The sequence below is a fragment of the Spirillospora sp. CA-108201 genome (assembly GCF_050936235.1).
Classification (GTDB): domain Bacteria; phylum Actinomycetota; class Actinomycetes; order Streptosporangiales; family Streptosporangiaceae; genus Spirillospora.
The window spans coordinates 4,768,699-4,826,215 of record NZ_JBNJNE010000001.1; the positions used below are offsets into that span (position 1 = coordinate 4,768,699).

The 57,517-nt window shown below is 72.4% G+C and carries 46 protein-coding genes, 3 rRNA genes and 1 riboswitch (2 of these 50 running past the window's edge); of the genes, 18 read left to right on the forward strand and 31 right to left on the reverse strand.

Features of this window, described 5'->3' with window-relative positions; translation table 11 throughout:
• Positions 1–2,764: the 5' portion of a hypothetical protein gene (locus tag ACQEU6_RS22975; protein ID WP_499334826.1), read on the reverse strand. Its footprint begins 125 nt before the window's first position; the window shows 2,764 of its 2,889 coding nt (coding positions 1–2,764); the start codon lies at positions 2,762–2,764; its stop codon lies beyond the left edge, outside the window.
• Between the two features lie 170 nt (positions 2,765–2,934).
• On the opposite strand from ACQEU6_RS22975, the gene ACQEU6_RS22980 reads away from it, so the two are divergent.
• Both ACQEU6_RS22980 and serC read left to right on the forward strand, forming a co-directional pair.
• Positions 2,935–3,342: a hypothetical protein gene (locus ACQEU6_RS22980; RefSeq protein WP_499334827.1), complete on the forward strand. Its 408-nt coding sequence runs from the start codon at positions 2,935–2,937 to the stop codon at positions 3,340–3,342.
• 44 nt (positions 3,343–3,386) lie between these two features.
• Positions 3,387–4,523, forward strand: a complete 1,137-nt coding sequence (gene serC / locus ACQEU6_RS22985) for a phosphoserine transaminase (RefSeq protein WP_499334828.1) — start codon at positions 3,387–3,389, stop codon at positions 4,521–4,523.
• A gap of 48 nt (positions 4,524–4,571) precedes the next feature.
• Here serC and ACQEU6_RS22990 read toward each other — a convergent pair whose 3' ends face one another.
• Entirely contained in the window at positions 4,572–5,489 is a 918-nt protein-coding gene (locus ACQEU6_RS22990; protein WP_499334829.1) for a class II glutamine amidotransferase domain-containing protein, read from the reverse strand.
• A gap of 116 nt (positions 5,490–5,605) precedes the next feature.
• Between ACQEU6_RS22990 and ACQEU6_RS22995 the strand changes: the two genes are divergently transcribed.
• The 3 genes from ACQEU6_RS22995 to ACQEU6_RS23005 all read left to right on the forward strand — a co-directional run bounded on the left by ACQEU6_RS22995 (position 5,606) and on the right by ACQEU6_RS23005 (position 9,066).
• The gene (locus tag ACQEU6_RS22995) at positions 5,606–5,737 is read left to right on the forward strand and encodes a hypothetical protein (RefSeq protein WP_499334831.1); all 132 of its coding nucleotides are present in this window, start codon (positions 5,606–5,608) and stop codon (positions 5,735–5,737) included.
• A gap of 49 nt (positions 5,738–5,786) precedes the next feature.
• On the forward strand, positions 5,787–6,800 hold the full coding sequence (locus ACQEU6_RS23000) for a hypothetical protein (RefSeq protein WP_499334833.1): 1,014 nt from the start codon (positions 5,787–5,789) through the stop codon (positions 6,798–6,800).
• Between the two features lie 139 nt (positions 6,801–6,939).
• Positions 6,940–9,066: a hypothetical protein gene (locus ACQEU6_RS23005; protein ID WP_499334834.1), complete on the forward strand. Its 2,127-nt coding sequence runs from the start codon at positions 6,940–6,942 to the stop codon at positions 9,064–9,066.
• Here the strand turns inward: ACQEU6_RS23005 and thpR are convergent.
• From thpR to ACQEU6_RS23020, 3 genes are all read right to left on the reverse strand, one after another.
• Complete coding sequence (thpR, locus tag ACQEU6_RS23010) at positions 9,003–9,626, reverse strand: RNA 2',3'-cyclic phosphodiesterase (RefSeq protein WP_499334836.1); 624 nt, start codon at positions 9,624–9,626, stop codon at positions 9,003–9,005. The genes ACQEU6_RS23005 and thpR overlap by 64 nt on opposite strands.
• A 116-nt stretch (positions 9,627–9,742) precedes the next feature.
• Complete coding sequence (locus tag ACQEU6_RS23015) at positions 9,743–11,020, reverse strand: MFS transporter (RefSeq protein WP_499340320.1); 1,278 nt, start codon at positions 11,018–11,020, stop codon at positions 9,743–9,745.
• Positions 11,021–11,468: 448 nt separating this feature from the next.
• Positions 11,469–11,933 (reverse strand): MarR family transcriptional regulator, encoded by a 465-nt coding sequence (locus tag ACQEU6_RS23020; protein ID WP_499334837.1) that lies wholly within the window; start codon positions 11,931–11,933, stop codon positions 11,469–11,471.
• Between the two features lie 101 nt (positions 11,934–12,034).
• Between ACQEU6_RS23020 and ACQEU6_RS23025 the strand changes: the two genes are divergently transcribed.
• A complete protein-coding gene (locus ACQEU6_RS23025; protein ID WP_499334839.1) occupies positions 12,035–12,607 on the forward strand; it encodes a TetR-like C-terminal domain-containing protein in 573 nt (190 codons plus the stop codon).
• Between the two features lie 4 nt (positions 12,608–12,611).
• Entirely contained in the window at positions 12,612–12,881 is a 270-nt protein-coding gene (locus ACQEU6_RS23030; RefSeq protein WP_499334840.1) for a DUF2530 domain-containing protein, read from the forward strand.
• Here ACQEU6_RS23030 and ACQEU6_RS23035 read toward each other — a convergent pair.
• Together ACQEU6_RS23035 and ACQEU6_RS23040 are read right to left on the reverse strand one after the other, a co-directional pair.
• Positions 12,878–15,865: a sacsin N-terminal ATP-binding-like domain-containing protein gene (locus ACQEU6_RS23035; protein ID WP_499334842.1), complete on the reverse strand. Its 2,988-nt coding sequence runs from the start codon at positions 15,863–15,865 to the stop codon at positions 12,878–12,880. The genes ACQEU6_RS23030 and ACQEU6_RS23035 overlap by 4 nt on opposite strands.
• A 4-nt stretch (positions 15,866–15,869) precedes the next feature.
• Complete coding sequence (locus ACQEU6_RS23040; RefSeq protein WP_499334843.1) at positions 15,870–16,727, reverse strand: DUF3027 domain-containing protein; 858 nt, start codon at positions 16,725–16,727, stop codon at positions 15,870–15,872.
• A 157-nt stretch (positions 16,728–16,884) separates the two neighbouring features.
• Here ACQEU6_RS23040 and ACQEU6_RS23045 point away from each other — a divergent pair, with 157 nt between their 5' ends.
• Positions 16,885–18,279, forward strand: a complete 1,395-nt coding sequence (locus ACQEU6_RS23045; RefSeq protein ID WP_499334844.1) for an MFS transporter — start codon at positions 16,885–16,887, stop codon at positions 18,277–18,279.
• A 25-nt stretch (positions 18,280–18,304) separates the two neighbouring features.
• Here ACQEU6_RS23045 and ACQEU6_RS23050 read toward each other — a convergent pair whose 3' ends face one another.
• Complete coding sequence (locus tag ACQEU6_RS23050) at positions 18,305–18,700, reverse strand: cold-shock protein (RefSeq protein ID WP_499334846.1); 396 nt, start codon at positions 18,698–18,700, stop codon at positions 18,305–18,307.
• A gap of 157 nt (positions 18,701–18,857) precedes the next feature.
• Positions 18,858–19,517: an HAD family hydrolase gene (locus ACQEU6_RS23055; protein ID WP_499334848.1), complete on the reverse strand. Its 660-nt coding sequence runs from the start codon at positions 19,515–19,517 to the stop codon at positions 18,858–18,860.
• Between the two features lie 213 nt (positions 19,518–19,730).
• Here ACQEU6_RS23055 and ACQEU6_RS23060 point away from each other — a divergent pair, with 213 nt between their 5' ends.
• Positions 19,731–20,090, forward strand: a complete 360-nt coding sequence (locus tag ACQEU6_RS23060) for a hypothetical protein (protein ID WP_499334850.1) — start codon at positions 19,731–19,733, stop codon at positions 20,088–20,090.
• Positions 20,091–20,129: 39 nt separating this feature from the next.
• On the opposite strand, the gene ACQEU6_RS23065 is transcribed toward ACQEU6_RS23060, so the two are convergent.
• Positions 20,130–20,612 carry a GNAT family N-acetyltransferase gene (locus tag ACQEU6_RS23065; protein ID WP_499334851.1) on the reverse strand — a complete coding sequence of 161 codons (483 nt, stop codon included), beginning with the start codon at positions 20,610–20,612 and terminating at the stop codon, positions 20,130–20,132.
• A 168-nt stretch (positions 20,613–20,780) separates the two neighbouring features.
• Between ACQEU6_RS23065 and ACQEU6_RS23070 the strand changes: the two genes are divergently transcribed.
• The 4 genes from ACQEU6_RS23070 (at position 20,781) to ACQEU6_RS23085 (ending at position 26,322) form a co-directional block, all read left to right on the forward strand.
• Positions 20,781–21,398 carry a TetR/AcrR family transcriptional regulator gene (locus ACQEU6_RS23070; RefSeq protein WP_499334853.1) on the forward strand — a complete coding sequence of 206 codons (618 nt, stop codon included), beginning with the start codon at positions 20,781–20,783 and terminating at the stop codon, positions 21,396–21,398.
• A gap of 94 nt (positions 21,399–21,492) precedes the next feature.
• Entirely contained in the window at positions 21,493–23,853 is a 2,361-nt protein-coding gene (locus tag ACQEU6_RS23075) for a helicase-associated domain-containing protein (RefSeq protein WP_499334855.1), read from the forward strand.
• A 151-nt stretch (positions 23,854–24,004) separates the two neighbouring features.
• Positions 24,005–24,478 carry a hypothetical protein gene (locus tag ACQEU6_RS23080; RefSeq protein ID WP_499334857.1) on the forward strand — a complete coding sequence of 158 codons (474 nt, stop codon included), beginning with the start codon at positions 24,005–24,007 and terminating at the stop codon, positions 24,476–24,478.
• A gap of 191 nt (positions 24,479–24,669) precedes the next feature.
• A complete protein-coding gene (locus ACQEU6_RS23085; protein WP_499334859.1) occupies positions 24,670–26,322 on the forward strand; it encodes a DNA repair helicase XPB in 1,653 nt (550 codons plus the stop codon).
• A 95-nt stretch (positions 26,323–26,417) separates the two neighbouring features.
• Here the strand turns inward: ACQEU6_RS23085 and rrf are convergent.
• The 10 genes from rrf to ACQEU6_RS23135 form a co-directional block, all read right to left on the reverse strand.
• Positions 26,418–26,534: ribosomal RNA gene (rrf, locus tag ACQEU6_RS23090) — 5S ribosomal RNA — on the reverse strand.
• Positions 26,535–26,685: 151 nt separating this feature from the next.
• Positions 26,686–29,797 (reverse strand): 23S ribosomal RNA (locus ACQEU6_RS23095).
• A 427-nt stretch (positions 29,798–30,224) separates the two neighbouring features.
• Positions 30,225–31,740, reverse strand: a 16S ribosomal RNA gene (locus ACQEU6_RS23100).
• The 16S, 23S and 5S rRNA genes sit together here, the layout of an rRNA operon.
• A gap of 704 nt (positions 31,741–32,444) precedes the next feature.
• Entirely contained in the window at positions 32,445–32,801 is a 357-nt protein-coding gene (locus tag ACQEU6_RS23105; protein WP_499334861.1) for a hypothetical protein, read from the reverse strand.
• Between the two features lie 63 nt (positions 32,802–32,864).
• A complete protein-coding gene (locus ACQEU6_RS23110) occupies positions 32,865–33,455 on the reverse strand; it encodes a phospholipid scramblase-related protein (RefSeq protein WP_499334862.1) in 591 nt (196 codons plus the stop codon).
• Positions 33,456–33,796: 341 nt separating this feature from the next.
• Positions 33,797–35,425, reverse strand: a complete 1,629-nt coding sequence (gene groL, locus ACQEU6_RS23115; protein WP_173397473.1) for a chaperonin GroEL — start codon at positions 35,423–35,425, stop codon at positions 33,797–33,799.
• A gap of 1,068 nt (positions 35,426–36,493) precedes the next feature.
• Positions 36,494–37,531, reverse strand: coding sequence for a hypothetical protein (locus ACQEU6_RS23120; protein WP_499334864.1), 1,038 nt, complete (start codon positions 37,529–37,531; stop codon positions 36,494–36,496).
• Positions 37,532–37,830: 299 nt separating this feature from the next.
• Positions 37,831–38,109, reverse strand: a complete 279-nt coding sequence (locus ACQEU6_RS23125) for a MoaD/ThiS family protein (RefSeq protein ID WP_149262935.1) — start codon at positions 38,107–38,109, stop codon at positions 37,831–37,833.
• Positions 38,110–38,124: 15 nt separating this feature from the next.
• Positions 38,125–39,369 carry a threonine synthase gene (thrC, locus tag ACQEU6_RS23130; protein WP_499334868.1) on the reverse strand — a complete coding sequence of 415 codons (1,245 nt, stop codon included), beginning with the start codon at positions 39,367–39,369 and terminating at the stop codon, positions 38,125–38,127.
• 16 nt (positions 39,370–39,385) lie between these two features.
• Positions 39,386–39,526, reverse strand: a riboswitch (SAM riboswitch).
• Positions 39,527–39,699: 173 nt separating this feature from the next.
• On the reverse strand, positions 39,700–40,635 hold the full coding sequence (locus ACQEU6_RS23135; protein ID WP_499334870.1) for a cation diffusion facilitator family transporter: 936 nt from the start codon (positions 40,633–40,635) through the stop codon (positions 39,700–39,702).
• A gap of 132 nt (positions 40,636–40,767) precedes the next feature.
• Here ACQEU6_RS23135 and ACQEU6_RS23140 point away from each other — a divergent pair, with 132 nt between their 5' ends.
• On the forward strand, positions 40,768–42,261 hold the full coding sequence (locus tag ACQEU6_RS23140; protein ID WP_499334873.1) for an alpha,alpha-trehalose-phosphate synthase (UDP-forming): 1,494 nt from the start codon (positions 40,768–40,770) through the stop codon (positions 42,259–42,261).
• A gap of 210 nt (positions 42,262–42,471) precedes the next feature.
• Here ACQEU6_RS23140 and ACQEU6_RS23145 read toward each other — a convergent pair whose 3' ends face one another.
• Positions 42,472–43,497 carry a sulfotransferase family protein gene (locus ACQEU6_RS23145; RefSeq protein ID WP_499334875.1) on the reverse strand — a complete coding sequence of 342 codons (1,026 nt, stop codon included), beginning with the start codon at positions 43,495–43,497 and terminating at the stop codon, positions 42,472–42,474.
• An 86-nt stretch (positions 43,498–43,583) separates the two neighbouring features.
• A complete protein-coding gene (locus ACQEU6_RS23150; RefSeq protein WP_089313869.1) occupies positions 43,584–44,135 on the reverse strand; it encodes an RNA polymerase sigma factor in 552 nt (183 codons plus the stop codon).
• Between ACQEU6_RS23150 and ACQEU6_RS23155 the strand changes: the two genes are divergently transcribed.
• Positions 44,134–46,293: a serine/threonine-protein kinase gene (locus ACQEU6_RS23155; protein ID WP_499334877.1), complete on the forward strand. Its 2,160-nt coding sequence runs from the start codon at positions 44,134–44,136 to the stop codon at positions 46,291–46,293. The two genes, ACQEU6_RS23150 and ACQEU6_RS23155, sit on opposite strands and share 2 nt — an antisense overlap.
• 184 nt (positions 46,294–46,477) lie before the next feature.
• Positions 46,478–47,086: a PadR family transcriptional regulator gene (locus ACQEU6_RS23160; protein WP_499334878.1), complete on the forward strand. Its 609-nt coding sequence runs from the start codon at positions 46,478–46,480 to the stop codon at positions 47,084–47,086.
• Positions 47,087–47,138: 52 nt separating this feature from the next.
• On the opposite strand, the gene ACQEU6_RS23165 is transcribed toward ACQEU6_RS23160, so the two are convergent.
• From ACQEU6_RS23165 to ACQEU6_RS23175, 3 genes are all read right to left on the reverse strand, one after another.
• On the reverse strand, positions 47,139–48,269 hold the full coding sequence (locus ACQEU6_RS23165; protein ID WP_499334879.1) for a hypothetical protein: 1,131 nt from the start codon (positions 48,267–48,269) through the stop codon (positions 47,139–47,141).
• Between the two features lie 211 nt (positions 48,270–48,480).
• The gene (otsB, locus tag ACQEU6_RS23170) at positions 48,481–49,302 is read right to left on the reverse strand and encodes a trehalose-phosphatase (protein WP_499334881.1); all 822 of its coding nucleotides are present in this window, start codon (positions 49,300–49,302) and stop codon (positions 48,481–48,483) included.
• 19 nt (positions 49,303–49,321) lie between these two features.
• Entirely contained in the window at positions 49,322–49,720 is a 399-nt protein-coding gene (locus ACQEU6_RS23175; RefSeq protein ID WP_499334883.1) for a DUF3263 domain-containing protein, read from the reverse strand.
• Between the two features lie 259 nt (positions 49,721–49,979).
• Between ACQEU6_RS23175 and ACQEU6_RS23180 the strand changes: the two genes are divergently transcribed.
• Positions 49,980–50,594, forward strand: coding sequence for a MarR family winged helix-turn-helix transcriptional regulator (locus tag ACQEU6_RS23180; RefSeq protein ID WP_499334885.1), 615 nt, complete (start codon positions 49,980–49,982; stop codon positions 50,592–50,594).
• A 5-nt stretch (positions 50,595–50,599) separates the two neighbouring features.
• Here the strand turns inward: ACQEU6_RS23180 and ACQEU6_RS23185 are convergent, their stop codons facing one another.
• From ACQEU6_RS23185 to ACQEU6_RS23210, 6 genes are all read right to left on the reverse strand, one after another.
• Positions 50,600–50,896, reverse strand: coding sequence for an SHOCT domain-containing protein (locus ACQEU6_RS23185; RefSeq protein ID WP_499334886.1), 297 nt, complete (start codon positions 50,894–50,896; stop codon positions 50,600–50,602).
• 107 nt (positions 50,897–51,003) lie between these two features.
• A complete protein-coding gene (locus ACQEU6_RS23190) occupies positions 51,004–53,247 on the reverse strand; it encodes a S8 family peptidase (RefSeq protein WP_499334888.1) in 2,244 nt (747 codons plus the stop codon).
• A 190-nt stretch (positions 53,248–53,437) separates the two neighbouring features.
• On the reverse strand, positions 53,438–55,102 hold the full coding sequence (locus ACQEU6_RS23195) for a monocarboxylic acid transporter (RefSeq protein ID WP_499334890.1): 1,665 nt from the start codon (positions 55,100–55,102) through the stop codon (positions 53,438–53,440).
• A complete protein-coding gene (locus ACQEU6_RS23200) occupies positions 55,099–55,338 on the reverse strand; it encodes a DUF485 domain-containing protein (RefSeq protein ID WP_499334892.1) in 240 nt (79 codons plus the stop codon). Before ACQEU6_RS23200 ends, ACQEU6_RS23195 begins: the two co-directional genes overlap by 4 nt.
• A gap of 364 nt (positions 55,339–55,702) precedes the next feature.
• A complete protein-coding gene (locus tag ACQEU6_RS23205) occupies positions 55,703–55,987 on the reverse strand; it encodes a GlsB/YeaQ/YmgE family stress response membrane protein (protein WP_499334893.1) in 285 nt (94 codons plus the stop codon).
• 31 nt (positions 55,988–56,018) lie between these two features.
• A complete protein-coding gene (locus ACQEU6_RS23210) occupies positions 56,019–56,666 on the reverse strand; it encodes a TetR/AcrR family transcriptional regulator (RefSeq protein ID WP_499334895.1) in 648 nt (215 codons plus the stop codon).
• Between the two features lie 127 nt (positions 56,667–56,793).
• On the opposite strand from ACQEU6_RS23210, the gene ACQEU6_RS23215 reads away from it, so the two are divergent.
• Positions 56,794–57,517: the 5' portion of an FAD-binding oxidoreductase gene (locus ACQEU6_RS23215; protein WP_499334897.1), read on the forward strand. It continues 461 nt past the right edge of the window; only the first 724 of its 1,185 coding nucleotides appear in the window; it begins with the start codon at positions 56,794–56,796; its stop codon lies off the right edge, out of view.

Here is a 57,517-nt window from a genome sequence, read left to right on the forward strand (position 1 = left end):
GGATCACCGGCCGGTCGATCACCTGGTGGCCGGCGCCGCGCGGGCCGAACCGCAGCACGCCGCTGGCGCCGTTGCGCAGCACGTCGTGGTCGGGGTCGTTGAGCGCCGCGAACACCGAGCCCGCCGACGGCAGGGCCTTCTCCTGCCAGTACACCTTGCTCGCCACGGTCGCGACGAGGGTCGCCGCGTCGTAGCCCACGGCGGCGCGGGTGATGGACGGCCGCCGCCCCGTCGGGTCGTCCCCGTCGTCGGCCATCTCCCGGACCCCCGGGTCGTAGTCGGAGTAGAACGTCTGCGGCGCCTGGTCGCCGATCCAGCGCCACGTCCACGCCTCCCGGGCGGCCAGCGGCGTGAAGAACAGGTCGAAGGTGTTCTTGCGGCCGAGCTCCTCGGCGTTGTCGCTGACGTACTTGGCGATCTCGTCGTCGGCGAGGACGAGCGGGCGCTTGGGGCAGGAGAGCTCCAGGACGTTGACGAACGAGCGGAACTCGTCCGAGCGTCCCGCGTAGTAGAAGAGGTCGGGCTGCTTCTGGCACGCCTCCCTGATCGACTTGTTCAGCTCACCGGGATTGCGGTACGGGCGCATCAGCGCCTTCCCCCCGAACGACCGCTGGAAGTCGGTCGCGAGGTTCGCGCTGTAGAGGTCGTCGGGGTCGCCGTCGTAGATGACGACCGCGTCGTCCGCCTTCCTGCCGCCGACGTCGCCGCGCCGCGCCCAGAACGCGGCGTGCCGGGCGGTCCGCGCGTTGGGGGACGCGAGCCGGAAGTAGTAAGGCGAGTAGCCCGCGTCGCCGTCGAGCAGCGCCGTCCCGTCGTAGCTGTTGGCGGTGCCGACGAGCGGCAGCGCCGACTTGGCCAGCAGCCTGATCGCCCGCTGGGTCTGCCGGCGGCTCTGCTCGAACCCGATCACCGCGACGATCGAGCGGTCCTTCAGCGCCCGCTCGCGGATCTGCTCGGCGACGTCCTCGGCGTAGCGGAACCTGGCGCCCGCGTTGGCGACCAGCACCCGCAGCCGCAGGTCGTCGCCCTCGGCCGCGTCGTTGAACCGCTTCTGGGCGATCGCCAGCCCGATCAGCTCGCCCTGCACTCCGGCGAGCAGGTCGATCCGCTTGTTCTTGATGGACGGGTCCGCGGTCACCGGGCCGAGGTAGACCACGGTCGCGTACGGCTTGCCGGACTCCGTGACGTGGTCGTTCAGCGACTCGATCCGGTCGAGGACCTTGTTGAGCCGGTTGTCGTTGTTCTTGCCGCCGGAGTCCTCGCCGAAGCGGAACGACCCGTCGGTGATGCCGACGCACTCGCCGTTCGCCATCCGCCTGATGCCGAACGGCGAGCAGTACCGCACCACCTGCACGGAGATCACCGAGACCGACGCGGCGGCGACCGCGACCATGGCGATCCACGGCAGCGCCGGGTGGGTGAGCCGGGGCCGCCGCCGCACCGGCCGCACGGGCGGCAGGTCGCCGCCCGGGTCGCGGGTGACGTCCACGCGCAGCTCGCGGCGCGAGCCGAGGGCGCCGACGCGCCGCTGCTCGCGGGTGTAGCGGTCCCACAGGCCGCGCGCGGCGATCACGCTCTGCGGCTCGTCCGACGCCACGTCCACCCGGACGGCCCGCGCGAGCCGCTCCAGCAGCCGGGGCCCGGGCGGGCCGGCCGGGTCGGCGCTCGCGGGGGCGGTCGGGTCGACCCCGGCGGCGACCACGAGCGGGTCGAACGCGGACGGCCGGTCGCCCGCCTGGCCCTCCGCGCGGACGCGCTCGACCAGCTCCACGAACGCCACCCCCGGATGACCGGCGGACAGGTGCTCGAAGATCAGCACGGGGTAGCGGACCCGGGCCCACGCGGCCCGGCGGTAGTCGCGCCGGTAGTTGCGGCGCAGGTCCTCCAGGAACGCGCCGACGAGCAGCAGGTCGAGCTGCTCGCCGTGGTCGTCCGGCTCGACCGGCCGGGGGTCGAACACGCCGAGCGCGAAGCCGAGGAACCCGGTGGAGTCGCGGTCGACGTAGGGCTGGCGCAGGAACCACCCGTACCGCCGCACCCCGTACCAGCCGCGCGTCCGGGCGACGATCTGCACGGTCACGAACGCCAGCCCGACGACGGCCGCGAGCACGGCGGAGGCGAGGTCGAGCGCCGCCGCCGTCCCGGCGCTGATCAGCGCGACGGCGGCGATGCCGATGGGAGCGATCTGCTCCAGGAACGATAAGAAGGTGGCGCGCCGGCTCGGGACCTCCTCGAGGTCGCGCAGGACGTCCCGGCCGCGCCGCCGGATCACCCGGTTGAGCTCGCGGCGGCGCGCGTTCTCGTTGTCGCCGACCGGCGGGTGCGTCAGCCGCCGGACGAGCAGGTGGTTCTCGCGCTCGGACGAGGACGCGCCGCGCGGCGGCGGGCGGTCGCCGGCCAGCCGGATCTCCCGCAGGTCGCGCAGCCACAGCGCCATCTCCAGCAGCGGGAACCGCAGCGCCGGCTCGCCCCGGGCGCGGCTGCTCGGCTGCGACAGCTCGCGCTTGGCCTCGCGCAGCACGCCCGCGACGTCGGAGGCGGGCGTGTCGGCGGCGATGTGCGACACCGGGGCCCGCTCGTCCTCGCAGCGGGACTTGAGCATCTCGGCGGCGTGGGAGGCGGCGCGCTCCGGCCCGAGCAGCAGGAGCAGGGGCCGCAGCCGCTCCCGCCACCGCCACGGCGGCCGCTCCCGCAGCCGTTCGAACAGGTCGAGGACCCCGCGCAGCCGATCCTCGCTTAGGATCCGGTCGCCGTCGCCCGTCATGCGCCACGCCTCGCTTCCGCTCTCGCCCGCCTCTGCCCGGCCGCTCCCCCGTCTCGCGCGCCCTTCGCCCCCGCCCAAGGTTGGACGCGCCGAACGGCCGATCGGATCGAAACTTTCCGCTGATCACGCTCAAGTTCCCGAAACCCGGCCACTTTGTCATCATGGGCGGCATGAGAGAACCCCCCGCCGGAGACGAGCCGCTCGAAGGCGACATCGGCCCCGCGTCCCGCACGGCGTCACGCACGGCGTCCCGCACCGCCGCCGCGCCCTCGCGCCGGCCGGGCGCCGCCGCGCCCGTGGTCTCGGAGGCGGCGGAGGCGGCGCAGACGCTGCGCCGTTTCGACGCGGAGCGCGAGGAGCGCCGCCGCGCCACCAACGCCGTCGCGGGACGGATCGCCGTCGCGGTCGCCGCGCTGTTCCTGGCGTTCCTCACCTACGACTCCGCCACCACGGCCGTGCGCGCGCGTTCCAGGGGCGACGCCTGGATCTACCCCCCGGCCGTCGTCGGCGGCGTCTGCGCCGCCGGCCTCGTCGCCCTGCTGACCTGGGCATGGCGCCGCCGGCGTCTCGGCATGTGAGCCCGACCCACGATCTTCCCCGCAGGTCAGATAGCCTCGGCTGAGTGACCGACAGCGCGAATCCCACCATCGACATTCCCGCCGATCTCAGGCCCGCCGACGGCCGTTTCGGGTGCGGTCCCTCCAAGGTCCGTCCCGAGCAGCTCGCCGCCCTGGCCGAGTCCGGCTCGACCTACATGGGCACCTCGCACCGGCAGAAGCCGGTGAAGTCCCTCGTCGGCCGCGTCCGGGAAGGGCTGGCCGAGCTCTTCTCCCTGCCCGAGGGCTACGAGGTCCTGCTCAGCAACGGCGGCACCACGGCGTTCTGGGACACGGCCGCGTTCGGCCTCGTCCGCCAGCGGTCGCAGCACCTGACCTTCGGCGAGTTCTCCAGCAAGTTCGCCAAGGTCACCACGGGCGCGCCCTGGCTGGGCGACCCCACCGTCATCTCCAGCCCGCCCGGCACGCACCCCGAGGCGTCCGCCGAGGCGGACGTCGACGTCTACGCGCTCACCCACAACGAGACCTCGACCGGCGTCGCCATGCCGATCAGGCGTCCGGCGGGCACGACCGCGCGCGACGGCCTCGTCCTGGTGGACGCCACGTCCGGCGCGGGCGGCCTGCCCGTGGACGTGTCCGAGACCGACGTCTACTACTTCGCCCCGCAGAAGTGCTTCGCGGCGGACGGCGGCCTGTGGGTCGCGCTCGCGTCCCCGGCGGCGCTGGAGCGGATCGACGAGATCGCCATGTCCGACCGGTACGTCCCGGAGTTCTTCAACCTGAAGACGGTCGTCGACAACTCCGCCAAGGACCAGACGTACAACACCCCGGCCGTGGCCACGCTGCTGCTGCTCGCCGAGCAGATCGAGTGGATGAACGGGCAGGGCGGCCTCCGCTGGACGACGTCCCGCACGGCCGACTCGTCGCAGCGGCTCTACACGTGGGCCGAGAAGACCTCGTACACGTCGCCGTTCGTGGTCGACCCGGCGCAGCGCTCGCAGGTCGTCGGCACGATCGACTTCAGCGACGACGTGGACGCGGCGGCCGTGGCCAAGAGCCTGCGCGCCAACGGGATCGTCGACACCGAGCCGTACCGCAAGCTGGGCCGCAACCAGCTGCGCATCGGCATGTTCCCCGCGATCGACCCGGGCGACGTCGAGGCGCTGACCGCCTGCGTCGACTACGTCGTCGAGCGCCTCTGAGACGAGCCGGAGCCCTCGGGGGGCCACGCCGCTCCCCCGAGGGCCGGTTCAGGCGACGGTCAGCAGACCGTCGGCGCCGCCCGTCCGCTGCACCACGCGGTGGAGCAGGCCGGCGCGGTCGACCTCGGCGTCGGCCGGGGTGAAGCCGGTCCACACGCGCGGGTCCCTGTCGGTGTCGCGCGCCGTGGGCGCGAACGCCGCCGTCGTGAGGACCTCGGGCAGGTCGCGGCGCCCCGGGCGGCGCTCCATGCCGACCTTCAGGTAGGTGCCCTCGCGCAGCAGCACGACGGTGGCGAACCTGACCCGGGTGTGCCGCTCGGCGTCCCGGAACCAGCGCGGGTTCGACGCCCAGTAGATGTTCTGGTCGGTGTCCACGGCCACGGTCAGCGGGCTGAGCGCGCCGCGCGCCAGGTGCACCTCGGTGGGGCGGTCGCGCTCGACCCACGCCAGCGCGACCCGTCCGACCAGGGCCTGGAGGACGCCGGTGATCTCGGACGGGGACCGGCGGCCGGCCATCAGCCGAAGGACCGGCTCGCCGCAGGCGCCGGCGGCCGCGTCCCCGGCGGGCGGCGCGTACCGCCTGCGCAGGTCGGCGACGTCGATGTCGGCGTCGTTCGCGCCGACGACCGCGGCCGGCGCCCCGGGGACGATCAGGGGGCCGGCGTCGCCGGCCTCGACCGAGGCCCCCCGCGCCGCCCGGCGCGTGTGCCCGACGGCCACGGCCGCGCGGTCGAGCTCGGACAGGAACTCCGGCCGCCAGACCCCCGAGAACCGGCCGCGCCCCCGCACGACCCGGCAGCCCCCGCCGCCGGCCCCGCCGAGCCCCGGCGGGGCCCCGAGCAGCGCCAGGCCCGCCGAGTCGCTCCCCCGCTCCTCCGCGAGCGCGCCCAGCACGACGAGCACGTCCGACGCCCGACCCGGGTCGGCCGCGAACGGCGAGCGCACCACCCCGAACAATCCGCACATGCAGGATGAGATGCGGCCCGCGGCCGGACGGTTCGATCCGCCGTCCGCCGACCGCCCCACCGGGCGCCCGCTCCCGCCCGGGCGCTCTCCCCGCACGCGGGATTGAGAGGAAGATCATGGGTGGACGGTTCGAGGCGGCCGGGAGGCCGAATAAGCTCGGGGGCGTGAACCGCGCGCCCCAATGGCTGCTGCCCACCGTGCTGACCGCGCTCATCCTGGCCGTGGTCGTCGGGGCGCTGCTGGGCTGACGGCGCGGATCAGGTGATCGTCGGGGCGCGGAACGGGGATGATCGATCCATGTCAGCACGCCGGACCGCCGTGCGCGCGGGCACCGCGCTCGTCCTCGCCGGCGCCCCGGTCTGCCTCCTGCAACCCGCCGCCTCCGCCGGCTCCGCCCGCGACGACGCGGTCGCCTTCACGATCAAGGACCCGCGGATCACCGAGTCGAGCGGGCTGGCCGCCAGTTCCCTGCACCGGGGCGTCGTCTACACCCACAACGACTCCGGCGGCGTCCCGAAGGTCTACGCGCTGGGCCCGGACGGGAAGGTCGCCGCGGTGCTCACGCTCGCCGGCGCGGGGGCCCGCGACTGGGAGGCGATGGCGATCGGCAGGGACGGCCGCGGCCGTCCGGCGATCTACGTGGCGGACATCGGCGACAACCTCGGCGGCGCCTGGCCGTACGTGACCGTGTACCGGATCCCCGAGCCGACGCGCCTGGTGAGCCAGACCCTCCAGGCCACCCGGTTCCGGATCAAGTACGAGGACGGGCCGCGCAACGCCGAGACCATGATGATCAACCCGCGCACGAACCGGCTCTACATCGTCAGCAAGCTGTTCGGCGGCAAGGTCTACGAGGCGCCGGCGCGGCTGCGGACCGGCGGCTTCAACGTGCTGCGCCGGGTCGGGGACGCCCCGGCGATCGCGACCGACGGCGCGTTCGCCCCCGACGGGCGCACCTGCGTCATCCGCACCTACTTCGGCGCCCGCCTGTACTCGGTCGGCGCCGACGGCCGCCCCGGCGAGACGATCAAGTCGCTCGACCTGCCCCGTCAGGTGCAGGGCGAGTCGGTGACCTACACCCCCGACGGGCGTTCGCTGCTGGTGGGGTCCGAGGGCAGGAAGCAGCCGGTCTACCGGCTGCCGCTGCCGGAGGAGGCGCGTCCGTCCCCGGCGGCCTCCCCGGGGAGCGCGGGCGCCGGGAAGGACACCACGGGCGGCCGCCGGGACGCGACCAACACCCGGATGGCGCTGTTCCTCGCCCTCGCGATCGCGGCGGCGGTCGGCTACGGCCTGCTGCGGCGACGGCGGTGACGGGGACGGGTGCCCGGGTGACCGGTGAGACTCATGTGACGGCGGTGGAGCCCCGACCTGACCGGCGCGATGGTTGTCGGTTCCGGAGGGCGACCGGATCGTGGAAGGGGGCGACGGTCCCGCGGGGACCCGTGTGAGGATGCGGACTGTGGAGCATGAGCTGGTGGGCCTCGCGGGATCCGGCGGCCGTTGGCGCCCCGTCGCCGCGGGTCCGTTCACCGTCCTCGCGGTGGCGCTGGCGCTGCTGCCGATCCGGCCGGTGTGGCTGTGGGCCGCGCTGATCGGCGCCGTCGCCGCGTTCCCGTGGCTGCTCGGCGCGGTCCCGGAGGCGCGCCGCCGCCGCCCGCGCCCGTACTGGCGGCTGTCGGCGGACGGCCTGGAGCGCGTCGGCCCCGGCGGGCTGACGATGGTCTCCTACGAGCGCTCCCGGATCGACGGCCTGGCCGTCACCACCGGCGACGGCGTCCTGACCGTCTTCCACCGGTTCGGCCGCACCGCCGTGGGCGGGATGACGGCGATGGGCCTGGAGCCGCTCGCGGTGTTCGTGGCGGCCCGCAGGCTCGGCATCCCCATGCACGTCCTGGACGGCGAGGCCACCGACCTGCTCGACCCGGCGCTCGACGAGGCGCTGCGCGCGTCCGGGCTGGAGGACGACGTCCCCGGCGGCGGCCCCCTGCCGCGCGACCACGCGGCCGAGAAGCGCCTGCTCGACCAGGAGGCCGCCCTGCTGGCCGCGGCGCACGAGCCGCCCGTGGAGGCGCCCTCCCGCCGCTCGTCCCGCGCGGCGCCCGACGAGCAGCGGCTGGCCACGCCGGAGCCGCTTCCGAGCCGCCGCCGGATCGTGCTCCTCGGCGCGCTCACCGCGCTGCTCGGCGCCGTCATGATCGTCCGGATCGCGCTGGACGGGACGGGCGAGTTCGGCGCCCGGCTCGCCGCCGGCTGCTGGGCGCTCGCCGCGATCGGCGGCGTCCTCGCGGCGCGCCGCCGGCTGCTGCGGGCCGCGCAGGTCCGGTGGACGATCACGGCGGAGCGGCTGCTGGTGCGGGCCCGTCCCGGCCGCCGCCGCGAGACCCAGGACCTGCGCGCCGAGAACGTCGCCGCTGTCGTCGTCGGGCCCGGGCTGCGCCTGGACCCGGTGAGCGGCGAGCCGCGCCGCGCCGACCTCGCCGCGCTGGCGTTCGGGCACCGGATGGAGCTGGTCGCCCGGCTGCCCGCCCACGGCCTGGACGGCTTCCAGCTCGCGCACGCCCTCGACGACCACGGCTACCGGGTGATCACTCCCGGTGCGCGGTCGCCGCGCCGTCCCGACTACGGGCTCGAAGGGCTGCCGGAGATCTTCGCGCAGGTGCCCGGCGGGCGCCTGGTCGTGGAGGGCGACGGGCTCGGCTGGGCCGACGCCGCCGGCGACGTGGTGCTGAAGATGCCCCAGGACCGCATCGGCGGCATCGAGCTGCTGACCGTCTCCGGGCACGCCTGGGTCCGGCTGTACGACTCCGACGGCGACGAGTTCTTCTCCGCGCCGCTGTCGGCGCTGCGGATCTCCCGCACCGACCTGCGCGACTCCGCCCGCCGCGCCGGGCTCCCGGTCAACGACGCCGAGTACGACGCCTACCTGAGCGCGGCGTTCCACTCGGCCATGTCCTCGCTGTCGGCCCCCGACCCCGAGCCCGCCCCCGCGGCCCTGTCGGCGCAGGGGGGCGCGCGCGAGGGCGCGGCGCCCCAGCCGGAGCCGTCCGAGGAGCCCGGTTTCGTCTTCCCCGTCCTCACGCCCCCCAGCCCGGCGACCGCGCCGGGCACGGTCCTGGACGCGACCCGCAGGTCCCGCGTCGGCACCTACGGGGTGAGCGTCCTGCTGTGCGAGGCGGTGGCGCTGCTGGGCGCGGTGTGGCTCGGGCCCGATCTGGGCGGGTTCAACACCACGGCGATGTGGTCGATGCCGGCCGGGATCCTCGTCGGGCTGCTCGGCTACTGGCTGTACGACCGCAACCGGTCGCAGCTGCGCGTGTCGGCCGCCGGGGTCGCCGTCGTCACCCGGCGCGGCCGCGTCGAGTGGGACCTGGCCCGCGACCGCCTCGGCGGCGTCGGCATCGACGACGCGGTCGAGCGGATGCCCCGGCTGGTGGTGTGGGGGCCGTCCGGGCGGGTGCTGCGCCAGATCACGTTCCCGCCCGACCTCGCCGAGCTGCGCCGCGCCTGCGAGCGCTACGGCGTCCCCTGGGGGCCGCCGGACGCCGACCGCCCCGCCCCGCCGCCGCCGGAGCTGTGACGCAGCGGCCACGCCATCAGCGGCTCGTACTCCAGCTGGGCGTTGTCCCTGCCGGGCAGGTGGCTGCGCATCAGCTGGACCGAGTCCGCCGTCCACGGCATGCCCGCGAACGACGACAGCGCCTCGACGAGCGCCCGCACGTCCACCGGCCGCCGCGACCGCGCCAGCGTCATGTGCGGGCGGAAGCCGCGGTGCTTGTCGGGGATCGTCCCGACCCGGCGGCCCGCGGCGGTGGTGGAGGCGGCCAGCCTCGCCAGGGCGCGGCGGTCGCCGTACAGGCCCGTCCACAGGACCCGGGCGTGCGCGCCGTTGCCGGGGAACGCGCCCGCGCCCGCCAGTGACAGCGTCATCCGCTCGTGACGGCGGACGGCGCGCTCCAGCCGCGGGAGCAGCCGCTCCAGCGTGCGGTCGTCGACCTCGTCGAGGAACGTCAGCGTGACGTGCATCAGGTCGCGCCGGATCCAGCGCAGCTCGGAGACCGTGCCGAGATGGGGCCGGACGGCCTCCGCGAGCTCGTCCAGAACGTCCGGCGGCGGGACGAGCGCGACGAAAAGCCTCATGAACGCTTCCACAGGGCCACGCCGCCAGCCTTTCAGCAGGCGGCGCTCCTTGTCACGCAAATAGGGCCAACCGAATCGCCTCGGACGGCCGGTCTTATGGGGCCCCTACGCGTCCTTTACCGCGCGGCGACCCGGGCGCGGCGGAGTCTCGCCAGGGCGGGACGCACCGTCCCGCGCTCGTCCGGCGAGCCCTCCTGCTCGCCGGACCTCCACCGCAGGGCCAGGGCCCCCACGGCGAGGGCGGCGACCACGGACACCAGCCCGCCGAGGACGAGGGAGGCCCGCGCGCCGAAGTGCTCGGCCAGCCAGCCGACCGCGGGCGCGCCCAGCGGGTTCGTCCCGAGGAACACCAGCATGTAGAGCGCCATGACGCGGCCGCGCATCTCGGGCGCGACGCCGAGCTGGACGGACGCGTTCGCCGCCGTCATGATCGTCATCATCGCGATCCCGGTCGGCACCAGCAGCGCCAGGAACGACCAGTACGTCGGCATCAGGCCGGTGAGGACCTCCAGCGCCCCGAACGCCAGGCCCATCACCACCAGCAGCCGCAGGCGGGGCCGGGCGACCCTGCGGGCCGCCAGCAGGGCGCCGCCGAGCGCGCCCAGCGCCAGCATGCTCGACGCGAGGCCGAACGCGGAGGCGTCGCTGTGGAAGACCTCCTTCGCCACCAGGGCGACGGTGGTGCTGAAGTTCATGCCGAACGTCGCGAGGAAGCCGATGAGGATGAGCACGAGCATCAGGTCGCGGCGCCCGCGCACGTAGCGGAGCCCTTCGCGGAGCTGGCCCTTGGCGCGCTTGACGGGGGCGGCGTGGTGCAGCTCGTCCGTCCGCATGGCGTAGATGCCGAACAGGACGGCGCCGAACGACGCGGCGTTCACCAGGAAGACCGGTCCGGTGCCGATCAGCGCGATCAGGACCCCGGCGACGGCCGGGCCGAGCAGCCGGGCGCCGTTGAAGGTGGCGCTGTTCAGCGCGATCGCGTTCGGCAGGTCGCGCTTGCCGACCATCTCGACCACGAACGACTGGCGGGTCGGGTTGTCCACGACGGTCGCGACGCCGAGCCCGAACGCCAGCACGTACACGTGCCACACCTGCGCCGCGCCGCTGATCGCGAGCAGGCCGAGGACGAGCGCGAGCACGCCCATCGACACCTGCGTCAGCATCAGCACGCGGCGCTTGGAGTAGCGGTCGGCGATGACGCCGCCCCACAGGCCGAACAGCAGCATCGGCAGGAACTGCAGTCCGGTCGTGACGCCGAGCGCGGTGCCGCTGCCGTGGGCGAGATCGAGGACGAGCCAGTCCTGCGCGATCCGCTGCATCCACGTCCCGGTGTTGGAGACGACCTGGCCCGCGGTGTACAGGCGGAAGTTGTGGTTGCGGAGCGAGCGGAACATGCCGGCGCGGCCCTCGGGCTCCCCTGCGGGCTCGTCGGCGGCAGAGGGCTCCTCGGCGGCGGAGGGCGAGGGGGCGGGCTCGGGGACGTCCGCCACGGCCTCGTGGAGCGGTCCGGACTGGTCCGCGGCGGTCGCGGCGGGGGAGGTGGGGGAGGTGGCGGAGGTGGTGTCGGGCCGCGCGGCGGGGCGGGCGGGCGCGTGCGCGGGGGGACGCGGGGCGGGGCGGCGACGGCGGGAGCGGGCGGGGCTCGCGAGGGCGGCGGCCCGGACCGGATGTGCGGCCCGCCGCCCGCGGGCCCCGCGCGTCGCGGTCCCCTCGGGTTCGTCGGGGGTTTCGTTAGCAGAAGTCATTACCAAGGCTAACGGTAATCGCCCCGCCCGCATTCCGGCAAGCGCGGGAATCCTGATCAGGTGAACGCCGCCGCCCGCGGGCCCGGGCGGGCCGGGGTCAGGAGCGGCTGAGCTTGTCGATGACGGGGGCGGCGCGGCGGAGGATCTCCCGCTCCTCGTCGGTCAGCTCGCCGAGGCGCAGGGCGAGCCATGCCTCCTTGCGGCGGCGCTCGGCGGCGAGCAGGGCGGCGCCCTCCTCGGTGGCGTTCAGCACGACCTGGCGCCCGTCGGTCGGGTGCGGGCTGCGCGCGACGAGCCCCCGCTCCTCCAGGTGGGCGATGACCCTGGTCATCGAGGGCGGCTGCACCTTCTCGTGGTCGGCCAGCTCGCGCGGCGTCATCGACCCGTGCCGCTCGATGGCGGCGAGCGCGGCGAACTGCGTGAGCGACAGCGGGCTCGGGCCGCCCTCGCCCCCGGCGGACGGCCGCAGCGTGCGGAGCCGGCGCGACAGCCGCGCGATCGAGATGCGCAGCTCTTCGGCCAGCCCGGGCGCCGTGCGGCCCGGGATCGGTGGCAATGTCATCGTCCTCGGTCTCCTGTGCTGCCCATGCTGCCACGCCGCCACTTGACACTGTCGCTAATCTGATTAGCCTTACAGCTAAAGAGATATAGAGGAGGGTCGCGATGCCCCGTGCGGGACTGTCGCCCGACGCGGTCGTGGACGCCGCCGTCGCCGTCGTGGACGCCGGGGGCCCCGGTGCCCTCACGCTGGCGGCGGTGGCGGGAAGGGCCGGGGTCGCGACGCCCTCCCTTTACAAGCATGTCCGCAATCTCGCCGAGTTGCGACACCTGGTGACCGCGCGCGTCCTGGAGGAACTCGCCGAACGGCTCGGGGAGGCCGCGCTCGGGCGGTCCGGCGACGACGCCGTCCGGGCGCTGATGTACGCCTACCGGGCGTACGTGGTGGAGCACCCGGGCCGCTACGGCGCGATGGATCAGACCGCGGCCCCGGAGGGCGGCCCGGTGGGCGACGCCGCGGAACGGCTGCTGAACATCCTGTACGGGGCCCTGCGCGGCTACGCCCTGGAAGGGCCGGACCTCGTCCACGCGGCGCGCTGCCTGCGCTCGGCCGTCCACGGGTTCGCCGTGCTGGAGACGGCGGGCGGATTCGGACTGCCCGCGGACCTGGAGGCCGGCTACGAACTGCTCATCACGATGGTCCTCGGCGGACTGGCGGGCCGGGGCCGCGTAGCCTGAGCGCATGAGCCCTCCGCGCCGCCCGGACCCGCCGCCGATGCAGACCAACGACGTCCGCGTCGCGGCCGCCGGGGCGGCCGCCTGGGCGGTGGCGCTCGTCGTGCTGCTGATCGTCGGGCTGCCGTCGCAGGACCGCTGGTGGCTGTGGGTCTGCGGCGCCGGCGTCGGGATCGGGCTGTTCGGCATGTGGTACACCCCCAGGCTCCAGGCCGGGCGGGCCCGGCAGGAGGCCGACCGCGCCGCCAGGCGCGAGGCGCCCCGCCAGGACCGCTAGGCCTCCAGGTCGTCCTCGGCGAGCAGGACGGGCAGAGTCTCGGGAGCGCGCAGGACGGCCTCCAGCAGGAGCCGGTCGCCCCAGTGCCCGGTGGACCAGGCGAGTGCCCGCGCCAGGCCGCCGGCGCCGCTCGCGTGGACGCGGCCGTCCCTCGTCCACCACGGGACGTCCTGGCCGTCCACGACGAGGCGCTCATGGGCGAGGTAGCCGGCGGGGGCGTCGGGAAGGACCGCCCTGACGGCCTCGGGGACGGGACGCTCCTCGCCGCCGGACTCCACGAGACCTGGGATCTCCTCGCCCGCGAGGGGCAGGTCCAGGAGTTCGGCGAGGCGCGCGTCGCGGCCCTGCGCGGCGATGACGAGGGGCTGGCCTTCGAGGAGGGGCAGGACGTCGGGACCGTCCAGGACGAGGGCGTCGGCCGCGTCGACCACTTCGACGTCGCCGTCCACGACCGCCCGCACGCGGTCGGGCGGCTCGACGGCCGCGTCCGGGGCGTCGGCCAGCGCCGTCCAGAGCTCGCCCAGCCGAGCCCGTTCCACCGGCCGCCGGTCGTCGCCCAGGCGGTCGAGCAGTTCCTGCGCGCCCCCGGGCTCGTCGAGCAGTTCCACCAGTGACGTGCGGACGCCCAAGGCGAGCAGGAGGTGCTCGTCCAAACCCTGCGGCGCGACGTCGTAGAGCCCTGCCAGCGCCTCGTCGCCGCCGAGGCGGAACTCGCCCGGCCTGCGGCCGTCCAGGACCGGGCGGCGGCTCAGCCACCACGCCGTGTAGGACGGGACGACGACGCGCCGCCCGTCGTGCAGGGCGGCATGGGCCGGATCCACGATCGCGGACCGCCACGGCGGTGCGGAGAGAACCCTCAGGGCCGCCGCCCAGTCGTCGACGAGTTCGAGGTCGCGGACCGCCGTGAACTCGGGGACGAGCGGCGGCAGGTCCTGCTCGCCGATCCGGCGCAGCACGTCGTCCGCCCACAGGTCCTCGTCGTCGAGGTCGAGGCTCTCCGCCACGTCGGCCAGGCCCGCGAGGTTGACGTCCTCGGCCCTGGCCAGGGCGAACCCGTCCAGGACGCCGACGGCCGCGAGCGTCTCCTCGCCCCACCGCCCCAGGACACCGCCGTCGACGACGCCGAACGGCGCGTCGCCGGCCATGATCTCCCGCAGCGGGCTCCGCGGCAGCAGCAGCTCCCCCGCCGGGTAGAGCTCGCCGTCGTCGCCGGGCAGGGCCAGCTCGGCCAGCCACGGCTCGTCGCCGGGATCGGCGTGCGCGGCCGCGACGAGCCCCAGCACGGCCTCGGCGACCGCGTCGGGGTCGTCGGAGTCGAAGGACTCCTCGACGGCCGCCCGCACGGCGGCGTCCGCCAGCACGGCCCGCGGCCCCGCCTCGACCGCGCCGAGCCGCGCCAGGAGCGGGTGCACGGCCTCCGGATGGACGAAGCGCAGCCCCAGGGCGTCCAGGCCCGCGGGATCGACGCCGTCCGCGATCAGCAGCCCGCGCGGCCCCCGCACCACGCGCCCCGTCCCGCCCGCCAGCGGCACCGGGAGAGCCCCCAGAGCCTCCGTGGAGGCCCCGGCGAGCGCCTCGTAGGCCCGGTGCCACCATGCCGGTTCCCGGTCCACAGCGGCCAGCTCGTCGATCACGTCGGCCAGTTCCACCCGCCGCACGCCGAGCGCCGCCAGCGCCGGGCTCCGCGCGGGCCACTCCGGCGGCAGCAGGCCGCCGACGACGGCGCCGCCCCCGGTTCCGCCCTCGGCGTCCCTGGCGTGCCCGCCGCCGAGCACCTCGACGAACGCGGCGGGCGCGTCCACGGCGACCGCGTCCCGCCCGCGCGTCCGGTGGGGCAGGACGGGCGCCTCCGGGAGCCGTTCCCGGATCCCCCTGCGGATCCGCGCGTCCAGCTCTCCGGCGCCGATCGGCCCCGGCACGAGCTCCAGCACCTTCGGGGAGACGGGCAGCTCGCCCAGCAGCCGCACGTAGGCGGCGGCGGCCCGGTCGGAGAGGAAGTCGGCCAGCGCCCCGGGCGCGACGTGCCGCCGGTCGGGCGCGAGCGGGAACGACGCGATGAGCAGCGCAGGCAGGTCGAGGCGCTCGTCACCGGGCGTGGGCGCGTGCAGGACGCCGGGCGTGCCCTCGGGGAGCCCGCCCTCGGGCAGGGCCCACCTCACCTGCCAGAACGGCCGGGCCCGCTCCTCCACGGGACGGTCGTTCAGGAGCGCCGCGGGGATCTCCCCGTGCTCCTCGACCGTCCGCCACAGGCCGCCGTCGACGACCACCTCGCCCGGGGCGCGCCGCTCGGCGGTCAGCGTCCGGACGTCCCCGTCGACGTCGATCTCGACGTGTTCGAGCGCGGGCAGCGCCAGCATGAGCGCCGCCCCCACCTCCCGGAGCTGCCGCCGGACGGGCTCGACCGCCTCGTCCCGCAGCGGCAGCCGCACGACGGTGTCGTAACCCGCCGGAACCTCGGGGACGCTCTCCAGGGCGAACGGCAGACGCAGCAGCGGCACGTGCCCGCCGCGCCGCCCCAGCTCCTCCGCCAGGCCCGCGATCCCCTCGACCAGCTCACGGGCGCGCGTCGCGGACCACTCGACGCCCGCCGTCCCGGACGCGATGGCCGGGGCGCCGGACACGGCGGCGACGGCGGCGAACCCCACGCCGAAGCGGCCGGCGGCGGCGGGCTCGTCGCGCTTGGCCGAGGCGCGGAGCGTCGAGAGGGCCTCCACGCCGGCGGCGTCCAGCGGCGCCCCCGTGTTCGCCGCGACCAGCAGCGGCTCCCCGCCGGTGCGCAGCGTCAGGCCGAGGCGGCCGGGCACGCCGGCGCGCCGGGCGGCGTCGGCGGCGTTCTGCGCCAGCTCGATGACGACGCGGTCGCGGTAGCCGCCGAGGGCGTGGTCCTCCTCGGCGTTGGCGTCCTCCCGGAAGCGCGCCGGGGACTCGGCCCAGGCGCGCAGGACACGCTCGCGCAGCGCCCGCGCGCCGAACTCGTCGTCCATGGGATCAGCTGTGGCCGAGGGCCTCGTCGTCGAGGGGCGCGGTGTCCTCGTCACCGGTGGGGACGATCTCGTAGCCGAGCTCGTCGATGACCGGCGGGTTGTGCTCGGACACCGCCGGAAGGGAGACGGCCTCGGAGTGCGCGCCGCAGCCGTGGTCGGCGGACACGACGCGGCCGTCGTCGGGCGCGTACTCGTTGGCGCAGACGCCGAAGGCCTGCCGCAGCGCACCCGCCAGCACCACGTAGAAGCCGCACGTGGAGCACTGGGCGGGGGCGGACGCGGCGATCGGGGCGCGGGGCCCGGCGACGCCGTCGTACCAGCGGGCGGCGGCCTCGTCGCGGCCCTCCCGCGACAGCACCCGGACGCGGCCGAGGCCGAGCTCCCACTGGGCCTCGCGGTCGGTCGACTCGTCCACCTGCGTGAAGCCGGGCGCGAGCCGCACGTCGTCGGGCGCGGTCGGCAGCAGGTCGCCGGGGCCGAGGTCGCCGGGGCGCAGCCGCTCCAGCCACGGCACCCACGGCGGCGCGAGGAGCGCGTCGTCGCCCGGGAGCAGGACGCACTCGCTGACCGTCACGTTCCGGGCGCGGGACGCGCGGGTCACCGTCACGGCCCACCGCCAGCCCGTGTACGCGGGGTCGAGGCACACGAAGTAGTGCGTGACCACCCGGTCGCCCTCGGCGCGCAGGCCGAGGTGCTCGCCGACCTCGGCCTGGCCGGCGGTGTCCTCGGCGGCCTCGCGGGCGAGGTCGACCGCCTCGGCGCAGGCGGAGTCGACGGCGGGTGTGCGGGGCCGGCGGGCGGTCCCGGTCGTGGTGCGCGCGGCGGCGGAGCGCGCGGGGCTGGACTGGCGCTGTGGGCTCACATGTCAATTCTCGCCCATGCGGGCATGTGACCCGCACAAGGCGGGCGCCGTCCGCGAGGTGATCCGGCATTCCAGCGGGGAACGTACTCTCAGTCGAGGACTCCGATGGCCGCCCCCGGCACCGAGCCGGGTCGACCGCGAGGAGAGATCAGGGCGCATGGCAGACCGGACACGGGCGGGTCGGTCCGCGCGCGCCGCCACCGGGGGGGCGGCGCGGGCGTGCCGCGGAGCGCGCTCGGCCCTGCTCGGGACGGGGCGGCTCACCCGCCGCGTCACCCACGCGCAGGGCGCCGGCCGCAGCGGGCTCGGCAGCCTGATCGAGGCCTGCGCGTTCAACTCCGCCGGAGACGCGCTGGTCACCGTCGCGCTCGCGGGAACCCTGTTCTTCGGCCTGGACGTCAACCAGGCGCGCGGCCAGGTCGCCCTCTACCTCCTCGTCACGATGGCGCCCTTCGCGCTGGTCGCCCCGCTGATCGGCCCGGCGCTGGACCGGGCCCGCCACGTCCGCCGGTACGCGATCGCGAGCACGTTCGTGATGCGGGCGCTGCTGTGCTGGGCGCTGGCGAGCGCGCTCCCGCACGGCGACCAGGTCACCTTCCTGCCCGCCGCGTTCGGCGTGCTGGTGCTGTCCAAGGCGTTCGGGGTGCTGCGCGCCGCGGTCACCCCGCGCGTCCTGCCGGACGAGATCTCGCTGGTGACGGCGAACGCCCGCTGCTCGTTCGCCGGGCTCATCGCCGCGTCGGCCGTCGCGCCCGCCGGGGCCGGCCTCGCCGTGCTGGTCGGGCCGGGCTGGGTGCTGCGCGGCGGCACGGTCCTGTTCCTGCTGGGCGCCGTGTTCACCATGCGGCTCCCCCGGCACGTGGACGTCCCCGAGGCCGAACGGGCGGCGGACAAGCCCGCCCCGCGCCGCGCGTGGCGGGCGCTGCCGCGCGTCGGCCCGGTCGTCGCGGAGGCGATGCAGGCGAACGCGGTGCTGCGCGCGTTCTCCGGCTTCCTGATCATCTACCTGGCGTTCCTGCTGCGCCAGGAGCGCTTCGACCCGGTGTCGCACCATGTGGCCCTCGGCCTGCTGGCGGCGTGCGCGGGCGCGGGCGGGCTGATCGGCACCGCTCTCGGCGCCTGGATGAAGGCGCGGGCGCCGCGGTTCATCGTGTCGGCGACGCTGGCGTGCGTCACCGGCGTCACCGCCGCGGGCGCCGCGTTCTTCGGGCTGTGGGCGGCCCTCGCGGTGGCGACCGCCGCCGGGCTCGGGCAGGTGCTCGGCAAGCTGTCCATGGACGCGGTCGTGCAGCGCGAGATCGGCGAGGAGGTGAGCTCGTCCACGTTCGCCGTGTCGGAGACCCTGCACCAGCTCAGCTGGGTCCTCGGCGGGCTGCTCGGCCTCGGGATGTCGATCGTCGCGGACGGCCGGCTCGCGCTCGCGGTCGTCGCGGCGGCGCTGGCCCTCGCCTCCGGGCTGCTGGTGATGCGGCAGGCCGGAGGCCGGCGTCGGGCCGACCGGCCGGACCGCAGCGGGCCCCTCAAGGACGCGCACCACGAGATGCGCGCCTGACCCGCGCGGAAGGCGCGGGTCGCCGTCAGGACGCCAGGTCGTCGGCGACCGCGCGGAGCACGGTGGCGATCTTCTTGGCCTCGGCGGGGGCCGGGTGCTTGCCCCGCCGGTAGGTGTTGGAGATCCCGTCCAGCAGCTTGATCAGGTCCTCGGTGATGACGACCATCTCGTCGGGCTTCTTGCGCCGCTGCTTGGCGATGGTCTTCTCCACCGACGGCAGCGTCTCCAGCACCCGCACCTGGAGGGCCTGCTGACCGCGGCGCCCCTCGACCACGCCGAACTCGATGCGCTGGCCCGGCCTGAGGGTCGTGACCCCGCCCGGCAGCGCCGACGAGTGCACGAAGACCTCACCGCCGTCGTCGCGGGTGAGGAAGCCGAACCCCTTGTCGGAGTCGTACCACTTGACCTTGCCAGTCGGCACCGGAGACCTCGTTCGGTAATCGTCCTGAATCGACCCCAAGATTAGTGCCTCGCCGCGGGCCGGTGAACACGCCGGGGGCCCCCGCGACGCCTACGGGGCAACGGGATCGACGCTATCCCGGACGCCCCGGAACGGCATCCGAATATCGCCGCGCAGCTCAGCCCCCGGGGGCGGCCCGGCCCGCCCGGAAACCGCCGAGCCAGCCGGGGAACGCCAGCAGGTCGGGCAGGACGACGTCCGCGCCGTAGGCGGTGAGCGCCGCCGAGTCGAACGCGCCGGTCGCGACGGCCACCGCCACCGCCGAGGCGGCCCGGGCGGCGTCCACGTCGCCGGTGTGGTCGCCGATGTAGGCGCCGGCGCCGTGCTCGCGCAGCGCGGCGCCCTTGTCGGCGCCGAACAGGCCGCCCACCACGGCGTCGGCCGCCAGCCCGAGGAACCGGACGGTCCGCTCGGTGTCGGCCTGGTTCTTGCCCGACACGACGACCACCCGCCCGCCGCGGGCCCGCACCGCCTCCAGCGCGGCGGCCGCCCCCGGCATGAGGACGGTCGCCGGGACCGCGACGTCGGCGTAGATCGCCCGGTAGCGCGCCGCCATCGCCGGCACCTCCTCCGCCGGGAACCAGTACGCCAGCTCCTCCTCCAGCGGGGGCCCGATGCGCCGCACCACCTGCCCGGTGTCGATCGGCACTCCCGTCTCCGCCGCCAGCGCCGCGTAGACGGCGCTGATCCCGGCGCGGGTGTCGGCGAGGGTCAGATCGAGGTCGAAGCCGATGGCGAGGCCGTCGCGGGACGGCGCGGAGGAGGCGAGATCGAGCACGTCCACAGGGTAAGGGGGCTGGACACACGCGAGGACCCGCGCTCTCCTGGTAGTGGCGATGCGACGGGATCCGAGTAGGAGAGCGCGGGACCGTGTTGCGGATATACCCGGGCCCTCGACCACAAACCACCTGACCAGGGAAAACACAGCACACGAACCCCCCATCCCCGCCCCAAGGACGACCAGCCTCCGACCCCGGTGAAGGAGCCGCACATGGCAGGGACCCAGACCGAGCCAGGCGGTGACCACCGCGCCCCGCGCGCCCGCCGGATCCCCGCCGCCGCGGCCCGCCGCCGCGGCGCGGGCCTGCTCGCGGCGGCGGTCTCCATCGCCGCCGCGCTCGCGGCCACGATCCTGGCCGTGCACATCGTCTTCGTCGCGTTCGAGGCCAACACCGCCAACGACCTCGTCCGCTGGTTCGGGGACCGGGCCACCGACCTGTGCTGGCAGTTCAAGGACGTCTTCCAGCCGAAGAACCCCAAGGTGGAGGTCGCCGTCAACTACGGCCTGGCCGCCGTCGTCTACCTGGTCGTCGGCCGCGTCCTCGTCGGCCTCGTCCGCCGTCTCGGCTAGCCGCGGCCGGGCAGGTCGTCGCGAGGTCGCTCGCCGGGGTCAGTCGCGGCCGGGGAAGCGGACCTTGTCGAAGGGCCACGCCGTGCCGACCCATTCGCGGACGAAGCCCTCCAGCTCCTTCTCCAGGACGGAGTTCTCCTCGTCCGCGCGCACCCAGAACACCACCACCGCGTCGGAGCCGGGACGGTCCGACGGGGCGACGTGGATGCGGCCGAGCTGCCGCTCCCCGTCCGGCGTGATCACGACGTAGCTGAACGAGCGCCGCAGCTGCCCCTGCTTCTGCAGCCACGCGACGTCGATCAGGGCCTGCTCGAAGGTGAACTCGCTGTCGGGCCAGCCCCATTCGGGCCCGAACCGGCCGGCCAGCCGGTCCAGGCTGCCGATCACGGCGCCGTAGTCCTTCACCACGTCGTGCACGGTGATCGGGCGGATCTGGAAGTCGGGCCCGGCCACCAGCGTGGGCACCACGAAGTCCTCGGGTAGGAAGGCCCCGTCGGCCGCTTTCCGCGGAGACTTGAACATCGCCGACCTTTCCGACGACGCCCCTTCCGGCGACGGGGCGCGGACGATGGAACTCTAGTCGCCGGGCGCCCCGCCGCGAGCGGCATCGCGGATTCGGGCGCGCCGCGCGTGACGCGGGGACCGGCCGCATGAACATGCCTTACTGTTCTTGCGGAGGAATTCATCACCATGACGACATCTACGCGCGACCGCATCGTGTCCGAGTCGCTCCGGCTGTTCGCCGACCGGGGCTACGCGGCGACGTCGGTCGCCGAGATCGAGGCGGCGGCCGGCCTGTCCCCGGGCGCGGGCGGCCTCTACCGGCACTTCCGGTCCAAGGAGGAGGTGCTCTCCTCGGCCATCCGCGAGCACATCGAGCGGACCCGCCGGCAGATCAGCGACGTCCTCACGCAGTCCACCGCCTTCGAGGAGCGCCCGCTCGAAATCCGGCTGCGCATGACGTGCCAGGCCGGTCTGGCCAAGATGCGCGAGGAGCAGGACCTCATCCGGGTCCTGTTCCGCGACCTCGACCAGTTCCCGAACCTGGTGGCGGAGATGCGGGAGGGCATCGTCAACCCGCTGTACGACGGGATCGCCACCTGGCTGGCGGCGCAGCCCGAGTTCGAGGGCTTCGACGAGGACTGGCCGGCGGTCGCGTCCATCCTCGGCGGGGCCGTGGTGAACTACTGGCTCGCGAACGAGGCGATGTACGAGCCGCCCACGCGCATCGACGAGAAGCGGTTCGTGGAGAGCTGGGCCCGCCTCGGCCTCGGGCTGGTGCACCTGGAGCGCACGCCCGCCACCTGATCGCGGCACGCGAGAGTTCCCCACCTCGCGCGGGCCTCTAACCTGGAGGCCCGCGTGCCTGCGGCATGCACGCGACTTAAAGTTGGGGAACGGCATGGAAACGTATGCGGACTGGTTGCGCGCGCGCGGCGACGACGAACTGCGCGCGCTGCTGTCCGCGCGTCCCGAACTGCTCGCCCCCGTCCCCGCCGACCTGACCGCGCTCGCCGCCCGCGCCGCCACGCCCGCCGCCGTGTCCCGCGCGCTCGACCGGCTGGACCGCTTCACCCTCGCCGCCCTGGAGGCACTGCTCGTCCTGCCCGCCCCGGCCGGGCCGGGCGCGCTCGCCGCCGCCCTCGACGCCACCCCCGGGCAGGCCGAGGCCGCGCTCGCCGTCCTCCGCCGGTTCGCGCTGGTCTGGGGGAACGACGCCCCGGTCACGGCGCCCGGCGTCCGGCAGAGCCTGCCGCACCCCGCGGGTCTCGGGCCGCCCGCCCGGGAGGTCTTCGCGGGCTATTCCGCCGAGCGGCTCACCGACCTCGTCACCGACCTGGAGGGGCAGGCGCCGCGCGGCTTCGCCGACTCCGGCCGCCTCCTCACCCGGCTCGCCGGGCTGCTGAGCGATCCCGCCGCCCTGATCGAGGACGCGGGCGCCGAGGCGCGGGCCGCCCTCGACCAGCTCGCGTGGGGCCCGCCGGTGGGGCGGGTCGCCGACGCGCGCCGCCCCGTCCGGCTCGACACCGCGACCACCCCCATCGAGCGGCTCCTGGCGCGCGGCCTCCTCGCCGCCGAGGACGACCGCACGGTCACCCTGCCCCGCGAGGTCGCCCTGCACCTGCGCGGCGGGCGGCTGTTCCGGGACGTCCCCGCCGAGCCGCCGCCGCTCGCCCCCGCGGCCGGACCGCGCCGCGAGGACGTGGTCGTGCGCACCGCGGCGGGCGAGGCCGCGGGCGCCGTCCGGCTCATCGAGGAGCTGCTGGAGCGCTGGGGCCTCGAACCGCCGCCCGTCCTGCGCAGCGGCGGCCTCGCCGTCCGCGACCTGCGCGCCGCCGCGACGCTCCTGGACGTCCCGGAGTGGAAGGCCGCCCTGCTCGTCGAGGTCGCGTACGCGGCGGGCCTGCTGACCCGCAGCGGCGACCTCGACGGCGAGTGGCTGCCCACCCCCGCCTACGACCTGTGGCTGATGCGCGACACCGCCGGGCGCTGGACGGAGCTGGCCCGCGGCTGGCTGAAGTCCGACCGCGCCGCCGGGCTCGCCGGCGACCGCGACGACCGCGACCGGCTCATCAACGCCCTCAGCGAGGCGATGGTGCGCAGCAGCGCCCCGGCCACCCGCCGCGCCGCCCTGGACGTCCTCGCCGGCGCGGGCCGCGGCGTCGCCGTCGGCGAGGACGCCCTCCTCGCCCGGCTGGCGTGGCTGCGGCCCCGCCACGGCGGGCCCGCCCGCGACCGCCTCGTCGGCTGGACGCTCCGCGAGGCCGCCGCCCTCGGCCTCACCGGGTTCGGGGAGCTGGCCCCGTTCGGCCGCGACCTGCTCGCCGGCGACGACCCCGAGCCCGCGCTGGAGAAGTACCTCCCGGAGCCCGTCGACGAGATCCTCGTCCAGGCCGACCTGACCGCCGTCGCGCCCGGCCCGCTGGTCACCGACCTCGCCCGGGAGCTGGCGCTCGCCGCCGACGTCGAGTCCACCGGCGGCGCCACCGTGTACCGCTTCACCCCCGAGTCCGTCCGCCGGGCCCTGGACGCGGGCCGGACCGCCGCCGACGTCACCGACCTGCTCACCCGGCACTCGGCGACCCCGCTCCCGCAGCCGCTCCTCTACCTGATCGACGACGTCGCCCGCCGGCACGGCCACCTGCGCGTCGGCGCCCTGTCGTCCTACGTCCGGACCGACGCGCCCGCCACCCTCGACGAGATCCTCGCCGACCGGCGGGCCGCGCCGCTGCGCCTGTACCGCCTCGCCCCCACCGTCCTGGCGTCCGGGCTTCAGCGCCCCGACCTGCTCGACGGCCTGCGCGCGATGGGCCTCGCCCCGGTCGCCGAGGCGCCCGGCGGCGGCGTGATCGTGACCCGGCCGGACGCGCAGCGCGCCGACCCGCCGCCCACCGCCGAGATCGTCCGGCTCCGCCCCGACGACCGCACCGACGCCTCGATGATCTCCGCGGCCGTGCGGGCGCTGCGCGCCGGCGACGAGGCGTCCCTGCACGGCGCCGAGCACGCCCGGCAGGCCCCGTCCGGCGAACCGCCCCGCTCGCCCGCGATGGCCACCGTCGAGCGGCTCCGCGGCGCCGTCGAGCGCGGCGGCCGCGTCTGGATCGGCTACCTCGACCAGCAGGGGCAGACCTCCAGCCGCATCGTCGAACCCGTCCGCGTCGAGGGCGGCTTCCTCACCGGCTACGACGCGACCCGCGCCGCCGTGCACCGCTTCGCGCTGCACCGCATCACCGGCGTCTCCGAACTCGACGACGCCACCTGAGGACGCCGCCTGAGGACGCCTCGGGCCCACCCGCCGCTGTCCGGAACCGGACGCCGCGAACGACGGGAACCGGCGACCCTCGCATACGGTCCAAACAAGGGTCCATCGGACCGGGTAGCGTGTCCGGGCGAACGGTGCGAGGAGGCTCCCGATGAGCGGCTACGGAGGGCGCCCGCCCTCGGGCTGGGACGACCCCTACGGCGGGAACCAGAACTGGGACGCGGGCGGCGGCTACGGACAGCCGTACGGGCAGAGCTACGGCTACACCCAGCCCGGATACACCCAGCCCGGATACGGCCAGCCCGGATACGGCCGGCCGGGATACGGGTACGGGCCCCCGGGCGTCCCCCACCAGGCCACGAGCAACGGCTCCACCATCGCCGCGCTCGTCTGCAACGCCATCGCGATCGTGCTGTGCTGCAACATCCTGGCCGTCCCCGGCGTGATCACCGCGGCGATCGCCCTCGGCCGTTTCCAGACCGACCCGCGGTCCGCCCGGAGACTGACGATCTGGAGCTGGTCGCTCTTCGCCGCCTCCCTCCTCATCGGCATCGTCCTGCTGATCGTCTACATCGCGTTCGGCGTCATGTCCGAGCCGGACTACAGCACGTCCGAGGGCATCTGACGCGCGCCGCGCCGGGACCCGCCCGCGCCGCCCCCGGCGCCGGCGCGCAATAAAGGCGGCGGCCAGGGCGTTGAAGACCCCAGTCCTCTCCGGAACGCGCGAAGCGCCGCCGCCGCTCGGGTAGCGTGCGGCAGCGGCGCCCTCATCCGGACGAGGCGCCGATCTTCCGAAACCCGACGGGGGCTTCTGCTTTGACCGACGGTCCGCTCATCGTCCAGTCCGACAAGACGCTGCTGCTGGAGGTCGACCACGACCTGGCCGACGCCTGCCGCAAGGAGATCGCCCCGTTCGCCGAGCTCGAACGGGCGCCCGAGCACGTCCACACCTACCGGGTGACGCCGCTCGCGCTGTGGAACGCGCGCGCCGCCGGCCACGACGCCGAGCAGGTCGTCGACACCCTGATCCGGTTCTCCCGGTACCCCGTCCCGCACGCCCTGCTCGTGGACGTCGCCGACACGATGGCCCGGTACGGGCGGCTGCGGCTGGAGAAGGACCCCGTGCACGGGCTCATCCTGTCGTCCTCCGACCGGTCGGTCCTGGAGGAGGTGCTGCGCGCCAAGAAGATCAAGGGCATGATCGGCGACCGGGTCGGCGCCGACGCCGTCGCCGTCCACCCGAGCGAGCGCGGCGCCCTCAAGCAGGCCCTGCTCAAGCTCGGCTGGCCCGCCGAGGACCTCGCCGGCTACGTGGACGGCGAGGCCCACGCGATCTCCCTCGTCCAGGACGGCTGGGACCTGCGCTCCTACCAGAGCGAGGCCGCCTCGGCGTTCTGGCACGGCGGCTCCGGCGTCGTCGTCCTGCCCTGCGGCTCCGGCAAGACCATCGTCGGCGCCGCCGCGATGGCCCGCGCCCAGGCGACCACGCTGATCCTCGTCACCAACACCGTCTCCGCGCACCAGTGGAAGCAGGAGCTGCTGCGCCGCACCTCCCTCACCGAGGACGAGATCGGCGAGTACAGCGGCACCAAGAAGGAGATCCGGCCGGTCACCATCGCCACATACCAGATCATGACGACGCGCCGGAAGGGCGCCTACGCGCACCTGGAGCTCTTCGACGCCCGCGACTGGGGCCTGGTCGTCTACGACGAGGTCCACCTGCTGCCGGCGCCGATCTTCCGGATGACCGCCGACCTCCAGGCGCGCCGCCGGCTCGGCCTCACCGCGACCCTCGTCCGGGAGGACGGCCGCGAGGGGGACGTGTTCTCCCTCATCGGCCCGAAGCGGTACGACGCGCCGTGGAAGGACATGGAGGCGCAGGGCTGGATCGCGCCCGCCGACTGCGTCGAGGTCCGCGTCACCCTCACCGACTCCGAGCGGCTCGCCTACGCGACCGCCGAGCCGGAGGAGCGGTACCGCTTCTGCGCGACGACCGACACCAAGACCAAGCTCATCCAGGCGCTCGTCGACCGGCACCGCGGCGAGCAGACCCTCGTCATCGGCCAGTACATCGACCAGTTGGACGAGCTGGGCGCGCTCCTGGACGCTCCGGTCATCAAGGGCGAGACCCGCATCCGCGAGCGGGAGCGGCTGTTCGAGGCGTTCCGCAGCGGGGAGATCGACGTCCTGGTCGTCTCCAAGGTGGCGAACTTCTCCATCGACCTGCCCGAGGCGTCCGTCGCCGTCCAGGTCTCGGGGGCCTACGGGTCCCGGCAGGAGGAGGCGCAGCGGCTGGGGCGCCTCCTGCGGCCCAAGGCGTCCGGTGCGGGCGCACGCTTCTACGCCGTCGTGGCCCGCGACACCCTGGACCAGGACTATGCCGCCCACCGGCAGCGGTTCCTGGCCGAGCAGGGCTACGCGTACCGGATCGTCGACGCCGACACCGTCCTGGCCGGCGACGAGTTCTGACCACCCGTCGCTCGATCGGCGACGAGTTCCGGCGCCGCAGGGCACGGAAATGAGAAAGGCCCCGCCGGTAACGGCGGGGCCTTTCTGCAAAATATGTCCGGCGGCGTCCTACTCTCCCACACGGTCCCCCATGCAGTACCATCGGCGCTGAAGGGCTTAACTTCCGGGTTCGGGATGGGACCGGGTGTTTCCCCCTCGCCAAAACCACCGAACGTCTCAACGCACCACCCCAAAGGGGTGGGCAAATCCACGTTCGAACCATTCGGCTCGACATTCACTTATCAACACGGGTTCCCGGTTGTTTCCTGGGAACCACACAGGGACGCGAACAACTCACACAGCGACTCACTCTGAACGTTCAGTGTGTTCAAGCCACTCGGCCTATTAGTACCGGTCGACTCCACACGTTACCGCGCTTCCATCTCCGGCCTATCAACCCGGTCGTCTACCGGGGGCCTTACACCCACAAAGGGGTGGGAGAACTCATCTCGAGGAAGGCTTCCCGCTTAGATGCTTTCAGCGGTTATCCCGACCGAACGTAGCCAACCAGCCGTGCCCCTGGCGGGACAACTGGCACACCAGAGGTTCGTCCGTCCCGGTCCTCTCGTACTAGGGACAGACCCTCACAATTCTCCTACGCGCACAGCGGATAGGGACCGAACTGTCTCGCGACGTTCTAAACCCAGCTCGCGTGCCGCTTTAATGGGCGAACAGCCCAACCCTTGGGACCTACTCCAGCCCCAGGATGCGACGAGCCGACATCGAGGTGCCAAACCATCCCGTCGATATGGACTCTTGGGGAAGATCAGCCTGTTATCCCCGGGGTACCTTTTAGCCGTTGAGCGACACCACTTCCACACGTAGGTGCCGGATCACTAGGCCCTGCTTTCGCACCTGCTCGACACGTCCGTCTCACAGTCAAGCTCCCTTGTGCCCTTGCACTCGCCACCTGATTGCCAACCAGGCTGAGGGAACCTTTGGGCGCCTCCGTTACATTTTGGGAGGCAACCGCCCCAGTTAAACTACCCACCAGGCACTGTCCCCCACCCGGATACACGGGTGCGGGTTAGACGCTCAAAACGACCAGAGTGGTATTTCACCAATGACTCCACCCAAACTGGCGTCTGAGCTTCAGAGTCTCCCACCTATCCTACACAAGACGCTCCAAGCGCCAATGCCAAGCTATAGTGAAGGTCCCGGGGTCTTTCCGTCCTGCTGCGCGAAACGAGCATCTTTACTCGTACTGCAATTTCGCCGGGCCTGTGGTTGAGACAGCGGGGAAGTCGTTACGCCATTCGTGCAGGTCGGAACTTACCCGACAAGGAATTTCGCTACCTTAGGATGGTTATAGTTACCACCGCCGTTTACCGGCGCTTAGATTCTCAGCTTCGAAGGAACAAGTCCCCCTAACCGGTCCTCTTAACGTTCCGGCACCGGGCAGGCGTCAGTCCGTATACAGCGTCTTACGACTTCGCACGGACCTGTGTTTTTAGTAAACAGTCGCTTCCCCCTGGCCTCTGCGACCCCACCCAGCTCAGACAGAAAATGCCATCACCAGGCAAGGTCCCCCTTCTCCCAAAGTTACGGGGGCAATTTGCCGAGTTCCTTAACCACAGTTCACCCGATCGCCTTGGTATTCTCTACCTGACCACCTGAGTCGGTTTGGGGTACGGGCCGCCGGTACACTCGCTAGAGGCTTTTCTCGGCAGCATGGGATCACTCACTTCACCTAAAACGGCTCGGCATCAGCTCTCAGGATACGCGAGAGACGGATTTACCTGTCTCTCTCCCTACAGCCTTACCCCGGGACAACCATCGCCCGGGCTGAGCTACCCTCCTGCGTCACCCCATCACTCACCTACTACCCCCTCGGGTCCCACGCTCCCCATCCACCAGGCCCGAAGGCCCAAAGAACAGTTCGGGTGGTTAGCATCAGAAGGTTCAGCGTTGGCGCATACCAGCGGGTACGGGAATATCAACCCGTTGTCCATCGACTACGCCTGTCGGCCTCGCCTTAGGTCCCGACTTACCCTGGGCGGATTAGCCTGCCCCAGGAACCCTTGGTCATCCGGCGCACACGTTTCTCACGTGTGATTCGCTACTCATGCCTGCATTCTCACTCCCGCACCCTCCACCCCTGGGTCACCCCGAGGCTTCACCGGATACAGGACGCTCCCCTACCCATCAACACTTACGTGTCAATGCCACGGCTTCGGCGGTGTGCTTGAGCCCCGCTACATTGTCGGCGCGGAATCACTTGACCAGTGAGCTATTACGCACTCTTTCAAGGGTGGCTGCTTCTAAGCCAACCTCCTGGTTGTCACAGCAACTCCACATCCTTTCCCACTTAGCACACGCTTAGGGGCCTTAGCCGATGATCTGGGCTGTTTCCCTCTCGACTACGAAGCTTATCCCCCGCAGTCTCACTGCCACGCTCTCACTTACCGGCATTCGGAGTTTGGCTGACGTCAGTAACCTGGTAGGGCCCATCAGCCATCCAGTAGCTCTACCTCCGGCAAGAAACACGCGACGCTGCACCTAAATGCATTTCGGGGAGAACCAGCTATCACGGAGTTTGATTGGCCTTTCACCCCTAACCACAGGTCATCCCCCAGGTTTTCAACCCTGGTGGGTTCGGGCCTCCACACCGTCTTACCGGCGCTTCACCCTGCCCATGGCTAGATCACTCCGCTTCGGGTCTACAGCATGCGACTAAAAACGCCCTATTCAGACTCGCTTTCGCTACGGCTACCCGCCACCGGTTAACCTCGCCACACACCATAACTCGCAGGCTCATTCTTCAAAAGGCACGCCATCACCAACAACAACCCCGAAAGGTCGCTGAGGAGGCTCTGACGGCTTGTAGGCACACGGTTTCAGGTACTATTTCACGACCCCTCACCGGGGCACTTTTCACCTTTCCCTCACGGTACTGGTCCGCTATCGGTCATCAGGAAGTATTCAGCCTTACCACGTGGTCGTGGCAGATTCACACGGGATTTCACGGGCCCCGTGCTACTCGGGAACACACCCAGAAGCCACTCAAATTTCGTCTACCGGACTCTCACCGTCTACGGTCGGCCATCCCAAGCCATTCGACTATCCGAGCAGTTTATAACTCCTCGGCCCAGCGGCAGCTGGACCAGGGTGGTCCCACAACCCCGCACACGCAACGCCTGCCGGCTATCACACGCGCACGGTTTAGGCTCCTCCGCTTTCGCTCACCACTACTCACGGAATCACTATTGTTTTCTCTTCCTGCGGGTACTGAGATGTTTCACTTCCCCGCGTTCCCACCAACCTGCCTATACATTCAGCAGGCGGCGACACCCCATGACGAGTGCCAGGTTTCCCCATTCGGAAATCCCCGGATCAAAGTCTGGTTGCCGACTCCCCGAGGCATATCGCAGGCTCCCACGTCCTTCATCGGCTCCTGATGCCAAGGCATCCACCGTATGCCCTTAAAAACTTGAACACACAAAACGATCAGAACAAATCGCAGATAAACAACAAACCCACAAAAGACTCGAAAGTCCCTCGCGAATCCGTCATCTACCAGAGATGCTCGCGTCCACTGTGCAGTTCTCAAAAAACAACCGGGCCCACCAAAACCACACCCCAACCAAGAGGTGCGGTTCTGGTCCCGCAATCCGAGGTCACCCGGGCTCGCGCCCGTTCCCTCAGGACTCAACAGCGTGTTCAGCCTCCCAGCCGCCCGGAGCTCACCTTTCCCACTCCCCGAGGTCACCCCCGAAGCGGTACTAGCTGAGCCGCACGGCCAGCAGACTGAGTAGCCAGTGCTCCACATCTATGAGCAGCCACCTGACAGACATTCGCTGTCAACAGCAGCCACCGACCGGAATCCCTCTCACGAGGCGACCCGGCCAGTTGATGCTCCTTAGAAAGGAGGTGATCCAGCCGCACCTTCCGGTACGGCTACCTTGTTACGACTTCGTCCCAATCGCCGGCCCCACCTTCGACCGCTCCCCCCACAAGGGTTGGGCCACGGGCTTCGGGTGTTGCCGACTTTCGTGACGTGACGGGCGGTGTGTACAAGGCCCGGGAACGTATTCACCGCAGCGTTGCTGATCTGCGATTACTAGCGACTCCGACTTCACGAAGTCGAGTTGCAGACTTCGATCCGAACTGAGACCGGCTTTAAGGGATTCGCTCCACCTCACGGTATCGCAGCCCTCTGTACCGGCCATTGTAGCATGTTTGCAGCCCAAGACATAAGGGGCATGATGACTTGACGTCATCCCCACCTTCCTCCGAGTTGACCCCGGCGGTCTCCCATGAGTCCCCACCCGAAGTGCTGGCAACATGGAACGAGGGTTGCGCTCGTTGCGGGACTTAACCCAACATCTCACGACACGAGCTGACGACAGCCATGCACCACCTGTCACCGGCCCAAAAGGACCCACCATCTCTGATGGTTTTCCGGCGATGTCAAGCCTTGGTAAGGTTCTTCGCGTTGCGTCGAATTAAGCAACATGCTCCGCCGCTTGTGCGGGCCCCCGTCAATTCCTTTGAGTTTTAGCCTTGCGGCCGTACTCCCCAGGCGGGGCGCTTAATGCGTTAGCTGCGGCGCGGAATCCGTGGAAGGACCCCACACCTAGCGCCCAACGTTTACGGCGTGGACTACCAGGGTATCTAATCCTGTTCGCTCCCCACGCTTTCGCTCCTCAGCGTCAGTACAGGCCCAGAGAACCGCCTTCGCCACCGGTGTTCCTCCCGATATCTGCGCATTTCACCGCTACACCGGGAATTCCATTCTCCCCTACCTGCCTCTAGTCTGCCCGTATCCACCGCAGACCCACGGTTAAGCCGTGGGCTTTCACGACAGACGCGACAAACCGCCTACGAGCTCTTTACGCCCAATAATTCCGGACAACGCTTGCGCCCTACGTATTACCGCGGCTGCTGGCACGTAGTTAGCCGGCGCTTCTTCTGCAGGTACCGTCACGTTAGCTTCGTCCCTGCTGAAAGAGGTTTACAACCCGAAGGCCGTCATCCCTCACGCGGCGTCGCTGCGTCAGGCTTCCGCCCATTGCGCAATATTCCCCACTGCTGCCTCCCGTAGGAGTCTGGGCCGTGTCTCAGTCCCAGTGTGACCGGTCGCCCTCTCAGGCCGGTTACCCGTCGTCGCCTTGGTAGGCCATCACCCCACCAACAAGCTGATAGGCCGCGAGCCCATCCCCAACCGAAAAACTTTCCACCAACACCCCATGCGGAGGCTGGTCACATCCGGTATTAGACCCAGTTTCCCGGGCTTATCCCAGAGTCAGGGGCAGGTTGCTCACGTGTTACTCACCCGTTCGCCGCTCGAGTACCCCCGAAGGGGCCTTTCCGCTCGACTTGCATGTGTTAAGCACGCCGCCAGCGTTCGTCCTGAGCCAGGATCAAACTCTCCATCAAGGTCACACGACCAGCCAGGGGGCGAACCCCGACCAGCCAAACCTCAGGAAACAATCCCAGCATCGCCACCTCAAACGAGGTGACATTGCCTCAAAGAAATCCCCACCACCCCCGAATAAACGAGAGCGGCACGGGGCGACCCGGCCAAAACATGGCCGAGCCGATAAAGGCACTGGCTTTTAACACGCTGTTGAGTTCTCAAGAAACGGACACCCACCGCGCTGGATCCGCTTTCGCGTTTCCCGCCCCGGGGCGACTCGTCTTACTTTATCAGTTCCGCTCGGACTGTCAATTCCGAGCTTTTCCGATATGCCATTCCGGATCCGCTTGCGCGGTTCCTTCCCGGCGATGTCGCTATTTCATCAGATCCGGGCCGATTGTCAAATCGAACCTTTTCCGACCCATCACAACGAAGCGGGCACGACGAAGCCGCGTCAGCTGATCGAGGATGGTTCCCCCGGGCCGGCCGCCGTGAGGCGTCCCGCACTCCCGTGGGGCGAAGTGAACAGTATGCCCAAGACGAGGGGACGTCAAACCGGCGCGCACGCTTCAATGGCGCCGGTTCACCCGACCGGTCCGCCCGGGGCCGCCACGGCACCCGAGCTACCTCGGGTTTTGTCCTGCTTCACCCCGCGCGAACCGCTCGAACATCGCATTCGCGCGGCCGAGGTTTCTTTTCGGCAACGGCGACCGTTCGGCGTTCCTCAGGGCTTGGCCAGGTAACCGCCGACGAACAGCACTCCCTCGGCGACGACCCAGGCGAAGGCCGCGACGGTGAGGGTCACGTCCAGCCGGCGGGGCCTGCGCCGGACTCCCGGCATCGACCAGGCGGTCACGGCGACGACCGCGGCGATGACGGCCACGGGTGCCGAGAGCCGCACGGCGTCGTCGAAACGGGCCCCGCATCCCGGGTCGCGGGCCTCGTCCTCACCGCAGAAGGCGGCTTCGCCCCACCCCCCGAGGGCCGAGAAGGCCCAGAGGGCGGCCAGCGCGCAGTTCGCGATCGTCGGTATCACCGGCGAGATCCACCAGCCGCTCGGACGCCCGGGCATGGCCTGCACGACCGGAACGTACCTCGGCTCGGCGGAGCCGGGAACCCTTCCATCGGGCGACCGGCCGCCCGGTCAGGTGATCTCTTTGGCCTCGTGCAGGTTCATGTCCATGACGATGGCCGTCATGACCGCCATCGTCCGCAGCGGTTCCCGGACCGGGTCGGCGATCTCCACCGAGTACCGGTCGGCCGTCGTGAGCAGGTGGGTGGCGAGGCCCGCCCACTTCTTGCGGACGTGCGCGACCTTGCCGCCGTCGGCGTCCTTCACCTCGAAGTTGTTGCGCGGCACGTCCACGTCGATCGTGCCGATGAGCGTCCCGTCGTCGTCGTAGATGACGTAGCGGCGGCCGACCCTCTCGGTGACGAAGGAGCCGACGCGCTCCCCGTCCGGCCGGAGGATCTCGGTGTACTCCCGGCCGCTCTGCTTGTCCACGACGTACAGGGGGTCGCCCTCGGGCGTCGTCAGAAGGACGGCGCGGGCGTCGAGGTTCGACTTGCCGGGGAACAGGCCGCGCATGACCGCGGAGTCGCCCTGGTCGTCGGTCGGCGCGGCGATCGCGAGGACGGTCCCGTCATCGTCGAGCACCTTGTACCGCGACTTGGCGAACGGTCCCCTGCGAGGCTGTTCGACCCTGAGCACCGGGGAGCTGAACACTTCGCTCACGTGTTCTCCTGCCTCGTGGCCGCCTCGGCGACCGCCTCACTGTCCACCTTGCCGGCGTCCACACCCTCGGTGGGACGCCTTCCAACCGGCGATCCTGCCAAGCGCCGGGCCCGCAGGGGAAGCACTTTGCGCGCCCGTCTCCGCCCGCGGCGGCCGCCCGGTCCGCGCCCGGCCCACTGACCTGCACCGGCGGCGGCGGAGGTGGCCGTCCGAGAAACATTCTTCTTTCGGCCCGGCGCGCCCCGAACATCCCCGGGGACATCCCGGGGACGCGGAAAGGGGCGGCCCCCGAAGGAACCGCCCCTCTCACACGCACCCGGAAGTGCGAACCGCGGACTCGCTCAGAAGTCCATGCCGCCGGCGTCGGGCATGCCGCCCGCCGGGGCCGGGTTCTTCTCCGGCTTCTCGGCGATGACGGCCTCGGTGGTCAGGAACAGCGCGGCGATCGACGAGGCGTTCTGCAGCGCGGACCGGGTCACCTTGGCCGGGTCGAGGATCCCCGACTCGAACATGTTGACGTACTCGCCGGTGGCGGCGTTCAGGCCCTCACCCGGGGTGAGGTTGCGGACCCGCTCCACCACGACGCCGCCCTCAAGGCCGGCGTTGACGGCGATCTGCTTCAGCGGCTCCTCGAGAGCGCGCTTGACGATGTTCGCACCGGTGGCCTCGTCGCCCGCAAGCTCCAGCTTGTCGAACGCCTTGGTGCCGGCCTGCAGCAGCGCCACGCCACCGCCGGGGACGATGCCCTCCTCGACCGCGGCCTTGGCGTTGCGGACGGCGTCCTCGATGCGGTGCTTGCGCTCCTTGAGCTCGACCTCCGTCGCGGCGCCGGCCTTGATGACCGCGACACCGCCCGCGAGCTTGGCCAGGCGCTCCTGGAGCTTCTCGCGGTCGTAGTCGGAGTCGGTGTTGTCGATCTCGGTACGGATCTGGTTGACCCGGCCCGCGATCTCGTTGGCGTCACCGGCGCCGTCCACGATGGTGGTCTCGTCCTTGGTGATGACGACCTTGCGGGCGCGGCCCAGCATCTCGGTCGTGGTGTTCTCCAGCTTGAGACCCACGTCCTCGCTGATGACCTGGCCGCCGGTCAGCGTGGCGATGTCGCCCAGCATGGCCTTGCGGCGGTCGCCGAAGCCCGGCGCCTTCACGGCCACGGACTTGAAGATGCCCCGGATCTTGTTGACGACCAGGGTGGCCAGGGCCTCGCCCTCGACGTCCTCCGCGATGATCAGCAGCGGCTTGCCGGACTGCATGACGCCCTCGAGAACGGGCAGCAGGTCCTTGTTCGCCGACGCCTTGCCCTGAACGATCAGGATGTACGGGTCCTCGAGGACCGCCTCCATCCGCTCGGGGTCGGTCACGAAGTAGTGCGAGATGTAGCCCTTGTCGAAGCGCATGCCCTCGGTCAGTTCGAGCTCCAGACCGAAGGTCTGGCTCTCCTCGACCGTGATGACGCCTTCCTTGCCGACCTTGTCCATCGCCTCGGCGATCATCTCGCCGATCTGCGGGTCGCCCGCGGAGATGGAGGCCGTGGAGGCGATCTGCTCCTTGGTCTCCACGTCCTTGGCGAGCTTGGACAGCTCCTCGCTCACCCGCTCGACCGCGGCCTCGATGCCGCGCTTCAGCGACATCGGGTTCGCGCCGGCGGCCACGTTGCGCAGACCCTCGCGCACCAGCGCCTGGGCCAGCACGGTGGCGGTGGTGGTGCCGTCACCCGCGACGTCGTCGGTCTTCTTGGCTACTTCCTTGACGAGCTCCGCGCCGATCTTCTCCCACGCGTCCTCGAGCTCGATCTCCTTGGCGATCGACACACCGTCGTTGGTGATCGTGGGAGCGCCCCACTTCTTCTCCAGCACGACGTTGCGGCCCTTGGGACCAAGGGTCACCTTCACGGCGTCGGCGAGCTGGTTCATGCCGCGCTCGAGACCGCGACGGGCCTCCTCGTCGAACGCGATCATCTTTGCAGCCATAGGCTCCAGTCCTCCCGGAACAAGGTGGCTTAGACGGATCGAGCCGACGCCCGCGACGGACGGCCTCGCCGACGACTTCCATTCCGCCGCCGGCCTGAGGCCTCATCGCCCCGACCCATGACTGTGTGAAGTTGTCACTCTCCACAGCAGAGTGCCAATGTTTGTTTAGCACTCTACCCCGTCGAGTGCAAGCGCCGTGCATCCTCGCCCGGCCAAGTTCGATCAACCTGGCCGGACCCGGCCTGACCTGCGCCCGGACGGTCCGAGGTCCGTCCGGCGCGTGTCGCCGCGGTGCACCGCTGGTGGTCGTGTGATGGCCGCCGCGTGCTCGGCACGGGCCGCCATGCTCACCGCGAGGACACCTCCGTTGTTCCGGAGCGCCAGGCAAGCATGGCGGAGGTCGTGGATCGCTCGGCGAGCGGTACGACGAGCCGGGCGGGGTGGCACGGCCGTCCCGTACCGGTCGTACGGCGAGGCCGATCTCGTCCGTTCAGAAGCGAAGCGGCCCCCGTGAGGGCCGCTTCGATCGTTGGAGCGTTCGCGATCAGGCTTGAGCTTCGCCTTTGGGATCACCGTACGGCGGAGGCGCGTCCACGGCCACGCGGTGGCCCGGTGACAGCGGCCCTGAGCGGTGGGAGCGACGCCCGGCGGGCGCCGGCGGGTGCGGAACGACCGCCGGGACGCCGGAGGTCATGGCGAACCATCCGGCGCGAGACGGGCGTTTCGCTCGCTGCCGGGATCGCGCGGGGGGCGCGCATTCATCGTCCGGGTGTCGGGTGCCATTGCATCGGCGGCGGTCCGTGGCGCCTTTTCCGAGGAGCCTTGTTCGTAGCCGGACATTGATGCCGCTTCATTCGATGCGGCGTCGTTTGCGGCGGCCCGGTGCACTGGGGTCACCACGGCCCGATGGGCCGCTTCTGTGGAGTATGGCGAATGGTGAGGATGTTCTTTCGTACCCGGGCAAAGGGCCGCCGCAAACGGGTCCGGACATTGGGCGGCCGCTCCGGCGTCGATGCGTGACCGGGCCGGAGCGGCCGTGGTGCTTCGAGCTCTGTCAGGAGCCGTGGTTCACTTCTTGGTGGACTCCTGCTCGGGGCCCTCGACCGCGTTGATCACGGTGTTGTGCTTCCCGCCGTAGAGGCGGGTGGAGATGGGACCGGTGATCGTCGCGCTGTTGCCGGCGTAGACGTTCGAACGGTGCGACCCGCTGAGGTTCGTGAAGATCGCGTCGCCCGGGCCCTCCTCGCTGTTGACGACGGGGCCGTTCTGGCCGACGGTCGCCTTCTTGACCGCGAAGATCTTCACCGGCTTGGGGTGGTCCCCCGTGGTGGCCAGCCGCTGCCCGGCCTGCGGAGCGTTGGCGTCGGCCTGCTGCTCCGGCGCGGCCTGCTGGGCGTCCTGCTGCGGGGCAGCCTGCTCGGCACCCTGCTCCGGCGCGGCCTGCTGCGCGTCCTGCTGCGGGGCAGCCTGCTCGGCACCCTGCTCCGGCGCGGCCTGCTGCGCGTCCTGCTGCGGGGCAGCCTGCTCGGCACCCTGCTCCGGCGCAGCCTGCTGCTCGCCCTGCTGCGGAGCGGCCTGCTGCGCGTCCTGCTGCGGGGCAGCCTGCTCGGCGTTCTGCTGGGGAGCAGCCTGCTGCTCGCCCTGCTGCGGGGCGGCCTGCTCGGCGCCCTGCTCCGGCGCGGCCTGCAGGGACTCCTGCTGCGGAGCGGCCTCCTGCTTCGGAGCGGCCTGCGCCTGCGGAGCAGCCTGCTGCTCGGCCGCCTGGTGCTCGGCCCCCTTGGCCAGAGCGATCTTGGTGGCCTCCTGCTCGGAGCCCTCGACGCTGGTGACGGCCGTGTTGTGCTTCCCACCGTGGAGCTTGGTGGTGATGTCACCGGTCTTCACCGACTTGTTCCCGATCACCGGCGCCGCCTTGGGCGACTTGGAGATGTCGGTGTAGATCAGGTCGCCCGGGCCCTTCTCGGTGATGTACGAGGGGCCGTTGTGGCCCACGTACGCCTTCTCCACCTTGTAGAAGTTGATGTCGGCCATGGCCGAGGGAGCCGCGAGGACGGCCGCTCCCATCGTTATGCCGGTCACGGCCATCGTGCGCAAAATGCGCTTCATGCCTTTCCTCACTCTCGTATGCCGATCGGCGCCCCACGGAGCGCCACTCCGGGATCAATCTTCCAGGAGGCGGCCACCGAGAAACCCAAGTGGAGGAGAGGTGGTGATCAAGATCAAAGCCGGGAAACTGGCGCTGACCCAAGTTTTATCCATACTCTTTTGGACGGGCGTGAACGAACAGTCACCCAATCCGGCATCCACCAGGGCAATGCCCTTCCAAAGAAGGGGGAATCGGCCAGATGTGAAAGGAAAAGCCCCGGCACGGTGGACGTGCCGGGGCGTGCGGGACGAGACGGGCGTCAGCCGCCCGCCACCGCGGGGATGATGGAGATCTGGGCGCCCTCGGGCGTCGGGGTGTCGAGGCCCTCCGCGAAGCGGACGTCCTCGTCGCCGACGTAGACGTTCACGAAACGGCGGATCTTGCCCGCGTCGTCGAGGATGCGGGCGGATATGCCGGAGTAGCTGGCCTCAAGGTCGGCGACGACCGCGCGCAGGGTCGCGCCCTCGGCCTTCACCTCGGACTCGCCACCGGTGTAGGTCCGCAGGATCGTCGGGATACGGACGGACACGCTGCTCATGCTGCTCCTTCGTTCTCAGGCGAGGCCCGCGGCGCGGAACGCCTCCAGGGACGGGGCGATGTTCGCCGACGGCGCGACGACCGGGGCGACGGCGTCGAGCGTCTTCAGGCCGTCCCCGGAGTTGATGATCACGGTCTCGGCGCCGGGGTCGAGCGCGCCGGCCCCGACCAGCTTGCGGAGGGTCGCGACGGTGACGCCGCCGGCCGTCTCGCCGAAGATGCCCTCGGTGCGGGCCAGGAGCCGGATGCCCTCGACGACCTGCTCGTCGGTGACGTCCTCGACGGCGCCGCCGGTGCGGCGGGCGACGTCCAGGACGTAGGGGCCGTCGGCGGGGTTGCCGATGGCGAGGGACTTGGCGATCGTGTCGGGCTTCACCGGGCGGATGACGTCATGGCCGGCCTTGAACGCGGCGGCGACCGGGTCGCACCCGGCGGCCTGGGCGCCGAAGACGCGGTAGGGCTTGTCCTCGACCAGGCCCAGCTTGATCAGCTCCTGGAACGCCTTGTCGATCTTGGTGAGCTGGGAGCCGGACGCGACCGGCACGACGATCTGGTCCGGCAGCCGCCAGCCGAGCTGCTCGGCGATCTCGTAGCCGAGCGTCTTGGAGCCCTCGGCGTAGTACGGGCGGACGTTGACGTTGACGAACGCCCAGTCCTCCTGCTCGCCGGCGATCTCGGACGCGAGCCGGTTGACGTCGTCGTAGTTGCCGTCGACCGTCACGAACGTCCCGCCGTAGACGGCCGTCGTGATGATCTTCTGGGACTCCAGGTTCGACGGCACGAACACCGCGCTGCGGATCCCGGCGCGGGCCGCCGCCGCGGCGACGGCGTTGGCGAGGTTCCCGGTGGACGGGCAGGCCAGCACCTTGAACCCCAGCTCGCGGGCGGCGGCGAGCGCGACGGCGACGACGCGGTCCTTGAACGAGTGGGTCGGGTTGCCGCTGTCGTCCTTCACCCACAGGCTCTGCAGGCCGAGGCTCTCCGCGAGGTTGTCGGCGCGGACGAGACGGGTCAGGCCCGGCTCGGTGTTCGGCGTGTCGGCGACGCCCGGCGGGACGGGCAGCAGCCCGCGGTACCGCCAGATGTTGCGCGGCCCGGACTCGATGGCCTCCCGTGTGACGCCGTCGAAGTCATAGGCGATCTCCAGGGGGCCGAAACACTCGTCACAGGCGTAGAAGGGTCCGAGATCGCGGGTCGAGCCGCATTCGCGGCAGACGAGAGCGGTAGCCGGTCCGAGGTCCGTGGCAGGCGTGAGTGCCATGAGGGCGAGGCCTTTCTCCCCATCTTCCCTGCGCCACCTTGGTCGCAGGCCGGAGTTGGCACCATCTCCCGGCCGGCCTCGCAGGATCGCGACGCGCCACAGCCGGGTGGTTGCCGGGGCTTCGCAGGGCCGGTCCCTCCACCCCTCTGGATGAGCGGTATTCAGTTGTGCGGAGGCTGAGCTGGAAGACCGGCCCGTCGGCCACTGTGCTCCCAGCACCCCTCTGGATGAGCGGTATGCAGTTGTACTAGCGCGAGCGCTTTGAGCTCGTATGCGTGACTTTACATGAACTGACCGGATGCCAGACAGGTGGGTCCAGCGAGTGAGACGTTACCCGGCGGAGGTCTTGATCACGCGTTGGGTCGGATCGAGGAACACGTGCCGGACGGTCGGGACGCGCTCCCGGAGCCGCCGGTCGATCTCGCCGGCGACGTCCTCGGCCTCGTCGGCGCTGATGTCGTCGGAGAAGTGCACCTTCGCGGCGACGAGGAGCTGCTCGGGGCCGAAGCGCATGGTGAGCAGTTCGTCCACGCCGGTCACTCCGGGCGCGCCGCAGATCCCGGCGCGGATCTCGCGCTGCTCGGCGGGGTCGGCCGCCCGGCCGATGAGCAGGCCCATGCTCTCCCGGCCGATCGAGAAGGCGAGCACGACCAGGAGCACACCGATGAGGGCGGACGCGAGCCCGTCCCAGAACTCCGACCCGGTGGCCTGGCGCATCGCGAGCCCGCCCGCGGCGAGGGCGAGGCCGGCCATCGCCGCGGTGTCCTCGAACAGCGCGGTCTTGAACGTCACGTCGGGCGACTTGCGGACGTGCTCGACCAGGTCGCGGTCGCTCTCGCGCGTCTCCTTCCTGGCCTGGTAGAAGGCGCGGATCCACGACGTCCCCTCCAGCACCGCGCCGAGGCCGAGGACGGCGTAGGCGAGCCACACCGTCGTCCCGCCGCCGCCGTGACCGGTCATGGTCAGGATGCCTTCGAAGATCGAGAACCCGGCGCCGGCCACGAAGATGCCGAACGCGGCGAGCAGCGACCACACGTACCGCTCGTTGCCGTATCCGAAGGGGTGGCGCCGGTCGGGGGGCCGCTCGCTGCGCCGGAGCGAGGTGTAGAGAAAGCCCTGGTTGAGGGTGTCCGCCACCGAGTGCGCGCTCTCCGCGAGCATGGCGCTGGACCCGGCCAGCAGGCCGGCGAACAGCTTGGTGATCGCGAGGATGAGGTTCGCCGCACCGGCGACGAGCACGGTTTTCGTCGTCTCGGACTTGCTCATTGCCGCCGGTTACCCCCTGGGCGGATGACTAATCGGGCGGAACGGGCAGAAGCGCGGGCGATGACGCGGGCGATGACGTCCACCTCGCGGGTCCCTTTGATGCGCCTCGGCCGCAACTGAGACCCTTCCGGTATGAGCCAAGTGCTGGTGGCCTCGAACCGGGGGCCGGTGTCGTTCTCGCTGTCGGACGACGGCGGGCTCACCATGCGGCGCGGGGGCGGCGGACTCGTCTCCGGCCTCGCCTCCGTGACGGGCGCCCCGCGCGACCCGGGACCGCCGCGCCCGGCCGGGACGGGGCGCGAACCGTCCGCCGGCGGCGCGGACGTCCTCTGGGTGTGCGCGAGCCTCGGCGACGCCGACCGCACGGCGGCGCGCAGCTCCCCCGACGGGCGCCTCGACCTCGCCGGCTACGAGACCGGCGGCGCCGCGGTGCGGATGCTCGACATCCCGGCGGCCACGTTCGACCGCGCCTACAACGGCGTCGCCAACTCGACGCTGTGGTTCGTCCACCACCTGCTGTACGACACCCCGCGCAGCCCGCACTTCGACGCCCGCTCCCGGCGCGACTGGCAGTCCTACGAGGCGTACAACGCGGCCTTCGCGGACGCCCTCGCGCGGGACGCCGCCCCGGGCGCGAAGGCCGCGATCCAGGACTACCACCTGTCGCTGGCTCCCCGGATGCTGCGCGACCGGCGTCCCGACCTGAAGATCGTGCACTTCTCCCACACGCCCTGGGCGCCGCCGGAGTACTTCCGGCTGCTCCCGGACGACATCGGCGCCCAGATCCTTCTCGGCATCCTCGGCGCCGACCACGCCGGCTTCCTCACGGAGCGGTGGGCGTCGGCCTTCCTCGACTGCTGCGAGCTGCTGCCGGGCGCCCGCGTCGACCGCGCGGCCCGCACGGTCTCCTGCCCGGGCCACACCACGCGCGTCGGCGTGCACGGCCTCGGCGTGGACGGGACGGCGCTGCGCGAACGCGCCGCCGAGCGGGACGTCGTCGAACGCGCCGCCGCGCTGCGCGAGCAGGTGGGCGACCGCAAGCTCATCGTGCGGGTCGACCGGACGGAGCTGTCCAAGAACATCGTGCGCGGGCTCGCCGCGTACCGGGAGCTGCTCGTCAACCATCCCGAGTGGCGCGGCCGGGTCGTGCACCTCGCGTTCGCCTACCCGTCCCGCTACGACCTGCCCGAGTACCGGGAGTACACCGAGGCGGTCCGGCGCACGGCCGAGCAGATCTCCGACGAGTTCGGCACGGCCGACTGGGACCCGCTGATCCTCCAGCTGAGCGACGACTACCCGCGCTCCCTCGCCGCCTACGGCCTGGCCGACGTCCTGCTCGTCAACCCGATCCGGGACGGCATGAACCTCGTCGCGAAGGAGGGGCCCGTCCTGTCGCGGCACGGCTGCGCGCTCGTGCTGTCACGCGAGGCGGGCGCGGCCGCGGAGCTGTCCGACGACGCGCTGATGGTCAACCCCTACGACGTGTCGCAGACGGCCGAGGCCCTGCGCCAGGCGCTGCTGATGCCGCAGGCCCGGCGGGCCGAACGCTGCGCCCGCCTCGCCGGCGCCGCGACCGCGCTCCCGCCGCAACGCTGGTTCGCCGACCAGCTCGCCGCGCTCGACTGACCGCCACCCGGCGCAGAGCAGAACGCAACGCTCCCTCCAAGGAGCTGGAAACCCCTACACAGAAACCGCCTGACGTCCGTGTCGGAGCTCCCGTGGAGGGAGAGACGGCCGGTCGTGCGCTGGGGTCGCGGGGACGCCCGGCACGCCGACGTCGCCGGAGGAAGCGGCGTGCTGCTCTGCGGGCGCCAGGGCAACACGCCGCGGGTCCGGTCAGGGGGCGGTGCTGGCGGACTGCTCGGTGGACAGGAGGCACTCGACGGGGTTCGGCTCGTGGTGCTGCCTCCAGCGTTCGCGCAGCGCGGCCTTGCTCTGCGCCATGCGGCGGTGGGCGGCGGTGCGGGTGAAGCGGGCGAGCAGCGCCGCGGACGGCTTCGGCAGGCCGCTCGGCTCGTAGCCGTACTCGGCGAGCCGCTCGCCGAACGCCGCCTCGGCCAGGCTGATCTCCCAGGCGTCGAGGCGCTCGGCCCACGCGCCGACGCGGTTGGTGGTGACGGCGTCGTGCGTGCGCCCGTGCCATTTCTTGCTGGACGGGACGAGCCGCTTCGCCAGGCCCTCCGGGTGGATCATCTCGGGGTCGAAGTCCTCGCCGAGGAACCCGCAGAGCCGGGTCAGCTCGTCGGTCGGGTCGGCGACGAGCCGCTCGTACTGCAGCTCGTAGTAGGTGTCGGGGCCGAGGCGCTCGGCGAGCCGGCGGCCGCGGTCGATCGTCTCCCGCCAGGCGGAGACGGCGTGGTGGATGTCGGCGTCGAACCAGGGCATCTCCATCAGCGACGCGACGCAGTCCCGGCCGTCCCGGACAAGGTGCACGAACTGGGCGTCAGGAAACATCCGCAACAGCGCGCCGACATGCTGGGAGTAGCTCGGGCGCTTGTCGCCCCAGCGCGGCTTGCCGTGCAGCCGGGCGTAGGCGCGCAAGACGATGCCGACCGCCGAGCCGAGCGTCGGCGGGCCCTCGGCGATCTCCTCGACCAGCCCGTCCGCGTCCATGCCGAGCGCCCGCACCTTGGTGGACCGCTCCCCCACGATCCACTCCGCGAGCATCCGCCTGTTCTTACTCTCCTGGAGGTCACCGTAGTCACACCTTGCCGTATAGGCGGGCAGGACGAACCGGGTCTCCGACGGGATCGCGATGCGCGCGTGCGAGTGGAGCATCAGCCGCAGCAGCGTCGTCCCCGAGCGGGGACAGCCGAAGACGAAGATCGGGCGATCGGGGCGGCGGGCCGGTCCTGGTGACATGCACCGCATGCTGGTGCAGAAGCCCAGCTCAGGACCCGGGTTCTGCACGCACTGTTACCGCCCGATGACCCACCCTTGACCGGCGGTCAGGTGTAGGACTCGCCGAGCGTCTGCCTCACCTGCTTACGCGCCTCGTGGATGCGGGACTTGACCGTGCCGAGCGGGAGCTTGAGCTGCTCGGCGATCTCCGCGTACTCCAGCTGCGACACGTCCCGCAGCACGAGGGCCTGGATGAGGTCCGGCTTGCGGGCCTCCAGATCCTCCATGGCGTCCAGGATGTCGACCCGGGAGCCGGCGATGACGCTCGTCCGGCGCGGGTCGGGACGCTGCTGCGGAAGCTCGCCCGCCTGCTCGACCGAGCGCCGCTTCAGCGACCGGTAGGTGGAGCGGGCGGAGTTCGCGACGACGACGTGCAGCCAGGTGCTGAACCGCGACCGGCCCTCGAACCGGTGGATGTTCCGCGCGACCTGGAGCAACGCGTCCTGGCACGCCTCTTCGGCGTCCTGCCGGCAGGGCAGGAACCGGGAGCTGTGCCGCAGCACGTCCGGCTCGATCTTGCGGAGGAGCTCGTTGAGGGCGCCCTGGTCACCCTGTGCGGCCTTGACCGCCAACTCCTCGGTCCTCTCGTCGAATGCCATGCCGCCTCAATGCTCGTTCGCGCGCTCACCCCGTTGTTGGGATGATACGGGAGTGTCTTTCCCACCATCAGTAGGCCGTTACCGGATCGATCGCGTCCTGGGTTCGGGGGCGTTCGCCTCTGTGTGGCTGGGGCACGACGACGCCCTCGACTCCCAGGTCGCCATAAAGGTCCTGAACGGCAGCCTGATCGACGATCTGGACGTGCGCAACAGGTTCCTGGAGGAAGCCCGGATCCTGCGCCGCGCCGACTCCGAGCGCCTCGTCCGCGTCCACGACATCGGCGAGCTCCCGGACGGGCGTCCCTACTTCGTGATGTCGTACGCCGACCGCGGGACCCTCGGCGACCGCATGCGTGACCGGCCACTTCCGGTCAGTGAGGCGGTGGCGCTCGCCGAGCAGATCGCCTACGGCGTCGAGGTGATCAACACGCTGGGCGTCATCCACCGCGACCTCAAGCCGTCCAACGTGCTCTTCCAGTCGACGCCGGACGGCGGCGGCGAGAAGCTGCTCATCGCCGATCTCGGCCTCGCCAAGGCGCTCGCGCACGCGTCCGGGGCGTTCACCCTCCCGGTCGGCACGCCCGGCTACATGTCGCCCGAGCAGGCGCGTTTCGGCGGCGGGCTGGACGTCCGCGCGGACGTGTACGGGCTCGGCGCGCTGACGTACCACATGCTCGCCGGCCGGGCCCCGGGCCCGGCGCCGGTCAAGAAGGCGCCGAGCGAGCTGCGCGAGGGCCTGACCCCCGCGTTCGACCAGGTGGTCCTGCGGGCGCTGGAGGTCGAGCGGGAGAAGCGCTGGCCGACCGCCGAGGCGTTCGCGGAGGCGCTGTCCACGCTGCGGCCGACGTCCGCGCACTCCGCACCGCCACAGGCCGCACCGCCACAGGCCGCACCGGCGCAGTCCGCACCCGCGCAGGGCGCGCCGCCGCAGGCAGGCCCGCCGCAGGCCGAGCCGAAGATCGACGCGGACGCGACCGTCCAGGACTTCTACCGCGAGGGCGTCCAGGCGCCGCAGCTGCCCCGTCCCACCCAGCAGCCCGGCCCCGCCCAGGCCCCCGCCGCGGCGGCCCAGGGCGCCCCGCCCGAACCGCAGACGCGGTTCGACCAGCCCGGCGAGGACGACCTCCACACGCCCGAGATTCAGGTCCCGCCCGGTTCACCGTCCGACGAGGTGGCGGTGACGGTCGTGGACCGCCCCGGCGGGCGCTCCACCCGGTTCGCGCAGGCGGAGGGCCCCACCGCCCCGGACAACGACACCGACCGGACGATCGCCTACCAGCCCCCGCCGCAGGCCCAGTCGCAGCCGCTGGACGACAAGACGACCGCCTTCCCGACCCAGCAACCGCAGAGCGGCGCCCCGCAGGGCGGCCCTCCGCAGGGCGGCCCTCCGCAGGGCGGCCCTCCGCAGGGCGCCCCGATGCAGCAGATGGGTCCGGGCGGCCAGCAGTCCTACGGCCCCCCGCCGACCGGATTCCAGCCTCCTCCGCCGGGGCCGGTCCAGGGCGGCGGGCAGGGCGGGCCCCGGGGCGGCGGCGCGCCGAAGAAGTTCGTCACCCCCCTGATCATCACGGCGGTCGTGCTGCTGGTCGCGGTGGTGGGCGGGCTGGCGCTCGGCATGATGTTCTCCGGCGACGACGGCAAGGACGGCAAAGACGGCAAGGACGGGACGCCGCAGGTCCCGAAGGACTTCGCCGCGGTCGCCGACGGCTCGGGCAAGATCAAGACCGCGGTGCCGAAGGCGTGGCCGAAGCAGCAGGAGCAGACCTGGACGCCCTCCACCGTGGGCCTCACCGACGGGCAGCCGCGGCCGGTGCTGCGCGCGACGCCGGACAAGGCCGCGTTCCTCGGCAACGGCAAGGGCCCCGGCGTGTTCGTCGGCCTGACCACCGACCTGCGCGACGGGCAGCTCCCGCCGCCGAGCGCCGCCCTCCACTCGCAGTGCACGAAGGCCGCGCCGGAGAACTACACCACGCCGGACGGCGCACTCACCGGGACGATCACCCGCTTCACCGCCTGCAAGACCGGAACGCCGTCGGTCACCGAGGTCGGTCTCAAGGACAAGGCCGGCAAGTTCGGCCTGTGGATCCGCGTCAAGGAGACCGACGGTCGCGACGCCACCAAGGACATCCTGGACAACCTGAAGGTCTCCGGCCCCTGACCCGGGGCCCGACCGGGCAACACGAACACCGCGTGCCGAGGCGCGGAGCGGCCACCGCTCCGCGCCTCGTCGCGTTCGCCGCGGCATCCGTCCCGAGTGATTCGCGTCACAGCTGTTGCATCGCGACATGTTAGCGATATATCGTCGAAGCATCGCAACCGATCAACCGACGAAGGAGACTGCGATGCACGAGCACACGATGAGAAGGCGCGGCGGCTTCAGGGGGCCCGAGGAGCGGGGGCGCCGCGGCGACCCGTTCGGTCCCTGGGGGCCCGGCGGGCCCGGCGGACCCGGCTTCGGCCCTGGTTTCGGCCCCGGCCATCGCGGACGCGGTGGACGCGGGCGGCGCACCCGGCGCGGCAACGTCCGGGCGGCGCTGCTCGCCCTGCTGGCCGAGCGGGCGATGCACGGCTACGAGATGATCCAGGAGCTGGACGGCCGCACCGGCGGCGTCTGGCGGCCGAGCCCCGGCTCGGTCTACCCCACCCTCCAGATGCTGGAGGACGAGGGCCTGGTCAGCAGCGAGGAGCAGGGCGGCAAGCGGCTGTTCTCCCTCACCGACGCCGGCCGCGAGGAGGCGTCGGCGCAGACCGCCGCCCCCTGGGACGAGGTCACCGAGGCCGCGGGCGAGAACGTCCTGCGCGGGCGCGAGGCCGTAGGCCAGCTGATGGGGGCCCTGCAGCAGGTGATGGCCGTCGGCAGCGAGGCGCAGAAGGCGCGCGCGCTGGACGTGGTCAACGACGCCCGCCGCCGCCTCTACGGGATCCTCGCCGATGACCCCGAAGCCGAGTGAGCCTCAGAGAGCACCGACCGGAACCGCCGTGGCCGCCCAGGCCACGGCGGTTTCATTTCTGCTTCGGGAAGGGCGCCCGCCTGGCGAGCCGGTCGGCCATGTAGAGCTGCTTCCACACGTACAGGGCCATGTCCGAGCGCCTGACGCCGCGGGCGACCGGAACGTCCACCGTCGCGCGGACCAGGTAGGACGAGCCCGGCGGCAGGTACTTGTCGCCGCCCTCCCCCGCGACCAGCGCGCCTCCGGCGAGCCGCCGCACGACCTGGCTGTCGGTCGGCGGCGTGCACAGGGCCTCGGGGACGCCGGCCTGCGGCATGCAGCGCCCCCGCGCCGCCGGGGTGACGAGGTCGCGCCTGACGAACACGTCGCCGGGGAAGTCGAGCAGGACCTTCCCGCCGCCCGGGTTGGCGAGGATGTACTCGATGTAGGGGAACGCCGTCCCGGACGGCGGAGTGGACCGGGACGCCGTCACCACGCCGTCGCTGATCCCTGACGTCACCGCGGCGATCCTGTACCGGGAGCCGTCGGCGGTGCCGACCGTGATGGGCGACCCCGCGGGCGGCGGCTTGGCGCCGCCCGGCGCCCGCTCGCCCGCGGCGGGGGCCGCCTCCGTCGCCCCCTCGTCGCCCGAGCCGGGCGTCAGCACGAGCCCGGCCGTGACCAGACCGGCCAGGACGAGCACGCCCGCCGCGACCAGACCGCTGCGCCGCCCCTTGCGCCGCCGCTCCCGGCGCTCGCGCTCGCGCTCCCGCGACCCGAGCCGCACCTGGACGCCGCTGGTCTCGCGGACGCCCATCGGCCCCGTGCCCGACGACCACTCCTCGGGTTCGGAGTAGGCGTCCTGCGCCTCGGGCACGGCGGCCCACTCGGACCCGCCGAGCGGCGGCGCGGGATGCGACCGCGGCGGCGTGCCCCAGACGCGCGGCGGCGCGGACGCCGCCGGCGCGGCCTGCGCGGTGTGGACGATCGGACGCGTCGGGGCGTCCGGCGGGAGGGGCGGCCCGACCGGCGACGCCGGGGCGCCGGGCCGGGCGGTCTGCGGCATCACGGCTCCCGGGGGCGGCACGGCGGCGCCGGGCGGCTGGACCGGTGTCCCCTCCCGGGGCGTGGCCTTCGGGATGCCCTGGGAGGGCGTGTGCCTGATCTCGCCCGGACGGCGCGGAAGTCCCTGCTCCGTGTCCACCGTCTAGCCTCCCGATGTCCTTCGTGCGGCTCCCCCGTGAACCCGCACCTACCGCAATTCACCACATTTTGGCGTAATTAACCCCCGGTTCCACACCCGCCCCCGGAGTCTCGCGAGATACGACAACTCGGGCGGCGACTCTTATCACCCGGCGAACAACTCCTCCGCGCCCCGGCGCCCCACGCGGCGCCGGGGCGGAGGGAAGGAGGAGTCAGGCGAGGGGGCCGGCGAGCGAGCCCAGGAGGTCGACGACGCCGGCGGGCCCGTCGACCACCAGGTCGGCCCGTCCGGCGAGCGCGGTGACCTCGGTCGAGCCGCTGCACACCAGCACGCCGGGCACGCCCTCGGCGCGCAGCGCGTCGACGGCGTCGAACGCGGCCAGGTCGCCGAGGTCGTCCCCGGCGAACAGCACGGCGGAGGGACGGGACCCGCGGTCGTCGATGAACGAGCGCAGCGCCTTGCCCTTGTCCATGCCGGGCGGGCGCAGTTCGAGGACGAACCGCCCGGGCTCCACGGACAGCCCCGTCCGCTCGGCGAGCGCGGCGAGGATGCTGCGCAGCCGGTCCAGCGCGACCTGCGGTTCGGCGCACCGCCGGGTGTGGACGGCGAGCGCCTGCCCCTTGTCCTCGACGAACGTCTCGGGCGGGGCGCCCGCGGCGGCGAGGACGCCGGGCAGCTTCGCGCGGGCCTCGGCGACGCCGGGCGGCGGCTCCGGCACGGTCAGGGCGCCGGACTCCCAGCGTTCGAGCCCGTACTGCCCGAGGACGACGAGCCCGTCGATGCCCTCGAAACCGCCGTACTCGACGGCCACGGCGGCGGGACGTCCGGTCACGATCAGCAGCGAGCCGACCAGCGGGGCCAGCCGGGCCAGGGCCGGCGCGGCGTCCGGATGGGCCCGCGCCGAGGCGGGGTCGGCGACGATCGGCGCCAGCGTGCCGTCGAAGTCGAAGCCGAGGACGGCCCCGGCCGGGTTCTCGCGGATGGCGTCGAGGCCTGCGGCGCCTGCGGCCGTCAAAGAGCGGGGAGAGTTCACGTGACCAATGGTGGCCAGGTCAGGGCCGGATACCGAGCCGCCGCGCGGCACGGCTGCGTTGCCGCTGTGTCCGCATCCGGCGCAGGCGCTTGACGAGCATCGGATCGCACTCCAGCGCCTCGGGCCGGTCGATCAGGATGTTCAGGAGCTGGTAGTACCGCGTCGCCGACATGTCGAACGTCTCGCGGACGGCCTGCTCCTTGGCGCCGGCGTACTTCCACCACTGCCGCTCGAAGGCGAGGATCCGCCGGTCGCGCTCGGAGAGCCCGCCGGCGCTGAACGCGGCGTCGTCGGCCCCGCCCTCCGCGTCGGCCGCGCCGGGCTCGGCGGGGGGTGGCGGGGGTCGGCCGTCGTCCGCTGCTCGGTCCGGCGGGGGGACCTCGTCGCGGGGGTCACCGGGGGCGTTCGCCGCTCGCATCAGGTCCCCTCTGTGGTTACTGATCCCGGGTCGTCCGGGTTCGGGCGGGAGCCATGCTACGCGTCCGGGCCGACAAGTACGGGCGGATCCCGGTGAACGGATGCCGGTGGTTCAGTGCATCACATCCCCGTTCACCTGGGGCTCTTTCGCTCCGTGTGTCTCACGGGCAACGGTGCTCACGCCGCGGCGTAACATATGTACTCTGCATACGTTAGAGTGGATGATCCGCAGCGTTCGGCAGCCGGAACGGAGACCTTGCATGGCGACGGAGACCTCCGCCACGGGACGGAGCGCCGAGCGGCGCGCGCCCCGGGACGGGAGCCTTTCCGGACCTCCCGCCGACGGCGCCCTCACCGAGATCGCGACAGCGCTGTTCCATCTGCGCCGCGTGTGGGCCAAGCCCGACCTCGTCAAGCGCGTCCGCGCCCAGACCTCCGCCGCCACGGACGGGCGCCCGCTGCAGCTGTCGAACCTGATGGTGGTGAACGCGGTCGCCGCCCTCACCGCCCGCGAGCGCCCGGACGGGCCGTCCTGCGAGGTGACGGTCGGCGCGGTCGCGGAACGTCTGGAGGTCGACCCGTCCACGGCGAGCCGCCTCGTCGGGCACGCCATCGACGCCGGCCTGGTGTCCCGCCGCCCGTCCCCCGTCGACGCGCGCCGCGCCAACCTCGGCCTGACCGAGTCCGGGCGGCGCGTCAAGCAGGTCTCCGACCGGTTCCGCCGCGCCTACCTCGACGACCTGATGGCCGACTGGTCGGAGCGGGAGCGCACCGAGTTCGCCCGGCTGCTCACCCGCTTCGCCGACGCCGCCGTCCGGGCGCCGATCTACCCGGACGGCATCGACCGCATCTTCGAGGAGGCCGCCGCCGACTGACCGGGTCAGTCGGCGTTGCGGAGGGCGGACATGCGGACGTGGTACTCGTCCTCGTCTATCTCGCCCCTGGCGAAGCGCTCGGCGAGGACCGAGCGCGCCCTGGTCATCGGGTCGGCCGCCGCCCTGGCCGCCGCGGCGCCGTCGTGCATGCGGCGGCGGATGAGGTAGAAGGCGGTGCCGAGCACGGCCAGCCAGAACAGGCCGAACGTGATCGGGAAGACCGGCCAGAACGCGGGGGCGTCCCCGTCGTGCCAGCCGCCCGGGTGCATCGCGGCCGCCTGCGTCGCCAACGTCGTCAACATGGTTCATCGACCTTCCTGTGTCGGATGAGTCGATGCTCGGCGAGGGGTGCGGGGGCCCGCATCGTCCGGCCGGAGGCACTCGCGCTACGCCCGCCGGAGTACCGCGCTCACCACCAGGGGGGCCGGTAGTCCTCGTCCTCGCCCGGACGCGGCCGCCGCGAGTGCCGTCCGCGCGGCTCGCCGCCCGCCGGGTCCGGCGGCGGGACGGGCCCTTCCGGCGGTTCGACACCGCCCTGGCCGGGCGCCGGGGCGTCCGGGTACGCGCCGGCCGCTCCCTCGTCCGTGTGGGGTACGGGCGGGGGCGGCGGCTCCGCCGGGGCTTCCGGGGGCACCTCGGCGAACGGAGCCGTCGTTCCGGGCCCGGACAGGTCCGGTGCGTCCCGGGTGCCGCGGCGGAAGGCGTCCCACTCCTCGTCGAGGGCGGACGGCTCGTCCCGCGCCGGGTCGTCGAGGCCGCCGCCGTACCCGCTCCCGTTGAGCGGGTCGTAGCCGTTGAGCGGATCGTGCCCGTTGCGCGGGTCCTGCCCGCTCAGGGGGTCGTGACCGTTGAGCGGGTCCTGCCCACTCAGGGGGTCGTGCCCGTTGAGCGGGTCATGCCCGTTGAGCGGGTCGTGGCCGTTGTGCCTTCCGTGGCCGCCCGCGCCGAACTCGCCGGGCACGAAGGGGCGCAGCTCGCCCGGCATGATCGGGGGCCCCTTCGGCTCGATGGGAGGAGGCAGCCGCCCGTCCCAGCCGGACGGCGGCGCGGGCTCGGCGGCGCCGGGCTCCGGCGGGGCGAAGGCGTCAGGGCCCGGGCCGGGCTGCGGAACGTCCCAGAGCGGAGCGCTCTGCGGCACGGCGCCCGGCAGCGGAGGCTCCTCGGCGGCGGGCCCCGGGTAGACCTCGTTGTTCTGGAAGAGCGGCGCGTTCACCGGCGCGACCACCGGAGCCGCGAACATCTCGGCCGGGGCCGCGGGCACGCCGGCGGGTTCGCGCGGCGCGGACGGGGCGGACGAGGCGGAAGGCAGGCCGTAGTCGGCGACGGCGTCGGTGTCGGCGGCCTCCTCCTCCGGGCGCCGCCGCTGCCGCCACCCGAGCACGAGCCCGAGGACGACCAGCAGCCCTCCGCCGCCGAGGACGAGCGGGAACAGCACGCCGGAGTCGCGGCCGGACGACCCGGCGGCCGGCCGCGGCGTCGCGGCCGGGGGCGGCGGCGTCTCCACCGGCCCGCTGGAGGTCTTGTTGATCTCGTTGGCGGCGGCGAGGGTGCGGACCGCGTCGACCGTCCCGCGGCATTCGGGCGAGCCGGTGGGGCGGGAGGGGCGGACCGGCGAGCCCTGGATGAGCGCCCGCCTGACCTCCGCGGGGCTCAGCCTCGGGTAGCGGGAGCGGACGAGCGCGGCCACCCCGGCGACCATCGCGGACGAGGCGCTGGTGCCCGTCCCGACGACGTAGCCGTTGCTGGCGTCCGCGCTGACGACCTCGACGCCGGGGGCGCAGACGGCGGCCCCCGAGCGCCGGTTGCTGTCCTTCCAGAGGCGCAGGCGGCGGTCGAGCGCGCCCACGGCGATCACGCCCGGGTAGGCGGCGGGGAAGTTCCTGCGGTTCGCTCCGGAGCCGTCGTTGCCGGCGGAGGCGATGAGCACGACGCCCTTGGAGAGCGCGTACCGGATCGCCTTCTCCTGCGAGGGCGTGCCGTTGTAGGACTGGCGGCCGCCGCCGAGCGACATGTTGATGATCCCGGCGCCGTGGTCCACGGCGTACCGGATGCCCTGGGCGACGGCGTCGCGGTCGCCGCCGGCGCCGGGCTGCTGCCCGTTGTCGCGCCGCAGCGGGTCGTCGTTCTCCAGCGTGACGCGGACGGACAGGACGCTGCTGAGCGGCGCGACGCCCATCATGCCCTGCGACAGCTCGGGTCCATGGCCGTGACCTGCGATGATGCTGGCCATGGACGTACCGTGCAGGCCCCAGTAGCGGCTGCCCGGACGGCGCACGCCGCCGGTCAGGTCGGGGCCGGTGACGACCCGCCCGGTGAGGTCGGGGTGCCGGCGGTCGACGCCGGTGTCGAGGACGGCGACCGTGACGCCGCGCCCCCGGGAGTACCGCCACGCCTTCTGCGCGCGCAGGACGTCGAGGTGCCACTCGCGGGAGCGGATCTGGTCGGTCGGGGCGTTCAGCCCGGCCACGGCGCCGGCCGACGCGCCGCGAACGGTCTGGCCCTTCGCCGGGGCGCCGGTGACGATCGCCGCGGGCACGGCCACGGCGGCGCCGAGCGCGAGGGCGGCGAGGGCCGCCGTCGTCCGTGCGCCGAGGCGGAGCCACGGCACGGCCGGTCGCGCTTGCGCCGGACGGCGCCGACCGGCTTCGGACACGCCGCCCCTCCCTCCGGCTGACCACCGTGCTCCACGGCGGGTGACATTCTGCCACGCGAACCGCCCCCGGCCCGGGCACTCGGCACATTAGGGCACGGTCCCGGACAGCGCGGATCTTCCCGGATCAGCGTTCCGTACTCACTGGTAATCAAACCGGGCATGGCATGCTAACGCGTGCGCGCCGTCCGGGTCACTGTGATCCTGCACCCGTCAGGGCCCTGACCGACAGGTCGTCGTAGCGGTCCCGGTCGGCCTTCTCCCGTCCGGCGAAGGTGCCGGCGACCGCGCACGCGAACCCGATCGGGATCGACACGAGACCCGGGTTCTCCAGCGGGAACAGGTGGAAGTCGACGCCCGCGGGGAACAGCGACAGGCTCTCCCCCGTCACCGGGTCGACCTTGCCGGACACGACGGGCGAGAAGACGACCAGCACCAGCGACCCGACCAGGCCGCCGTAGATGCCCGCGACGACCCCGGCGGAGTTGAACCGGCGCCAGAACAGCGACAGCACGATCGCCGGGACGTTCGCCGAGGCGGCCATCGCGAACGCCAGCGCGACCAGGAACGCCACGTTCAGGTCGCGGGCGACCACCGCCAGGACGATCGCCAGCGAGCCGACGAGGAACGAGGCGAACCGCGCGACCGCGACCTCCTGCGACTCGCGCGGGCGGCCGAGCATCAGCACCTGGCCGAAGTAGTCGTGCGCCAGCGACGTTGACGACGCCAGCACCAGCCCGGACACCACGGCGAGGATCGTCGCGAACGCCACCGCCCCGATGAACGCCAGCAGGACGTCCCCGCCGGCGCGCCCGCCGACGTGCTCCCCGACGGCCCGCGCGAGCTGCGGCACCGCGGTGTTGCCCGACGGGTCCTGCGCGACGATCGCGGACCGTCCGACCAGGGCCGCCGCGCCGAAGCCGAGCGCGAGCGTCATCAGGTAGAAGACGCCGACGAGGCCGATCGCCCACGACACCGACGTGCGCGCGGCCCGCCCGTCCGGGACGGCGAAGAACCGCGTGACGACGTGCGGCAGGCCCGCCGTGCCGAGCACGAGGGCGAGCGCGAGGCTGATGAAGTCGAGCTTGTTGACCACGGTCCGGTAGGCGTCGCCCGGGACGTCCTGCCCGTACTGGAGCCCGGGGCGCAGGAACGCCTCGCCCTTCCCGCTCGCGTCGGCGGCCGACCCGAGCATCGCGCCGGCGTCGAACCCGAACCTGCCGAGCACCAGCGCCGTCAGCACCACCGCGCCGGCCATCAGCAGCCCGGTCTTGATGATCTGCACCCAGGTGGTGGCCCTCATCCCGCCGAACGCCACGTAGAGGATCATCAGCGCGCCCACCGCCACGATCGTGACGGTCTTCGCGGTGCCGGCGTCCATCCCGAGGAACCGCTCGCCGCGATGGATGCCGAGCAGCAGCGACACCAGCGCCCCGGCCCCGACCATCTGCGCGAGCAGGTAGAACACCGACACGGTCACGGTGGAGACGGCCGCGGCCCGCCGCACCGGGGCCTGCCGCCGCACCCGGCGCACCAGCACGTCCCCCATCGTGAACCGGCCCGCGTTGCGGACCATCTCGACCAGCAGCAGCGCGAGCAGCCACGCCACCAGGAACCCGATCGAGTACAGGAACCCGTCGTACCCGTTCAGCGCGATGATCCCGGCGATGCCGAGGAACGAGGCCGCCGACATGTAGTCGCCGGCGAGCGCGATCCCGTTCTGCGGGCCGGTGAACGTCCGCCCGCCCGCGTAGAAGTCGTCGGCGCCGCGCGTGGTCACCCGCGCCCGCACCGTGATGGCCAGCGTGATCAGGATGAACGCCAGGAACAGCCCGAACGTCAGCGCCCGCCCCGTCACCGCAGCTCACCGGCCAGCGGGTCCAGCCGCCGCCGCGCGTACGCCAGGTACCCCACGGTCAGCGCGAACGTCGAGGCGAACTGCAGCAGCCCGAGCAGCAGCGCGACGTTGACGTTCCCGGCGACCGTCCGCGCCATGAACCCGCGCGCGAACGCGGCCAGCCCGACGAAGACGAGATACCACCCGAGGAACCCGGCCGCGACCACGACCGCCGCCCGCCGGAACCGCCTCCGCAAGAGCAGGAACCTCTCATATCCCGCAACAGGCGCCAGTCCCCCCGCCATTCGGTCCCCCCGCCCCTTCATTACTCTCCGCGTCCTTTCGGTCGCCCTATGAGAGCAAAGATTCGCCGACCGCAAGCACCGTTTGACGAGATCCGCATGACGGAGGCCGGAGGCGGCCACACGGCCGCCGCGGTCGAACGCCGGCCGCGACCGCCCAGGTCAGGTGGGGGACGACGGCGCGTTCGGGTCCCATGACGGGGCGGGGGCGGCCGCCCGGGGCGTGGCAGATCAACGGTCGCGGGCAGGGCCGGGGCACCACGGGCGGCCCGCTCGCGGGTCCGGGCGCGCGAGCGCGGCCGGCGCCGTGCCCGGACCGTCAGCGTTCGTAGCGGCGGTGGCCGCGCCTGCCCCGGATGGCGGCGACGATCGCGACGCCGATCACCGCCAGGCCGATCTGGAAGACCAGCTCGATCCAGTCGATCCCCCTCGTCGTGGCCACGCCGACCCCCTGCGCGATGGCCGTCCCGACGAGCGCGGCGACGATGCCGACGATCACGGTCATGATGACGCCGATGGGCTGCCGGCCGGGCAGCAGCAGCCGGCCGAGCGCACCGATGATCGCGCCGATGACGATCGCGGTGATGATGCCTGTGATGTTCATGTCCTGGCCTGTGCCCATTACGGCCCGGACGTCACTTTTCCCTCTCGCCTCCCAGGGACCGCAGGTCGTCGAAGGTCAGTGCGGGGCCGCCGAGCTCGCCGGGACGCCCGGCGCGCAGGCCGTCGACGATCAGGTCGAGATGCCGGTGCGCCAGCTCCTCGCCCGTCTCCCGTGGCAGCGGGCCCGGCAGCGGGCGCGACAGCCGCACGAGCAGCATCCCGACATCGCCGTGGGTGACGTCCGAACGCAGATCCCCGTCCTTCTGGGCGGCAGCGACGAGTTCCTTCATGACGGCGACGCCCTCGTCGCGGGTGGCGGCGACCTCCGCGTCGTCGAACGGGATCTGGTCCAGCAGGACGGGGAAGACGGCGCCGATGCGGATGTCCAGCACGCGGTGCATGTAGCGGACGAGGGCGGTGAAGGCGGTCTGCTCCTCGTCCCGCGCGCGCTTGACCTCGTCCCTGGTGCGCTCTAGGGCGTCCAGGGCCACGGCCCTCGTCAGCGTCTGCCGGTCTGGAAAGCGCCGGTAGAGGGTGGCGATTCCGGTGCCCGCGCGCCGCGAGATCTCCTCCAGCGGCGCGCCCGGTCCCTGCTCGACGAACACCTCACGGGCGGCGGCGAGGATCCGGTCGCGGTTGTCCCGCGCGTCGGCCCGCAGCGGCCGCTGCTTCGCACCCATGAGCCCCAGCGTAGTGGAGGCTTGCCCTCCGATTCTCGTCGGAAGTCCGCAACTAAGTGGAGACATAACCTCCGGCCAATGCTACGGTGCGAGTAAGTGGAGAAAAAACCTCCGAAAGGAAGAGATCATGAACACCGCCGCCCGGCCGCAGCCCCGGACCCGCACCGCCGAGCCGCTGACCGTCGACGCCGCCGGTGTCGCGGACGTCCGCGCCGCGATCCTCGCCTCCCGCGAACGCGGACTGCCCCTGACCGTCCAGGCCACCGGGCACGGCACGGTCGTCCCACCGGACGAGGGGCTGCTGCTGAGGACGTCCCGCATGTCCCGCGTGCTCGTCGACCCGTCCCGCCGCACCGCCCGCGCCGAGGCCGGCGCCCGCTGGAGCGACGTGATCGCCGCCGCGGCGCCGCTCGGCCTTTCGCCGCCGTCGGGCTCGCACGCCTCCGTCGGCGTCGCCGGCTACACCCTCGGCGGCGGCGTCGGCTGGCTGTCCCGCCGGTTCGGCTTCGCCGCCGACCATCTGCTGCGCGCCGACCTCGTCACCGCCGACGGCCGGCACCTCACCGCCGACGCCGACCGCCACCCCGACCTCTTCTGGGCGCTGCGCGGCGGCAGCGGCAACTTCGGCGTCGTCACGTCCCTGGAGTTCCGGCTCCAGCCCGTTTCGACGGTCTACGCGGGGGTCGCGCTCTTCCCGGCCGGACGGTCCACCGACATACTCACGTGCTTCCGGGACGAGGCTCCTACGCGCCCCGACGCGCTCACCGTCTCGGTTGCGGTGACCAAGCACGCGGACTACGGCCGGGTCGTCGCCGTCCGCGCCGTCTATGCGGGAACCGCCAAGGAAGGCG

Bases quoted from the DNA above. Each gene is read 5' to 3' on its own strand.
- ACQEU6_RS22980 (WP_499334827.1), top strand. From the start codon at position 2,935: ATGAGAGAACCCCCCGCCGGAGACGAGCCGCTCGAAGGCGACATCGGC.
- ACQEU6_RS22990 (WP_499334829.1), bottom strand. From the start codon at position 5,489: ATGTGCGGATTGTTCGGGGTGGTGCGCTCGCCGTTCGCGGCCGACCCG.
- ACQEU6_RS22995 (WP_499334831.1), top strand. From the start codon at position 5,606: ATGGGTGGACGGTTCGAGGCGGCCGGGAGGCCGAATAAGCTCGGGGGC.
- ACQEU6_RS23000 (WP_499334833.1), top strand. From the start codon at position 5,787: ATGTCAGCACGCCGGACCGCCGTGCGCGCGGGCACCGCGCTCGTCCTC.
- ACQEU6_RS23005 (WP_499334834.1), top strand. From the start codon at position 6,940: ATGCGGACTGTGGAGCATGAGCTGGTGGGCCTCGCGGGATCCGGCGGC.
- thpR (WP_499334836.1), bottom strand. From the start codon at position 9,626: ATGAGGCTTTTCGTCGCGCTCGTCCCGCCGCCGGACGTTCTGGACGAG.
- ACQEU6_RS23015 (WP_499340320.1), bottom strand. From the start codon at position 11,020: ATGTTCCGCTCGCTCCGCAACCACAACTTCCGCCTGTACACCGCGGGC.
- ACQEU6_RS23020 (WP_499334837.1), bottom strand. From the start codon at position 11,933: ATGACATTGCCACCGATCCCGGGCCGCACGGCGCCCGGGCTGGCCGAA.
- ACQEU6_RS23025 (WP_499334839.1), top strand. From the start codon at position 12,035: ATGCCCCGTGCGGGACTGTCGCCCGACGCGGTCGTGGACGCCGCCGTC.
- ACQEU6_RS23030 (WP_499334840.1), top strand. From the start codon at position 12,612: ATGAGCCCTCCGCGCCGCCCGGACCCGCCGCCGATGCAGACCAACGAC.
- ACQEU6_RS23035 (WP_499334842.1), bottom strand. From the start codon at position 15,865: ATGGACGACGAGTTCGGCGCGCGGGCGCTGCGCGAGCGTGTCCTGCGC.
- ACQEU6_RS23045 (WP_499334844.1), top strand. From the start codon at position 16,885: ATGGCAGACCGGACACGGGCGGGTCGGTCCGCGCGCGCCGCCACCGGG.
- ACQEU6_RS23060 (WP_499334850.1), top strand. From the start codon at position 19,731: ATGGCAGGGACCCAGACCGAGCCAGGCGGTGACCACCGCGCCCCGCGC.
- ACQEU6_RS23065 (WP_499334851.1), bottom strand. From the start codon at position 20,612: ATGTTCAAGTCTCCGCGGAAAGCGGCCGACGGGGCCTTCCTACCCGAG.
- ACQEU6_RS23070 (WP_499334853.1), top strand. From the start codon at position 20,781: ATGACGACATCTACGCGCGACCGCATCGTGTCCGAGTCGCTCCGGCTG.
- ACQEU6_RS23075 (WP_499334855.1), top strand. From the start codon at position 21,493: ATGGAAACGTATGCGGACTGGTTGCGCGCGCGCGGCGACGACGAACTG.
- ACQEU6_RS23080 (WP_499334857.1), top strand. From the start codon at position 24,005: ATGAGCGGCTACGGAGGGCGCCCGCCCTCGGGCTGGGACGACCCCTAC.
- groL (WP_173397473.1), bottom strand. From the start codon at position 35,425: ATGGCTGCAAAGATGATCGCGTTCGACGAGGAGGCCCGTCGCGGTCTC.
- ACQEU6_RS23120 (WP_499334864.1), bottom strand. From the start codon at position 37,531: ATGAAGCGCATTTTGCGCACGATGGCCGTGACCGGCATAACGATGGGA.
- ACQEU6_RS23125 (WP_149262935.1), bottom strand. From the start codon at position 38,109: ATGAGCAGCGTGTCCGTCCGTATCCCGACGATCCTGCGGACCTACACC.
- thrC (WP_499334868.1), bottom strand. From the start codon at position 39,369: ATGGCACTCACGCCTGCCACGGACCTCGGACCGGCTACCGCTCTCGTC.
- ACQEU6_RS23135 (WP_499334870.1), bottom strand. From the start codon at position 40,635: ATGAGCAAGTCCGAGACGACGAAAACCGTGCTCGTCGCCGGTGCGGCG.
- ACQEU6_RS23140 (WP_499334873.1), top strand. From the start codon at position 40,768: ATGAGCCAAGTGCTGGTGGCCTCGAACCGGGGGCCGGTGTCGTTCTCG.
- ACQEU6_RS23145 (WP_499334875.1), bottom strand. From the start codon at position 43,497: ATGTCACCAGGACCGGCCCGCCGCCCCGATCGCCCGATCTTCGTCTTC.
- ACQEU6_RS23155 (WP_499334877.1), top strand. From the start codon at position 44,134: ATGCCGCCTCAATGCTCGTTCGCGCGCTCACCCCGTTGTTGGGATGAT.
- ACQEU6_RS23150 (WP_089313869.1), bottom strand. From the start codon at position 44,135: ATGGCATTCGACGAGAGGACCGAGGAGTTGGCGGTCAAGGCCGCACAG.
- ACQEU6_RS23160 (WP_499334878.1), top strand. From the start codon at position 46,478: ATGCACGAGCACACGATGAGAAGGCGCGGCGGCTTCAGGGGGCCCGAG.
- ACQEU6_RS23175 (WP_499334883.1), bottom strand. From the start codon at position 49,720: ATGCGAGCGGCGAACGCCCCCGGTGACCCCCGCGACGAGGTCCCCCCG.
- ACQEU6_RS23180 (WP_499334885.1), top strand. From the start codon at position 49,980: ATGGCGACGGAGACCTCCGCCACGGGACGGAGCGCCGAGCGGCGCGCG.
- ACQEU6_RS23185 (WP_499334886.1), bottom strand. From the start codon at position 50,896: ATGTTGACGACGTTGGCGACGCAGGCGGCCGCGATGCACCCGGGCGGC.
- ACQEU6_RS23205 (WP_499334893.1), bottom strand. From the start codon at position 55,987: ATGAACATCACAGGCATCATCACCGCGATCGTCATCGGCGCGATCATC.
- ACQEU6_RS23210 (WP_499334895.1), bottom strand. From the start codon at position 56,666: ATGGGTGCGAAGCAGCGGCCGCTGCGGGCCGACGCGCGGGACAACCGC.